This window comes from Sulfobacillus sp. TH-112 (assembly GCF_057473405.1).
In genome coordinates this window covers 1-41,148 of sequence record NZ_JBYCKN010000080.1, presented here as the reverse complement: position 1 = coordinate 41,148, position 41,148 = coordinate 1, and the positions used below count along the sequence as shown (strand labels likewise).

General features: G+C 53.5%; 39 protein-coding genes and 1 pseudogene. All 40 read right to left on the bottom strand.

From position 1 onward, the window contains the following. Positions 1-62 precede the first annotated feature (62 nt). Positions 63-965, bottom strand: a complete 903-nt coding sequence (gene dapA / locus ACOJWD_RS05405) for a 4-hydroxy-tetrahydrodipicolinate synthase (RefSeq protein WP_486992198.1) — start codon at positions 963-965, stop codon at positions 63-65. After that, on the bottom strand, positions 962-2,197 hold the full coding sequence (gene dapG / locus ACOJWD_RS05400) for an aspartate kinase (RefSeq protein ID WP_486992197.1): 1,236 nt from the start codon (positions 2,195-2,197) through the stop codon (positions 962-964). The genes dapA and dapG overlap by 4 nt, the downstream gene beginning before the upstream one ends. Before the next feature lie 12 nt (positions 2,198-2,209). Further along, positions 2,210-3,214, bottom strand: coding sequence for an aspartate-semialdehyde dehydrogenase (locus ACOJWD_RS05395; protein WP_486992196.1), 1,005 nt, complete (start codon positions 3,212-3,214; stop codon positions 2,210-2,212). A gap of 19 nt (positions 3,215-3,233) precedes the next feature. After that, positions 3,234-3,824: a dipicolinate synthase subunit B gene (locus ACOJWD_RS05390; protein ID WP_486992195.1), complete on the bottom strand. Its 591-nt coding sequence runs from the start codon at positions 3,822-3,824 to the stop codon at positions 3,234-3,236. Next, on the bottom strand, positions 3,769-4,662 hold the full coding sequence (locus ACOJWD_RS05385) for a dipicolinate synthase subunit DpsA (protein WP_486992194.1): 894 nt from the start codon (positions 4,660-4,662) through the stop codon (positions 3,769-3,771). Before ACOJWD_RS05385 ends, ACOJWD_RS05390 begins: the two co-directional genes overlap by 56 nt. Before the next feature lie 162 nt (positions 4,663-4,824). After that, positions 4,825-5,304, bottom strand: a complete 480-nt coding sequence (locus tag ACOJWD_RS05380) for a DUF1269 domain-containing protein (protein WP_486992193.1) — start codon at positions 5,302-5,304, stop codon at positions 4,825-4,827. Between the two features lie 64 nt (positions 5,305-5,368). Then, positions 5,369-5,626 carry a YlmC/YmxH family sporulation protein gene (locus ACOJWD_RS05375; protein ID WP_486992192.1) on the bottom strand — a complete coding sequence of 86 codons (258 nt, stop codon included), beginning with the start codon at positions 5,624-5,626 and terminating at the stop codon, positions 5,369-5,371. 57 nt (positions 5,627-5,683) lie between these two features. After that, positions 5,684-6,049: a dUTPase gene (locus tag ACOJWD_RS05370; RefSeq protein ID WP_486992191.1), complete on the bottom strand. Its 366-nt coding sequence runs from the start codon at positions 6,047-6,049 to the stop codon at positions 5,684-5,686. A 28-nt stretch (positions 6,050-6,077) separates the two neighbouring features. Next, the gene (locus ACOJWD_RS05365) at positions 6,078-7,283 is read right to left on the bottom strand and encodes a M16 family metallopeptidase (RefSeq protein ID WP_486992190.1); all 1,206 of its coding nucleotides are present in this window, start codon (positions 7,281-7,283) and stop codon (positions 6,078-6,080) included. Positions 7,284-7,486: 203 nt separating this feature from the next. Continuing rightward, positions 7,487-8,227, bottom strand: coding sequence for a polysaccharide deacetylase family protein (locus ACOJWD_RS05360; protein WP_486992189.1), 741 nt, complete (start codon positions 8,225-8,227; stop codon positions 7,487-7,489). Positions 8,228-8,268: 41 nt separating this feature from the next. Next, a complete protein-coding gene (locus ACOJWD_RS05355; protein ID WP_486992188.1) occupies positions 8,269-10,047 on the bottom strand; it encodes a glycoside hydrolase family 15 protein in 1,779 nt (592 codons plus the stop codon). A 31-nt stretch (positions 10,048-10,078) separates the two neighbouring features. Beyond that, a complete protein-coding gene (locus ACOJWD_RS05350; RefSeq protein WP_486992187.1) occupies positions 10,079-10,909 on the bottom strand; it encodes a deoxyribonuclease IV in 831 nt (276 codons plus the stop codon). Continuing rightward, positions 10,909-13,116 (bottom strand): polyribonucleotide nucleotidyltransferase, encoded by a 2,208-nt coding sequence (gene pnp / locus ACOJWD_RS05345; protein ID WP_486992186.1) that lies wholly within the window; start codon positions 13,114-13,116, stop codon positions 10,909-10,911. The genes ACOJWD_RS05350 and pnp overlap by 1 nt, the downstream gene beginning before the upstream one ends. A gap of 70 nt (positions 13,117-13,186) precedes the next feature. Beyond that, a complete protein-coding gene (gene rpsO, locus ACOJWD_RS05340; protein WP_486992185.1) occupies positions 13,187-13,456 on the bottom strand; it encodes a 30S ribosomal protein S15 in 270 nt (89 codons plus the stop codon). 27 nt (positions 13,457-13,483) lie between these two features. Beyond that, positions 13,484-13,684, bottom strand: coding sequence for a hypothetical protein (locus tag ACOJWD_RS05335; RefSeq protein WP_486992184.1), 201 nt, complete (start codon positions 13,682-13,684; stop codon positions 13,484-13,486). A 49-nt stretch (positions 13,685-13,733) separates the two neighbouring features. Beyond that, positions 13,734-14,675, bottom strand: a complete 942-nt coding sequence (gene ribF / locus ACOJWD_RS05330) for a riboflavin biosynthesis protein RibF (RefSeq protein WP_486992183.1) — start codon at positions 14,673-14,675, stop codon at positions 13,734-13,736. Continuing rightward, the gene (truB, locus tag ACOJWD_RS05325) at positions 14,668-15,567 is read right to left on the bottom strand and encodes a tRNA pseudouridine(55) synthase TruB (RefSeq protein ID WP_486992182.1); all 900 of its coding nucleotides are present in this window, start codon (positions 15,565-15,567) and stop codon (positions 14,668-14,670) included. Before truB ends, ribF begins: the two co-directional genes overlap by 8 nt. Next, positions 15,555-16,526, bottom strand: coding sequence for a DHH family phosphoesterase (locus ACOJWD_RS05320; RefSeq protein WP_486992181.1), 972 nt, complete (start codon positions 16,524-16,526; stop codon positions 15,555-15,557). Before ACOJWD_RS05320 ends, truB begins: the two co-directional genes overlap by 13 nt. Further along, positions 16,516-16,875 (bottom strand): 30S ribosome-binding factor RbfA, encoded by a 360-nt coding sequence (gene rbfA, locus ACOJWD_RS05315; RefSeq protein WP_486992180.1) that lies wholly within the window; start codon positions 16,873-16,875, stop codon positions 16,516-16,518. The genes ACOJWD_RS05320 and rbfA overlap by 11 nt, the downstream gene beginning before the upstream one ends. Positions 16,876-16,883: 8 nt before the next feature. Continuing rightward, positions 16,884-19,526: a translation initiation factor IF-2 gene (infB, locus tag ACOJWD_RS05310; protein ID WP_486992179.1), complete on the bottom strand. Its 2,643-nt coding sequence runs from the start codon at positions 19,524-19,526 to the stop codon at positions 16,884-16,886. 31 nt (positions 19,527-19,557) lie between these two features. Then, positions 19,558-19,812, bottom strand: a pseudogene (locus ACOJWD_RS05305) (L7Ae/L30e/S12e/Gadd45 family ribosomal protein); the annotation flags it as partial. Next, a complete protein-coding gene (rnpM, locus tag ACOJWD_RS05300) occupies positions 19,809-20,078 on the bottom strand; it encodes an RNase P modulator RnpM (RefSeq protein ID WP_486992178.1) in 270 nt (89 codons plus the stop codon). The pseudogene ACOJWD_RS05305 and the gene rnpM, both read right to left, overlap by 4 nt. Beyond that, the gene (gene nusA / locus ACOJWD_RS05295; protein WP_486992177.1) at positions 20,075-21,127 is read right to left on the bottom strand and encodes a transcription termination factor NusA; all 1,053 of its coding nucleotides are present in this window, start codon (positions 21,125-21,127) and stop codon (positions 20,075-20,077) included. The genes rnpM and nusA overlap by 4 nt, the downstream gene beginning before the upstream one ends. A gap of 349 nt (positions 21,128-21,476) precedes the next feature. After that, complete coding sequence (locus ACOJWD_RS05290; RefSeq protein ID WP_486992176.1) at positions 21,477-22,610, bottom strand: MFS transporter; 1,134 nt, start codon at positions 22,608-22,610, stop codon at positions 21,477-21,479. A 68-nt stretch (positions 22,611-22,678) separates the two neighbouring features. Then, positions 22,679-26,821 (bottom strand): PolC-type DNA polymerase III, encoded by a 4,143-nt coding sequence (locus ACOJWD_RS05285; protein ID WP_486992175.1) that lies wholly within the window; start codon positions 26,819-26,821, stop codon positions 22,679-22,681. Between the two features lie 22 nt (positions 26,822-26,843). Beyond that, positions 26,844-27,479: a glycosyltransferase family 2 protein gene (locus ACOJWD_RS05280; RefSeq protein ID WP_486992174.1), complete on the bottom strand. Its 636-nt coding sequence runs from the start codon at positions 27,477-27,479 to the stop codon at positions 26,844-26,846. A 38-nt stretch (positions 27,480-27,517) separates the two neighbouring features. Continuing rightward, positions 27,518-28,948, bottom strand: a complete 1,431-nt coding sequence (gene proS / locus ACOJWD_RS05275) for a proline--tRNA ligase (RefSeq protein ID WP_486992199.1) — start codon at positions 28,946-28,948, stop codon at positions 27,518-27,520. Next, a complete protein-coding gene (ispG, locus tag ACOJWD_RS05270) occupies positions 28,908-29,999 on the bottom strand; it encodes a flavodoxin-dependent (E)-4-hydroxy-3-methylbut-2-enyl-diphosphate synthase (RefSeq protein ID WP_486992173.1) in 1,092 nt (363 codons plus the stop codon). Before ispG ends, proS begins: the two co-directional genes overlap by 41 nt. An 81-nt stretch (positions 30,000-30,080) precedes the next feature. Further along, entirely contained in the window at positions 30,081-31,106 is a 1,026-nt protein-coding gene (gene rseP / locus ACOJWD_RS05265) for an RIP metalloprotease RseP (RefSeq protein ID WP_486992172.1), read from the bottom strand. 15 nt (positions 31,107-31,121) lie between these two features. Next, the gene (gene dxr, locus ACOJWD_RS05260; RefSeq protein ID WP_486992171.1) at positions 31,122-32,291 is read right to left on the bottom strand and encodes a 1-deoxy-D-xylulose-5-phosphate reductoisomerase; all 1,170 of its coding nucleotides are present in this window, start codon (positions 32,289-32,291) and stop codon (positions 31,122-31,124) included. A gap of 29 nt (positions 32,292-32,320) precedes the next feature. Continuing rightward, positions 32,321-33,349, bottom strand: a complete 1,029-nt coding sequence (gene ytvI / locus ACOJWD_RS05255; RefSeq protein WP_486992170.1) for a sporulation integral membrane protein YtvI — start codon at positions 33,347-33,349, stop codon at positions 32,321-32,323. A 14-nt stretch (positions 33,350-33,363) separates the two neighbouring features. Further along, a complete protein-coding gene (locus ACOJWD_RS05250; protein ID WP_486992169.1) occupies positions 33,364-34,149 on the bottom strand; it encodes a phosphatidate cytidylyltransferase in 786 nt (261 codons plus the stop codon). Positions 34,150-34,160: 11 nt separating this feature from the next. Continuing rightward, positions 34,161-34,901 (bottom strand): undecaprenyl pyrophosphate synthase, encoded by a 741-nt coding sequence (gene uppS / locus ACOJWD_RS05245; protein ID WP_486992168.1) that lies wholly within the window; start codon positions 34,899-34,901, stop codon positions 34,161-34,163. A 21-nt stretch (positions 34,902-34,922) separates the two neighbouring features. Beyond that, positions 34,923-35,483: a ribosome recycling factor gene (frr, locus tag ACOJWD_RS05240; RefSeq protein ID WP_486992167.1), complete on the bottom strand. Its 561-nt coding sequence runs from the start codon at positions 35,481-35,483 to the stop codon at positions 34,923-34,925. Then, positions 35,480-36,208 (bottom strand): UMP kinase, encoded by a 729-nt coding sequence (pyrH, locus tag ACOJWD_RS05235; RefSeq protein WP_486992166.1) that lies wholly within the window; start codon positions 36,206-36,208, stop codon positions 35,480-35,482. The genes frr and pyrH overlap by 4 nt, the downstream gene beginning before the upstream one ends. Positions 36,209-36,280: 72 nt before the next feature. Continuing rightward, the gene (gene tsf, locus ACOJWD_RS05230) at positions 36,281-36,904 is read right to left on the bottom strand and encodes a translation elongation factor Ts (protein WP_486992165.1); all 624 of its coding nucleotides are present in this window, start codon (positions 36,902-36,904) and stop codon (positions 36,281-36,283) included. A 63-nt stretch (positions 36,905-36,967) separates the two neighbouring features. Beyond that, the gene (rpsB, locus tag ACOJWD_RS05225) at positions 36,968-37,693 is read right to left on the bottom strand and encodes a 30S ribosomal protein S2 (protein ID WP_486992164.1); all 726 of its coding nucleotides are present in this window, start codon (positions 37,691-37,693) and stop codon (positions 36,968-36,970) included. A 144-nt stretch (positions 37,694-37,837) separates the two neighbouring features. Continuing rightward, entirely contained in the window at positions 37,838-38,263 is a 426-nt protein-coding gene (locus ACOJWD_RS05220; protein WP_486992163.1) for a hypothetical protein, read from the bottom strand. A gap of 187 nt (positions 38,264-38,450) precedes the next feature. After that, complete coding sequence (gene miaB / locus ACOJWD_RS05215; protein ID WP_486992162.1) at positions 38,451-39,842, bottom strand: tRNA (N6-isopentenyl adenosine(37)-C2)-methylthiotransferase MiaB; 1,392 nt, start codon at positions 39,840-39,842, stop codon at positions 38,451-38,453. Positions 39,843-39,948: 106 nt separating this feature from the next. After that, on the bottom strand, positions 39,949-41,148 hold a 1,200-nt coding region (hflX, locus tag ACOJWD_RS05210; RefSeq protein WP_486992161.1), incomplete at its 5' end, for a GTPase HflX.

The window sequence follows — 41,148 nt, the reverse complement described above, 5'->3', positions numbered from 1 at the left end:
CCCTCCGAGCACTAAGTCATCACGAGCATTATACCTTAGCCACTCGACCAATGCAACGTCAACTAGGCCTTTTCGGCAGGCTCATGCCACGGCTCTATGGTATCATAAGCCCTTCGTACTGCCTCATAGTGTTCGTCGGGCGCCATGACGAGCGGCGGGCGAACACCGCCCACATCCCATCCTAAGGCATTGAGAAGCCATTTTAGGGGTACCGGATTGGAGTCGACAAAAAGCGCTTGCGCCAAAGGCCATAGGGCCTCGTGATACCGTAAGGCTTCTAATGTGTTTCCACTTTGATATAACTGCACCATCTCTGCCATTTGACGCGCCACCAGATGAGATGCCACTGACACCACACCCACGGCTCCCACTGCCAGACTGGGCAATAGTAGTCCGTCGTCGCCGCTATAGATCACCATCTCATCAGCTAAGAGTCGATGCATCTGAATCACGGAAAGAATAGACCCGGCCGCCTCTTTTACCGCGACCAGGTTGGGCGCCAAGCGGTGGGCACGCAGAACGGTGTCGGGCTGCACGCTGACACCGGTGCGACCAGGCACGTTATAGATCATGACCGGTTTCTCGGTATGCCGGGCGACTTCAACAAAGTGGTGAATCAGACCCTCTTGAGACGGTTTATTATAGTAGGGTGCCACAATCAGCAGGCCATCCGCTCCCCAACTGTCTGCCGCCTCAGTCCACTGAATGGTTTGGCGGGTGTCATTATGGCCTGTGCCGACCCATACTGGGACATCGTGGGGCAATGCGTGTTTGATCGCTCGAAAAACCTCTTCTCGTTCGGGTAACGATAGTGCGAAGGCTTCGCCGGTAGAGCCCCCAACAACGAAGCCGCCGGACCCTTGTCCCCACAAATGCAGGGCGAGTTCGGCGGCCTTTTGGGGAGCAATCTCTCCTTGGGCATCATACGGAGTCACTAAGGCGGTCATCACGGTGGGCCATCTCATGGCGACAATACCTCCCTTTCCAATCCAAACTGCTGGTGCAATGCGCGGACCGCTCGAGCCATATCCTTTTGATCCAACAACAGCGTAATGGTCGCGTGAGAATCTGCGGATTGTAGCACTTGTACGCCCTCACGCGACAATGCGGCCATGACACGCCCTACGACGCCCGGCAGTCCTTCGATCGCTGAACCAATCACTGACACCTTGGCGCGGTTATCATAAATGCAATGTGGGAATCCCAAGTCCTCTAGCGCCGTGACAACGCGCCCTCGAATCGGATCAGTGACACAAAAAAATACCCGTTCCGGGAAGAGATTAATAAGGTCAACAGATACCCCTCGCTCCCCCAGAGCTTCGAAGAGATGATAGGCCCAGTCCGCCTCGCCATTGTTGGGACATTCGACTTGGAATTGAATCATATTTTGTAGTTGGGTAATTCCGGTGACCGCATGATCCGGGTCACGATGTGCCCACGAGTCCAACATGCGACGTCCTGGGCCCACTAAGGTGCCTGGCGCCTCAGAAAATGTCGACCGAATCCGCACCGCCACAGAAAACTGCCGTGCCAATTCTACCGCCCGAGGATGAATGACGCGGGCTCCTAAATTGGCCAATTGGAACACCTCATGGTAATCCATTTGCCGAATGGTTCGGGCTTCTGGCACGATTCGGGGGTCGGCGGTTTTAATGCCATCCACATCGGTAAAGATTTCAACTACATCGGCCATCAATGCAGCACCTAGCGCGACCGCCGTGGTATCACTTCCTCCCCGTCCTAAGGTGGTCACCAATCCCCGCTCATCAACACCCTGAAATCCCGCTACCACAGGAATGTACCCCATCTCGACCGCCTGCTGTAGCTTCTCCGGATCAAGTTTTATAATTTGAGCGTCACCGTGGCGGTCATCGGTATAGATCCCTGCCTGGCCGCCGGTAAAGACTTGCGGAGAGAATCCCGCGCGACGCAAGTGTGACGATAATACGACGGCACTGATGATTTCGCCAGAGCTCACTAATAAGTCCAGTTCCTCCGCCGGAGGCTCCGGCATGCCTTCAAGTAATGCGAGTAAACTATCGGTTGCATAAGCATCCCCCTCGCGGCCCATCGCCGACACCACTACGACAGGCCGATACCCGTTCTCAAGCGCTCCTGCCACCCACTGCGTCACGAGCTCCCTCTGAGAGAAATCTCGCACGGAGGTGCCCCCAAATTTCTGCACAATCACCTTCATGGATGTTCCTCCTTAGAGCCGCCAGCGCCCTTTTATGGTTAACATAATATCAATGGCGTTTGTCGCTGCGCCGCGCCGCAGATTGTCGGCCACGACAAATAAGTTGACCGCTTGAGAGTGATACAAGTCCTGACGAATCCTACCTACCAGGACGTCATCTTGCCCTTCAGCCATCAGAGCGGTCGGTACCTGACCAGACTGAGGATCATCCACCAGCCTGACGGCAGGGGCCTCAGCGAGCGCCGTCCTTAATTGCTCCAAGCTGAAGGGTCGACGCGTCTCTAGGTACACCGATTCCGCATGACCTACATATATCGGTACCCTTACCGCGGTCGCGGTGACACGCACATCGTGGCCGAAAATTTTGGCCGTTTCACGAACTAACTTCCACTCTTCTCCGGTATAGTCACTCTCCAGAAAGACATCGCAATAGGGCAAGGTATTGTGTGCAATGGGCTCCGAATACACCTGAGGTGTGAGAGGTTGACCGTGCATCCGCTGTTCTGTTTGTGTGCGTAGTTCCTCGACCGCGTCACGACCCGTGCCGGACACCGCCTGATAGGTTGACACAATCACCCGCTCCACTCCAAATTCGCGCTCAATCGGGGCTAAGGCTATCACCAGCTGAATCGTAGAGCAGTTGGGACTCGCAATCAATAAGGCTTCGCCGATGTCATCCCCATTCACCTGTGGCACCACTAGTGGTACCCGCTTCTCCATCCGAAAGCGACTCGACTTATCAATCACCGTCACGCCAGAACTCATCGCGGTATCAACATAGGATTCACTGACCGCGTTACCCGCCGCAAAGAACGCCACGTCTACACGTCCCCAGTCCATCTCCGCGACCGGTTCTACCTTTAGGGTGTGCCCCTGAAAATTCACCGTTCGTCCGCTAGCTTCACTGGCCAGCGGCACTAAAACATCAACGATAATGCCCCTCTCCTGAAGCACCTCCATAATTTTTTGCCCTACCAGTCCCGTGGCTCCCACAATAGCTATACGAAATCCTCTCACACCGTCCACTCCTCAACCGTTATGGCCATGGTACAATCATCGGCTGCACCTGTTCCCCCGAAAGTGCCGCTTTGAGACTATCCACTGTTAGTTCCAAGTGAGCATCCAATGAACGCGGCTTGTGACGCGGGTCATCTTGCCCGAATGGCACAAAATAGATATTCCGACTGGATAACATGCGCCCCAAATTCATCGCATTCATCCCCAGCAGGTCATTGGACGTCACCGCCAATACCACGGGCCGGCCGTTGCGCAGCTGTGCCTTTACCGCCATGGTCACTGCGGAATCGTTAATGGCGTTCGCTAACTTGGCCAGTGTGTTACCTGTACATGGCATTACCAGTACCACATCAAACCAGTGTTGGGGACCGCTGGGTTCCACATCTGGAATTGATAATAACATGTCTTGATTACTGGCATCAGTGATTTGTTGGCGCCAATAACTGGGGCTGCCAAATCGCGTTTCAACGCTTAAAATCGAACGGGAAACAATCGGTGTGACTTGTGCGCCTTCGTCAACTAATTGTCGCAAAGTCACCACGGCTCGGCTTAAGTTACAGTGGGAGGCCGCCATGGCGACCCCAATACGGACGTTTGCCAGTCGATTCATCGTTCCACTCCTCCTCCAATAAAAGGCTTAAGGTGTCCCAAACAATTTCTGCGGCACGCCGCGGGGCCACCTTACCCGGTATACTTAGAATGTGCTGATATTTCGTTGCCACCTCAGCATCACTTTTTAGATCTGGCACCAATCCCCCAGGATTGGAGGCTAAATCAATCACCCAATAGGGCGTGCGTTCACGAAACCAGGTCTCGTCCAGTACCGGTGCGGGAATGGTATTAAACACGCCGTCCACCAAGGGTCTGGGCATAATCTCTAATGGGAGAGCCTGAAATCCTAGCGCCTGAGCCATAGCACGTTTTTCCGGCAACCGCTCAACGATGCTCACCACGCTGCCATAACGCGACAACCGATCCGCTAACACCAATCCCACTCGTCCAAACCCTAAGACCGCGACCGGCCGATTGAAAAGCGTGCTACCACTGAGTCCAATGGCCGACTTCATGGCGCCCTCAGCGGTAGGCACCGCATTAAGCCACATAAAGCTGGTTTCATGCCGATATTGAATGGTACGAATTTTACGTTCTGAGCACCAGGCAGTCACTGGATGGGCCACCAGCCCGGCGGCCACCAGTCCACCCGGGCCCATGCGATCCAAGAAGTCAGGCGTCAACTGCGCGACGCCGTTGAGTGTGGTCATCCGTCCCTCGGGATCGATTCCGGTCATCGGGCCAATAAGCACATCCGGTGCAGGATCTAGAGGTGCGAACACAGGAATGCCCGGCCACTTGATCCCCCATCCTCTCACCGCATAGCCACGATTTTGTAGCATTAGGCACAACTGAATATCGCGAGTGTCACCACCCGCTACCACAATATTGCGCATCCTTCCCACTCCCATCCTCACTCCGAGATATCATACGGAAGAGAACTCAGGAGGGTTCATACTGATAATTGAGAGGTGGTAAGGCCCCTCTAATGAAAGGCCAATACGCTATCAAACCGCGAAGAGAGCCCTTTACCAGAAAGGACTCTCTTCGTCGTTCAATTAGTGCACGTAAACATCGTGGGCCCCATGCTGCTCGAAGAGTTGTTTGGCCTTTTCTAGCTCTTCTGGATCGGTCTCCACCATGACCAGCACGTTGCCTTCCTTGACCCGACGTTCTAAGTGCTCACTTTCCTGCTTGGGTATACCATAGTCCATGAGACCACCCACTAATCCTCCCGCCGCTGCACCCGTAAGCGTCGCCGCTAATGGGCCCATGGCTAGAATGGGACCGATACCGGGAATCGCCAGGGCTCCAGCACTCGCTAAAAGGCCGACAGCACCGCCACCCGCGGCCCCCCATCCAATACCACTAGACAAGTCGTGGGTCCCATGACCTGTCGGGTGTCCCTTTTCGGTGTGACCGTCATGGCGGGCAATGACCGAAATCTTTTTGTCCGATACTCCGTGCTGCTCCAATGTGCGCACAACCTCATCCGCTGTGGAATGATCATTAAATGCTCCAACCACCGTTTTTGCCATCAGGCGCCTCCTTCTGGTTTGCGATGCGCTCATAGTGTGAAGGGAAGGAGCCTGGCTCAGTCATCTAATTTGTTCCGGACTTTGTAATTTTCGGTACCTCTGCCAAATCTACAATCATCACTTCAGGTCCCACTCGTCGGATCGCAGCCCAAGGAATCTCGAGGCGCTGCCCGCGATTGGTCCGCCCCTTTTGAGGCACAATAATGGCCTCGATGGCGCCGGTTTCCGGATTGATCAGCAAGTCACTATCTCCTAAACTTCCCAATCGCCCACCGTTGGTTAAATTTATGATATCCTTTGAGGCCAATTCACTCATTCGCATGAGAGGCGCCCTCCTTTGACAAGAGGATATGTCGTCCTCGGCCCCTTCAGACCCTTTTCATGGCCTTTTCTGCACCTCATAGCCCGAGCGTGGGGAAAGCCCTTGCTGACGTCGGAAATTTTCTTGGTTTTTCATCATGTAGCCTTGATAGAGTGTTTCCGCGTCCATGCCCGCATCCAGACACATACTCACAAAAAAGTGCAGCACATCGACCAGTTCTTCGTGCAATTTCGCTTCATCGACCGGTTCACTATTCTTCCACCATTTGAACCTCGCCTCTTCCACCGCTTCTCCCAGTTCTACCATCAAGGCAAGCGCTTCCTTCTGAATCCACTCCGACGCGGTTGCGTCGAGCCCACGCTCGGCCCGTAATTTCTCATTAAACGCGTGTTGTAAGTGAAATATTTCCTCCAGCCGATCCATCACTAGCTCCTCCCGATTCACGCCCAAACTACGGCAATTCAAATCCTGCAGGAACAGGCCCCGCGATCGCAAGCGCAACATTCTGCGGACGAATCCAGTCCGCTACCTGCTTTTGCACCCCGGCGATAGTGGTGTTCGCAAGCGACTCGTTGAATCCGCGTACCTGCGGTGCACAACGATCGTCCAGCGCATAACGCCCGAGACGCATCACACGGGCATCGGGCGTCTCTTGATTCATGACAAATAGCGTCTGTAGGTACATTACCGTTCGCGCGAGTTCATCAGACGACGGCCCGTGGGCCGCCAGATGCTCCATTTCCTCATAAAGAGCCCTCAACGCACGGTGCAATCGGGTGCTTTCCGTACCCAGGTAGGTCACCACATCGCCGGTATCCGTCTCCGCCGAATATTGGGTAGACACACTATACACGAGGCCCTCGTCTTCGCGCAGCCTCTGCCAGAGACGACTGGTATTTTGTCCCCCCAGGAGGCTCGCCGCCACGAGCGCGTCACCATACTCTGACTCATAACGACGGGGCGCAAGCCCTGCAAGTCCAAGCCGCACCTGTTCCCACTGATGATTCGCCAACTGCGTCTTAAGCCGTGTCTGCGGTGGCCGTCTTAGTCGGGGACCCTGTCCGTCTCCTGCATCAGCACCCCGAAATCCTGCTACCTCCTCCAAGAGGTCCTGGCAGGCCCCTCCGGAGACGGCAAAGACCACATTGGCGGGCTGATAATACTGTCGGTGAAATTCTTGTACCAACAACTCTGACATCGCGGTCAAGGAGTCGTGGCTGCCCAGGATGTCATGCACGTATTCGTCGCCTTCATATAGGGACTCAGTCAGTAACGTGTCCAGCACATCATCGGGATCATCGAGACTCTCGCGCATCTCTTCTTCCACAACACTTTTCTCTCGCGCCAAGTCAGAACCGCGCAGCCATGGCTGACTGACCAAGTCAGCCAACAATTGATAGGCATCGTGCGCCTTTTCATCCAATACCTTTGCATAAAAACAGGTGTAGTCGCGTGTCGTGAAAGCATTCACGTCACCGCCTAACGCATCCATTTGAGCTGCAATGGTGCGATTATCTCGCAATCCCGCCCCTTTGAACACGAGGTGCTCCAGCATATGAGCTATCCCCCACTGGGAAGGACGCTCATCTCGGCTCCCCACGTTCACAAAAAACGCCAATGCGGTGGTCCCTACTGACGGAATATCGTCGGAAGCCACTCTTAGGCCCGAAGGTAATGTACTTAGGAAATTAATAAGATGTCCTACCTTTCTTCCCTACACACCGCCCGGGTCGAAAAACCTCATCTGGGGCTCATGCTCACGGGAGTGTAGAGTATCCGTCTCAAAGAAACGCTGATAGCCGTCACTTGCTATGCCACGCGTGTCTCATTGTACTTTATCATAGCAACCCTAGGAGCGGCTTACGAGTCCGTACGAGGAATTCCCATAGAGAGCAATCGACTCACAGTCACCAACCGGTACCCCCGTGCCTTTAAGCCCGCGATAATACGTGGTAACGCCAGCACCGTCCGGCTGGTGGGATGCATTAATACAATTCCCCCAGGAATCGCCTTATTCAGCACTTTATTCACCATATAGGCAACCGAAGACGATGGTCTCCAGTCAATGGTGTCGATGGTCCACATCACAAGTGTCATATGCACATCACCGGCCGCCTGCAAGACCGTCTGATTAAACTCACCATAGGGTGGCGCATACACGGTCGGATCCACTCCCACAATCTCGTGCAGTTCGTGATTGGTTTTCGCAATATCGTCAACATTTTCAGCATAGGATAACTGATTAGGATGCCGATGGTTCCATCCATGATTACCCAATTCATCGCCGTCTTGATGCATTTCTCTGACCAACATCGGATGAGACCGCGCCCAAGCTCCTCCGATCATGAGGGTAGCCGACACGTGCTCCCGACGGAGTGTGGCGAGCAATTGGGGCACATATTCTGTCCCCCACACCACGTTAATCGTCAGTGCCATCACCTTTTGCTGCATTTCCACGCGATAGACCGGGATGGGCACAAGGGACCTCTGCGTGGCGCGGGCGGTGTGCGGATTAATTAGCCAAACCGCCAGCAACAGGATCACCACCAACCCCAACAGTCGGGCCAGTGGCGTGCGCAAAGAAATGACTCGAAAATGCATGCTTATCCCTCCTTCCTTGTCCTATGAGGTTTCTCTAGACCTTAGAACGCGCAAGGAAGTCCCTCTCCTTTGATGCAACGCTCCCGCTCCAGCAGGGTGGTGACACAGGCGGCATGAGTAAACAACTGCGGAAAGTTTCCTCGGGGCTGGCCGGTGAGCGGATTAACATGTTCGGAGAAGAGTTTGAGGTCCGTACTAAACGACAACTGCTGAAGAATAATTTGATCGGCACGGTCCAATTTCCCCATCCGAAGGTAAATTCGAGCGAGCCAAAACCCCACCATGGGAAAGGGGTACTGCGCTGGGCCCATACTATCTGACGGATATCTCCACACCGCTTCATGACGCACTAAGTCGCGTTCAATCGCGTCCAAGGTATTCTGAAAGGTCTCGTCGTACACCGAAACAAAGCCATATAAAGGAAGCGTCAGTAGTGCCGCATCGGTCTGGAGGTTCTCACGTGATTGGCCAAACCGCTTTTCTGGTGTGCTCATGAAGGTGTTTCGGAGCACCGATCGTTGAACCGTTTGCACCTCATCCCAAATTCGGGCCAACCGCTCATCGCCCATCACCTCACGCGCCAGTTCCGCTCCACACTTCACCGCCACCCACACTAACACTTGTGAGTGAGTGTAGGACTGCTCCGCATCTCGGAATTCCCATAAGGACGCATCTTTCTGTTGGGTCGCATAGCGAGACACCCACTGCACCATGGGTTCGATGGCCCACCAATAGTCTTGCACAAAGCGGCGATCGCCCGTCATACGCCAATAGCGAAAGATCACCCACAAGACATCTCCCTCAAGATCCAGTTGCATCTGCTGACTCGCCGCATTCCCCACACGTACGGGACGACTTCCTTGGAACCCCGCCATCCACCCTAAAGATCGCTCGCTCATTCCCATGGTGCCATCCACCCTCACAAAGGGATGAGGAAACGGCTTCTCTACCAAATCAGCAACATTCAGCGCAAACTCCAAATATTGCCGGCATGCCTCGGCATCCCCGGCTAATAGCAAGGCCTCCGCTGCATAGGCACCATCTCGTATCCACACGTAGCGATAATCCCATTGCCGTTCGGCACCGATTACCTCTGGTAAGGATGTCGTAGCGGCCGCAATCATGGCTCCACTAGTACGGTAGGTCAAACCACGCAACACTAAGAGGCTTTGTTTCACCCAGTCCGATCCCCACCCATCATACGAGAGGGAAGCATTACGCCAGTACCGTTCCGTGACCTGTTCTACGCGTTCCCCATTCTCTAATGGTCTTTGTAGTAAGGCGATATCCTCACGAAGAGACTCCGCATAGCGGAGCACAATATCTACACGGCCCGGACCAATTTCCCAGGTATCACGGTGCGATGACTTCTTAAGAGGTCCCCGGATGTGAAGAGAAAGCCCCTCTGCTCCCCCCGGATGATAATAAATCGCCCCATCATTCAACATCTCATAGGCAGCGCGAGCATACCCAAACCCAAAGGTTGGACGACACACTAGATCAAGCGGGATGGTGGTGTCAATACGCCGCCAATACCCGCTGTGTCCGATAGGAAGAAAGTCACAGATCCTTGCGGTGCCCTCCCCCGTCTCTAAAATTGTTTCAAGAATTAAGGTTCCGGGCCGATAGTACTGACGGGAAGACTGCAAGGATTTTTGGGGAAGCGTGCTGAGATATCCTCCCTGTTCCTCGTCCAAAAGGCGACAAAAGATAGCATCACTATCAAAGCGAGGCAGCGGTAGCCACTCCACGACCGCAAGCGGGGATATTAAGGCCGAGGTATAACGATTAGATAGAAACCCATAAAATGGCTGACTCATCGGGCTATCGCCTCACGTCACAGAGATTAGCCTACGTCCGTGAGAACGCTTTAAGGATCTCGAGGTCACCGGCCCTGTCACCGACAGTCCGCCCTGGAGTTTCCAACACCAAGGGGCATTCTCGAGCCTCGGCCCATTGCACCAGACGTCTTAGCGCACATTCCGTCATTGAACCACTTAAAAGATGCGCATGTTGGTCACGATGGGATCCCACCGGATGTAGGCTATCATTCAAATGTATGCCAACAACGCGCTCTAAGCCTATTTTTTCATCAATTTGCCCGAGCAAGGATTCCACATCCGCTGGCCGGCTCAACGCATGCCCGGCAGCCATGACATGCGCCGTATCGAGCATCAATCCGACCCGCCGAGTTTGACCAATTCGACGAAATAGTTCCGCCAGTTCATCCCACGTGTCACCGATTTCGCGGCCTTGCCCCGCGGTATTTTCCACTAAAACTCTCCCGGGTGCCTGCAACATGGTAGTCAGTGTACCTACAAACACCTCAAGCGCGGTGTGACGATCACTGCCCCGCGACCAGTGGCCGGGATGCAAGACCACGTACCCGGCGCCCAGAATTTTAGCGCGCCGCATTTCTTCTTTGAGCGCCTGACGAGCTCGTTGCTGTTTTTCGATTTCTGCGGCTGCCGGATTCACAAAGTAGGGCGCATGCACGATCAAAAGACCAATGCGAGATTTCTCCAACATGGGCCGTAAACTTCCTGCTGTAGGTAACGGGGTGGACTGGCCACCAACCGGATTGCGGCTAAACACCTGTAAACACTGAAGGCCGGCATGGCCGGCCTCCCGAATGACAGTCTCATACCCTAGAGCGACAGATACCTGACAGCCTATCCGCATTAATGTGAATCGCGCCGTGGACCAGGGCCGCTCCTTCTCGGCGGTCGCGAGTTCTGTCCATGGTCATTACGCACAGGACGCCCCTCCTCTACCGCTGCATCCAGTCCTTCGGGCCGTGGCAACAGCTCCTTATGCGACAGATTCACGCGCCCCATATTGTCAATCTCCACGACCTTGACCTTCAATTCGTCACCAACTTGCACCACATCTTCGACTTTCCCTACCCGTTGATGGGAGAGTTGCGAAATATGCACCAGCCCTTCGCGACCCGGTAAAATTTCTACAAATGCCCCGAAATTCATAATCCGCGTCACATGTCCTTCATAGATCTGACCCACTTCAATCGTTCGAGTCAGATCTTCAATCATTGCTACCGCCCGCTCGCCTGCCTCTTCATTAATAGACGCGATATAGATGGTGCCATCTTCTTGGATATCGATGTCTACCTTTTTATCGCCGACTTTGGTAGCATCAATGATCTTGTTAATCGTCTTCCCCCCGGGTCCGATCACCTCGCGAATTTTATCGGGGTGAATATGAATCGTAAAAATTCTAGGGGCGTGGGGCGACATGGTCGCGCGCGCATTCGGCATTACCTCAAGCATACGGCCTAAAATATACAATCGCGCCTCTCGCGCCTGGCTTAATGCCTGCTCCAAAATCGCTCGGTCTAAGCCCTTGATCTTAATGTCCATCTGGATTGCGGTGATGCCACTGTCCGTCCCTGCTACCTTGAAATCCATATCGCCAAGAAAGTCCTCAAGTCCTTGAATATCGGTCAAAATCGCATAACCCGCGTCATCTTTGACTAAACCCATAGCAATACCCGCCACCGGCGCTTTGATGGGCACTCCGCCGTCCATCAATGCGAGTGTACTACCACACACCGAGGCCATCGAACTGGATCCATTCGACTCTAAAATATCCGATACCAATCGCAACGCGTATGGAAATTCAGATTCGGAGGGAATAACCGGTTCTAGCGCTCGTTCAGCCAACGCGCCATGACCGATAGCGCGTCGATTGGGACCACGCATCGGGCCTGATTCTCCGGTGGCAAAGGGAGGAAAATTATAGTGATGAATGTACCGTTTGGATTCTTCAGCACCAATCCCATCCAGCATTTGCTGGTCCGAGAGGGGTCCTAGGGTCATTGCCGTGAGGGCTTGAGTTTGTCCACGGGTAAAAAGTCCAGTACCATGAACCCGCGGCAGTACCCCTACTTCAATATGGAGTGGCCGTACTTCACTAAATGCCCGTCCGTCGGGACGAATCTTGTCGTGAATGATAGCATGGCGCACCACCTTCTTCAACAGTTTCTTGAGAACAGCCGAAATAAGGTCACCCTCTTCGGGAAACTCCTCCTGGAGGATGAGCGTGACATCTGCATTCACGGCATCAATTTGATCTTCCCGAGCCGCCTTATCGGCCGACCGCATCGCCTCGGTCAATCGTTCTTCCGCTAATTGCGCGGCTCGTTGAACTAACTTTTCAGAGGCAATGTGCAGAGAAAATGCCCGCTTGCTCTTGCCGGCTTCCTCCTGAAACTCGCGGATTCCTTCGATAATCCGGCGAATCTCTTCATGCCCAAATAGGATGGCGTTCAACATTTCTTCCTCTGAAATAATGGATGCGCCCGCCTCGATCATTAAAATGGCATCGTAAGTCCCTGCAATCATTAACTTCAATCGACTGGCATGGGCCTCTCCGGTGTTAGGATTAATCACAAAGCGACCATCCACCATTCCCACTTCTACCGCACCGATCGGCCCTTCAAACGGAATATCGCTGATGCTCAAAGCCGCCGAAGCCCCTATCATCCCACAGATTTCGGGAGAAAAGTCGTGGTCCACCGACAGCACACTCGCCACAACATGCACATCATTACGAAATCCCTCCGGAAAAAGTGGGCGAATCGGCCGATCCGTCAGCCGTGCCGCAAGAATGGCTTTTTCGCTGGGACGGCCTTCGCGTTTAATATATCCGCCCGGAATTTTTCCTACCGAATACATGCGTTCTTCGAAATCAACGGTCAGCGGGAAAAAATCAATACCGAGGCGTGGTGCCTTTGAGGCCACAGCCGTCACTAGCACCGCCGTGTCCCCATATTTTACTAGCACTGCGCCATTGGCTTGCCGCGCCATCCGCCCTGTCTCTAGCGTCATAACGCGCCCACCAACTAAAATTTGCTTACTGTGAATCTCCATATGTTCCTCCTGCCTTACCTCATAACGCTCGTTTATGTCAGCATGAACAAAAGAGCGGGAAATTCCCGCTCTATCGACGTAAACCTAGCCGCTTTATCACGGTGTGATACCGCTCATTATCTTTTCCTTTTAGATAATTAAGCAATGCGCGGCGATGCCCTACCATCTTTAACAACCCTCTACGGGAGTGATGGTCCTTTTTGTGTTGTTTCAGGTGCTCAGTCAGTTCTGCAATACGCTCCGTTAAAAGCGCAATTTGAACCTCTGGCGACCCCGTGTCCGATTCATGCAGCCGATAAGCCGCAATGACGGCCTGCTTCTTGTCCTCTTCCAAGGCCATCGCAATACCTCCCTTCTCCCAAAAGCCTTAATGTACCTGGATAGAGACCACTTCGTCCTCTTCAGCCAGGAGTGATAATAGGGCGTCTTGGTAGGCCTGAGCTGCAGGTTGTGCCACCCCAGCCCGTCGATACAGCTCTTCTAACTCACGCTGTAAGCGTTTAAATTGCCCCGTGACGCAAATGGTTGAAACCTTTGTCACCATTGCACGCCATGTGTCGGAATGCACAAATACGCCCCCAATCCAAAGACACTTTATTTTATCACAGAGGATTTTCCTAAGGCAAGTCACGACCTATGTTGTCCGCCTCGAGCAGCTCTTGAGCCTCGTCAATATCTCGGCGGATTTGCGCCACCAGTGCCGTAGCACTCTCAAACTGCCGCTCGTCCCGGAGATGATAGAGGATGTCAAAGCGAACGTCCTTGCCGTAATGGGTTCCCAACAGTGGTTCCAACGCATGGATCTCCAGCACTGGATCGACACCGCCAAATGTTGGGCGCACTCCCCAATTAGCTACACCTCGTAGTTGGTGCCCATCAATGCTTAGCCACCCGGCATAGACCCCATAAGGTGGCATCATTTGCTCTCGTGGGGGTATCACATTTAAGGTCGGCACGTCTTGCGCACGGCCTCGTTGCTCGCCCAACACCACAAATGATTGCACCGAAAAGGGATGCCCCAGCAAGGTGCGCGCCAGTGCCACGTCACCTCGGTTAATATACTCGCGGATAAGGGAGCTTGATACTGTCACTCCTGCGTTCGGATCAACATAGGGGGGGACCACCATCACCTCCACCGCGTTTTCCTTTCCCCACGCAGTCAACAGGTCCACGTTGCCCAATCCGCTTTTACCAAAAGAAAAATTGTAGCCAACCACAATACAGGATGCACGCATGCGCTCCAAGAGTATTCGCTGAAGAAAGTCTCTGGCGTCAAGGGCAGCAAACTCCTTAGTAAACGGCTCGGTCACAATCCGGTCGATTCCGGACTGTAACAAATACAGTTCCTTGACGTTTGAGGGAGTAATGAGAAACCGTTCTCGTGGCCCACGTAGCACAAATCCTGGATGGGGTTCAAAGGTAAGAACTACGCTTTCCTCACCCGCTGCGTCGGCTCGCTGACACGCCTTATGGAGCAGTGCTTGATGTCCTCGATGTACTCCATCAAAGTTGCCTATCGTCACCACCGCATGCGTGTGGCTATCGCTCCCTTTATGCATCCCTCGGAGCCTCCTCTTTACCCAGTACTAATCGATACCGCCACGGCCTTCCCTCGACAATGGCTAATAAGGCTCCGCCATAAGAAAGCGCCATCACCCCTTCTTCCCAGGACACCCCTTCAAAGAGACGCCTATCCCCATGGGTAATTAGGCGCGCCTGGTCATGGTCCACCCGCACTTCCGGAACCCCCAGGCACTCTTTCCACGAAAAGAGCGCAGTACGCCAGTCGCTCAAGTCCTCCAATCTGTCTAAAGAAATGGCCTGTTGAACAGAAAACGCGCCGACTTGGCGTCGCTCTAATCCTCCGAGGTGCATAGCCAATCCGATGATAAAACCCAAGTCACGGACTAGAGCACGAATATACGTGCCCCGGCCCACACTCACATCAAAGAAGAACCCCTCACGTCGCACCACAAACTGGTCCAGTGAATAAATCTGCCGACGACGAGGTTCCGGCCATACCACTTGGCCCTGGCGCGCCGCGGCATAGTGCCTCACCCCCTGATGCTTTATCGCAGAGACCTGGGGGGGCGTTTGCCATATATCGCCCACTAAAAATCGGCTGGCGTGATGAAGTTCGCTCAAGGAGGGCACGTACCCCGATGACCGGGCCACGATCCGCCCATCGCGGTCGCCCGAGTGTGTCATGCTTCCGACCACTACTTCTGCGCGATAAATTTTAGGCGTCAAGCGACAATAGTCTAGTAGTCGTGTATAGCGTCCAATCGCAATCGGCAGAACGCCACGAGCCTCCGGGTCCAGTGTGCCAGCGTGGCCCACTTGCTTTATTCCAATCAATTTCCGAACTCGCGCGACCGCTGCAAACGACGTCATACCTTCTGGCTTATACAAGTTAATAAATCCATCACCAATGGGCTTCACGACTTCCACGCCACCGCCTCCACTACTGCCTCGCGCACCTGGTGAAGCGTACCCGAAACTTGCGCAGCCGCAGCGTACGCATGGCCGCCACCCCCAAATGCTTGCGCCATGACCGCCACATCACAACCTCGCTTACCCCTCCAACTAACCTTCATCTGATTATGCTGGTCGGTCTCTTTCACCAATATGGCAATCCTCACGGAGTCAATAGTTAAAAAGTGGTGCACAATCATGTCGACCGCCGCATCGTCAACGCCGAATCGACTCATGTGACTCCGGGACACTTCCAAGGCCATCACTCGCCCCGATGCTAATAATTCCGCCGTGCTGAGGGCCCATCCAAGAAACCGCAACTCTTCAACGGGCCGCATGTCCCAAATTTGCCGGTTGACTTCCCCTACGTCAATTCCCGTCGTTAACAGCCACTCCGCCACAGCTAAGGTGTGACGACTAGTATTCACTTGTCGAAACGACAACGTATCAGTACTAATAGCCGTGTAAAGGGCAACCGCTTGGTCAGGTGACAGTTCCCATTGCGCGTAACGAATCAAGTCCGCGATCATTTCTCCGGTTGAACTCTTGGTGCTGTCCACCCAATTGATGGTGCCAAAGTGAGGATTATTTTGGTGATGATCAATATTAATGATCGGTATCGGCTGCGACCAAAACCCTTCGGGAGCCCCCAGTCGATGACGGTTTCCGCAATCGACTGCGATAAATAAATCGCCGTCCTCACGGCGCACTGTATCAAAGGTCTCCCACAAGGAGCTTCCCGGCAAAAACGCCAAACGCTCCGGAAGAGGATCACGCGACACCATGCGCACGTTCCTCCCCAGAGCCTGAATCCCTAATGTTAATGCTAGCGCGGAACCTGCGGTATCGCCGTCCGGCGCGACATGCATGCCTACTATAATGGCATCAGCAGACAAAATCGCCGACAATATATCATCTTTCGGATTAGGGCTCATCGTTCCCATCCTTCGGTAGCGACCGAATTAAATCTTGGATGTGCATACTTTGTGCAATCCCCACGTCTTCGCGAAAGATGAGTTCCGGAGCCTGCCGAAGCGCCAACCGCCGGCCCACCTCTCCCCTGAGATAGGCGGCGGCGCTCTTCAGCCCAGCTAAACTGGCAGAGCGTTGCTCACTTGTTCCCATAACACTGACATAAGCACGCGCTTGACTCAAGTCGCGCGTGACTTCAACCCGAGTAATGCTCACAAATCCTATTCGTGGATCCTTCACATCTGTCAGCAACATCTGCCCCAACTCGCGCTGCATCAAGAGTCCGATCCGCTCTGCACGTGACTGGTTCATAGCCCCCCCTAGCTGGCCTTGACCTCTTCCTGCGTAAAGACCTCAAAAATATCGCCAACTTTGATGTCGTTGAATTTCTCGAGGCCAATGCCACATTCATAGCCACTAGCCACTTCTCGTACATCATCTTTAAAGCGTTTAAGCGATGCAATACCGCCTTCGTGAATCACTATCCCTTCTCGCACCACCCGTACCTGGCCTGACCGCAAAACCTTCCCTTCGGTCACGTAACAACCACCGACCGCCCCCACTTTCGGCACGCGAAACACCTCGCGTACTTCAGCCCGTCCCAAAAACATCTCTTGAAACTTCGGCGTCAGCATTCCCGACAGGGCTTGCTTTACATCGTCCAGTACCTCGTAGATGATGCGATACTGCCGCACATCCACATGCTCTCGTTCCGCCAATTGACGAGCCTTAGACTCGATGCTCACTCCAAAACCCACAATAATGGCTCCTGACGCTTGGGCTAACATGACGTCTGATTCGGTCACTGAACCCACACCGGTGTGCAGAACTCTCACGCGAACCTCTTCGTTCGATAGCTTGGCCACAGACTGTGCCAAGGCTTCAGCCGAACCATGCACATCCGCCTTAATGACAAGATTTAGATCACGCATGGCCTCGTCCTTCAGACGTTGATAAAACTCATCCAGTGACACGCCTCGATTACCCGCTTCCGAGGACAACCGACTACGACTTGCGCGCGCATCAGCAATGCTCTTAGCCTGTCGCTCATCCTCCATAATCACGAAGTCATCACCGGCTTCAGGCAACTGATTAAATCCCAGTACTTCGACTGGCATTGATGGTCCAACGGCCTTTACCCGCTCTCCTCGATCATTCACAAGAGCGCGCACTCGACCATATACTGCCCCAGAGAGGAATACATCGCCCACTTGCAACGTTCCCCGTTTCACCAATACCGTGGCAACTGGCCCACGACCCCGATCCAACTGCGCTTCAATGATCGTCCCTGACGCCGACCGCTTGGGATTGGCCGTAAGCTCCATAATATCTGCTTGCAGCAGTACCGATTCCAACAATTGGTCGAGACCTTCGCCGGTTCGTGCCGACACCGGAACCATGATGGTGTCTCCACCCCACTCCTCCGATATCACCCCGTGCTCGGTTAAGTCGGTGCGTACGCGGTCCGGATTCGCTTCAGGTAAGTCAATTTTATTAATCGCGACCACAATCGGCACATTCGCCGCTTTGGCATGATTAATCGCTTCGATGGTTTGAGGCATCACGCCGTCATTTGCCGCTACCACTAATATCGCAATATCCGTCACTTCAGCCCCTCGGGCTCTCATCGCGGTAAAGGCTTCATGGCCCGGAGTGTCCAAAAACACAATGGGGCGGCCCTGCCAATCAATCACTGATGCCCCAATATGCTGCGTAATCCCTCCCGCCTCACTGGCTGTGACGCGCGACGAACGAATTTTGTCGAGTAGCGACGTTTTCCCATGGTCGACATGCCCCATGACTGTCACCACCGGGGGACGACTCACCAGTTCCGACTGCTGGTCCTCTTCGCCCTGAATCAAGATTTCTTCTCGCTCCTGAATCGAGGCGCGTTCTTCAACCTCTGCGCCCATTTCGGTGGCGATAATAACTGCGGTTTCTTTATCAATCTCGTGATTGACCCCTACCATGACCCCGAGATTAATCAAGTGCTTAATTAAATCCGTCGCTTTCGCACCCAATTGCTCTGCGAGGTCCTTAACAATAATGGGACCACTAATCACCACTCGGCGTTGCACCGGCGGGATATTGGACTCCTGACGGGATGATTGGCTGCGATGATTCTTCTTACGGCGGTTGCCAAAGTGATCATCATCCAGCCAGTTCTTATTACCCTTTCGGTCGTCAAAACTGTTTGTGCGTCGGTCGCGATTGGGGCCGGCACTCCGACGATTTTGGTCCTTCCCAGGTCGATTGGCATTGGATGCCGCCGGCGGAACTGTTGGCCTGCCCGGCGTCTGCGGCCGTGGAGCTCCGCCCGGTCGCGGTGGTCCTCCAGGTCGCGGGGCTCCGCCCGGTCGCGGGGCTCCACCTGGCCGTGGGGCTCCACCTGGTCGTGGGGCACCTCCAGGACGCGGTGGCGCTCCCGTGGAACGCGCGTCAGGGTTTGGCCGTCCGCCAGTTCCAGAACTGCCTTGATACCGACTCGGCCCATTAGAACCACGATTGTATGACGGATTCGCATTTCCTGCCGGACGATTACCATTGTAGGGACGCGAATCAGAGCGTTCACTTGGGCGAGGGGGACCGCTTGGGCGAGTCATGGGAGGTCGCTCTTGGTGAACCGCCGGACGGCTTTCGGTGGTGGTCGCTACGCTTTTCGGTTTGGGTGCTGCGGGCGGAGCGCTCGGTGCCACCGGACCCGGCGTGGGAGTCGACACCGGCGTCGCGTCCATTTTGGGTTCGGGCGGCAGTTTTCCCTCCATGATGTCGCGAACCGTCTTGACCGCCTCCGGCTCCACGGTACTCATGTGGTTTTTGATGTTTTCCACCTTGAGACGATGTAGAAGATCGATTAGCCGTCGGCTGTCTAACTTCAGCTCCTTGGCTAGCTCGTACACCCTCACTTTGTCCTTGTCTTTTTCTGTCAAGAATAATCCCCCCTGAGCTTTTTCGCATCTCATCCAAGATGCGCCCACTAAAATCCTTATCTAATATCGCAATTACCGCGTGCGGCCCCATTCCTATCGCGTGGCCTAACGCCACCTTGGTGCCGATACGAACGAGCGGTATGTCGAGATCTTGGGCCCACAAGTGATACTTGCGGTACAACGACGGACCGGCATCCTCAGCAATAATTAACAGTCTGACCTGTTCACGCGTCATCGCCTGTGTGACCTGATTTTCCCCCGGCGCCATCTTCCCTGCGCGACGAGCTAATCCTAAAAGGTTCAACCATGACGCGGTCATGCTAAACCGCCTTCCAGATGTTGAAGAGCCTCAATCATATCGGGACTAAGTTCTACTTTAAGTGCACGCTCGAGTCGATGCGACTTCAACGCACTCTGTACGCACTCGTCACGGGGGCACAGATAGGCACCCCGTCCAGATACCTTGCCGCGTTGGTCGATAAGCAACGTCCCGTCTACCGTTCGTACAATCCGCACCAAATCACGCTTAGGCTTTGTGGTCATACAGGCAACGCACGTACGTAGCGGGACTTTCTTGACCGTCACGACCAAAATCCTCCTCGTTCCGCTTGCGACTCCGCCTTCAAGTCGACCCGCCATCCAGTAAGCTTAGCGGCCAATCGGGCATTTTGACCCTCCTTACCAATCCCTAAGGACAACTGGTTATCAGGAACCGTCACTCGTGCGGAACGTGTATTCTCTTCAATTACCACATCAGTGACATGTGCTGGCGATAAGGCGTTACTCACAAAGATCGCCGCGTCCGGGTCCCAAGCGATGATGTCAAGCTTTTCGCCCTTCAACTCATTGACTATGGCTTGCACCCTCTGCCCTTTAGCGCCGACACAGGCCCCAACTGGATCGACATTAGGATCTTCCGCCCACACGGCAATCTTGGTACGGGCTCCGGCTTCCCGAGCAATGCCTCGTATCTCTACAATGCCCTCATGTATCTCAGGAACCTCTAATTCAAAGAGACGCCGTATTAACCCGGGATGGCTTCTCGAAAGATAGACCTGCGGCCCCTTGGTGGTTTTCTTCACTTCAACAACGTACAGTTTCACTCGTTCATTAGAACGCAACAATTCACCGGGCACCTGCTCACTCGGCATTAAAATGGCTTCAGTCCGCCCAAGATCGATAAACACCAGTCCTCGTTCTACTCGCTGTACCATTCCGGTCACAATATCTCCTTCGCGCCCGGAATATTCATCGTAAATCATTCCCCGTTCCGCTTCACGAATCCGCTGAACAATGACCTGCTTGGCCGTCTGTGCAGCAATTCGCCCAAAGTTCTTGGGGGTAATCTCAAACTCGACAATGTCACCTTCGACTGCCCCAGGTTGAACGTCCCGGGCTTCGTCCCAACTCACTTCGGTGCGATGGTCTTCAACCTGAGCGACGACGGTTTTCTGCGCGTAGACTTCGGTCATCCCACTATCGCGATTGATTTGCACACGCACATTTTGCACGGAACCAAAATTGCGTCGATAAGCAGAGATCAATGCCGATTCAATGGCTTGGAAAAGGACTTCTTTGTCAACGCCCTTTTCTCTCTCCAAATCTTCTAGGGCCGTCATTAACTCCTGATTCATAGCGAATCCTCCTTAAACCGTCGTCAGCCCCTGTCAAGCGAAAAGAGTGGGCTCAAGCTCCCCACTCCGAGTCACCGACTAGGCTCCCGAATCCTCCGGTCAACGCGCAACCTCGTTCTCTTTCTACATCATACCACAATCCCTTAATTGCCCACAACTTCGTCTCTATGCCCAAATAGAGTGGCTTTCCATCAATAATCGCAGCGAGCCTCCTGCTGTGCCACGAGTGAACCACTAACCACCCCAAGGACACCATCCGTGACCGTTTCAGCCCCGGTGTTCGATATGACAGTCACCAGTCAGCAGGCTAAGGCCGTGGTTAAGGGGGTGGCCACCTCGTGGCTGGTCCCTAGAGACCGTTCGAAGACAAAGATTTGTTCGTCCAGGGCCGCCACACACCGCCAATGACTAAAGTAGTCACTGCCAAGAGCAACGCGCCAACAATAAAAGGGTGGTTTGGTGAAGAGACCAAAAGCGGTCCCGAGATGAGCGCCATTAGTGTCGCACCAAGTGTCCCGCTAGCCTGAAACCACCCCTGCATTTGCCCGTGGGATTCTTTCGGAGAGGCATCCATGACCGACGCGGATAGCGCCGGCCCGGTGAGACTCATAGCACCCGCTTCGGCCACGGAGACAAAAATTGATAACCATGCCGATCGGGACAACACGTAAATGGCGACTGTGCAGGCTTGCAGTCCCGTTCCCATCAAAATAATCCAGCGTCGAATCCCGACGCGATCAGCTAAACGACCACCATATATATTGAACAGCAACATCGGAATGCCAAACAGAGTAAACGACAGCCCAATCACCCATTTTGTCGCCCCCAGCCACTCCATATAGAGACTCCAACTGGTATCGTACATGCCCGTTAAACCCATCCAGGCAAACATTACCACAAAATAGGGCCACAGTTTTTTCAACAACAGCGTGCGTTGCCCTGCCGGCGCGGCCCGTACCCGCCTATGTGGCAGGTGTCGCGGCAAGGTGAGTAACGTCACTAAGGTCGCGCCGAGATTGAGAATCGCTCCAATCACGAAGGGGGCCCTGAGTCCAAGGCTGGCACCCGCCACGCCTCCCAGCATTGGGCCCACCGCAAATCCAGCACTTCCCGACGCTGACATCAGTCCATAAGCCCGTCCCCGGCTCTCTTCAGACACAACGTCGGCCACCAAGGCATTGGCCGCCGGAACGAGAGCGGCACTACCGATGCCTTGCAGTACCCGACAAAAGATATACCAAATCACGCTCCCATGAACAAGAAATCCGGCCGTACCCAGCGCTTCTACCACACTGCCGAAGACCATGAGGCGCTTGCGCCCTAATCGATCAGCCGTCGATCCCAAGATGAGCTGACCCACAAAGGACACTGCAGCATAAGAAGCCGCCATGAGTCCCATATCCCCGACCGGAAAGCCCCGCGAACGCACAAACTGTGGCAGGAGCGGCAAAATGGCGCCAAAGCCCGTCTGGACAATAAACACCGCAATCAGAGCCCCCCAAAAGGCCCTCGGATAACCTGCGGAGGATGATCGCGATGGCGTTGACGCCATCAGAAGAAGCCCAACTGACTGGTTTCTCCTAAGTCGCCCAGCGCACCATGCGCTTTCAATAAATCGATCACGCTCCGGGAAAGACGTGCACGCTGTCGCAAATCATCAATCGACAAAAACGGCGACTCTTGACGCGCCTCGATAATTTTTTCGGCCGCACTGACGCCGAGCCCGGGTAAGGCCGCAAACGGTATCAACAAACCGTTTCCTTCAATGGTAAATCGCGCCGCCGAGGAACGGTCTAGGTCAATGGGATAAAATTGCAGTCCACGAGCCAGCATTTCCCGCGCAATTTCAAGCACCGTGACCATACCCTTTTCCTTCGGAGACGCTTCATTGCCTTTGTCTTCAATAGCGCGCAGAGCTTGATTAACCCCACTCAACCCCTTAAGCACCGGCTCACTATCGAAATCTCCCGCCCGTACCGAAAAGTAAGTAGCATAATAGGCTAAGGGGTGGTGCACTTTGAACCAGGCAATCCGCCAACCCATCATGACATAGGCTGCAGCATGCGCCTTGGGAAAGAGATAACTAATGTGGCGACAGGATTCAATGTACCAAAGTGGCACTTGATGCGCCTTCATCAGAGCTTCTTGGTCCGGGTGAAGTCCCTTGCCCTTGCGCACCGCTTCCGAAATTGCAAACGCCTGTTTCGGCGGAATTTCCTTTTGTAAGAGATAGGTCATGATGTCGTCACGGGTCGCAATGACCTCACTCAGCGTTGCCACTTTGTCTCTGATAAGGTCTTGCGCATTGTTGGTCCATACCTCGGTACCATGGGAGAGCCCGGAAATGCGCACCAGTTCGGCAAAACTTTGCGGGCGTGTTTCCACTAGCATTTGTCGGACAAATCGCGTCCCGAACTCTGGAATGCCCAAGCTGCCCACGGACGTCCCGATATCTTCTTGACGCACCCCCAATGCCTTGACGTCACTAAAGAGACTCATTGTCGCCGGATCCTGAAACGGGACCTCATTGGCCTTGATTCCGGTCACATCCTCTAACATCCGAATAGCCGTCGGATCATCATGCCCAAGGAGGTCTAATTTGAGTAACCGACCTTCAATGGCGTGATAGTCAAAATGCGTCGTCACCACGTCTGACGTCTTATCATCGGCCGGCCTTTGCACTGGTGTAAATCGATACACGTCCTCATCAATCGGCACCACCATCAGACCTCCTGGATGTTGACCGGTGGTCCGCTTGACACCTGTGATGCCTGCGGCTAACCAATCGACCGCTGCAGGGCTCAATTCCCGACCCGTTTCTCTCTCCCAAGCTTTCACCAATCCAAAGGCGGTCTTTTCCGCGATAGTCGCAATGGTTCCTGCGCGAAATACGTGCCCTTTACCGAATAAGACCTCCGTATAGCGATGAATCTCCGGTTGATATTCACCAGAGAAATTCAAGTCAATATCGGGCACCTTGTCTCCCTCAAATCCCAAAAAAGTTTCAAAAGGGATATCCTGCCCATCTCCAATCAAATCCGTCTGGCACTGGGGGCAGGCCTTGGCCGGCAGGTCAAATCCGGATCCCACGGTACCATCGCTGACAAACTCGGACCATTGGCATGACGGACAGCGATAATGTGGGGGAAGCGGGTTTACTTCAGTAATATTCAGAAACGTCGCTACCAACGACGATCCTACCGAGCCTCGCGAACCTACGAGGTATCCATCGTCAAGAGATTTCTGCACCAACCGATGGGCAATATAATAAATACTCGAAAACCCATTAGACACGATCGATTGCACCTCTTTTTGCAATCGAGCCCGTACCACCTCGGGTAACGGCGTACCATATAGAGCCTCGGCCCGACGATATGGCTCTTCGGACACCACTTTCTCGGCCTCTGGCAACTTAGGAGAAAATAATCCGGTGGGCACCGGCTGCACCTCTTCTAAGGCATCAAGCACGCATTCGGGCGCGGTATAAATCACTGATTCTCGACGATCATCGGACAAAAACCCAAAGTCCTCGTGCATTTCTCGAGCCGACCGCAAGTGCAAGTTATCGTGGCGGTCATGTAACTCACCCTTCGCAGTCGCGGCCAAAATTTCTCGATAAATATGATGGTGTGGGAGAAGATAATGTGCATCAGATACCGCCGGCACAGGTCGTCCGGCCTCCTGACCCCAGGTAATCAAGTCCTCAATATAAGCCTTTACAGCGTCGTCACCATCTAACAGCCCCTCGGCGCTGAGCCCTTGGGCTGCTGTGGGCGGCACTATTTCCCAATAGTCATAAAATCTGGCAATCGCATCCCTCTCCGAACTGCTCGCGTTACGAAATAGGGCGTCCGCCACCTCACCACCATGAAACGGAGAGCCCACTAACCAAAACTCCCGGCCACTCTCAATCATCTGCCGTGGAATGCGCGGTACCCGATGGAAATAATTCAAATGAGACTCCGACACCAATCGGTACAGTTCCTTCACGCCCGCCTGGTTCTTAATCAACAACACTACGGGAATAGGACGACCGACCGTATGGCTTACCTCCATCGCCTCTCCTACCGCCAATCCGGGTTGACGACTTTGCAATTCGCGCACTAACCGTAAAGCCAAATAAGCGGTCGCTTCAGCATCTGCTAACGCTCGGTGATGCTGAGTCAAGGAAATTTTAAAGTGGTCGGTCAGCGGTCCCAATCCATAGCTCTTGAGGCCTGGGAAGACCGCTCGAGCCAAGGTTAGCGTGTCAAGGACCACCGGATCAAATGGTCTTTCCGGCAAATATTTGTCGATTCCCGCCCGCAAGTATCCTAGGTCGAACCGGGCATTATGTGCCACCAGCACACTATCAGCGACAAATTCGCTAAACTCCCTATAGAGGATCTCTTGCGAAATTCCGTCCACCAACTCTTCCGCTTTGATGCCCGTGATTCGAGTGGTCTCAGAAGAAATCGACCGCTCGGGTCGTATAAGACGGTGAAATGTCTCCTTGACGACTCCGTCCACTACGCGCACCGCGCCCAACTCCAACACCTGGTGGGAGCGCGGACTGAGACCGGTAGTCTCCACATCAAAGACCACCCACGATTTATTCATCCACTCGGTTGCGTGGGGGCCTGTCAGCGGAGTAACCACGGTATCCACCATGTTGACCTCCACCCCATAAATGGGGCGCACACCCGTCTTTTTGCCTAATGTTTCTGCTTCGGGATAGGTTTGTAGCACGCCATGATCTAAAATCGCCAACCCTTTCATCGCGGCTGCGCTGGCGCCCTCATAGAGATCACGGGCACTCACCAAGGCATCCATAGCGCTCATCTTTGAATGGGCATGCAATTCAATGCGAGGGCGATCATCCGGCGCAAATCGCACGGGTGGCGTCGACGGAGCACCGTCCTTCACGCGCATCACTTGTTCCTCCGTAAACTTGTCCACTTCCAGTGTCCCTCGCAAGGCCACGAAGGACCCAGCTGACCATAAGTCGTCGGCATAGCGGCGACTGCCGCGCCGCTCAGTAAACTTAGCGCGAATCGCGCCAATATCATCGGTAATGGTCCAGGTAAAGTGTCTAGAGCCATCGCGTGACTCCCGATACGATTGAGTCACCACTTCACCTGCCACGACAATATCTCCACCACTCGGAATCCGGTCTAAGGAGATCGCCTTGGTGACGTCCACTGGTCGGCCGATGCTCTCCTCAATTTTCTTTTGCATGAGGGGAGGGCCCACCGCCACCGGCTCGTCCGGAGTGGGCGGAGCCATATCCAGCACCTCGGTATCTATGACGTAGCGCTCCAAGGCGTCCACTTCGCGCTTCAGCCTCCCTGCCCCTCCCCATTTCTCAAACACCGTCAGAGCCAACGAATTGGAAAACCGAATGACAATATGGGAATCCAAAATCTCTATTGGTTGGTCACTCAACATCGCCGAAAGCGTAGGTCCAATGGCATGGCGAATAGCGTCTATGGGGCTGGTTAAGAACGTCTCGCTTCCCACGAATTCCACCGACTCGCCAAAATCTTTACTCAGCTGTTGTGCAAGAGGCGACAGTTCCTGCTGCCATTCCCCTTGGCCAGTGCTGCGATATACCACTCTGATGTGACTCGCATCCCGGTGTACTTCCACCACTTGCAGCGGCTCCCCCTCGAATCCCTGGGCCCGCTGCCACTCCACAAAGCGATTGACTGCCATGATTCACCTCAAATAATGCCGATTAAATCCGTGGGATTTCGCGTATTATTTCCCAGTACATCCGAATGCGTGCCGAAAATCCTTTTACAAGGCCTAACTTCTCTTCTTTCACGACTTGAGTGACGTCTCGCAAAACCACCTCACGGGGCGAGATGCCCAAGCGCTTTAACTGACGATGCAGTTGCAACTCCACCCCGTATCCGGCCATGTCGATATGTTCAAACCCTACAAGAAGCTGCCGTCGCAGCGCGCGCTGTCCTGAAAGAAACGGGGCCAATGCCTGCGCCCAGTCGGTCGAAGCGCGGCCTCCTTCAAAGATGCCTACCGTCGCCTCCGTCTCTCCACCCATGACCGGCACAATCAGTTCCCGCACGTGATCGACGGTGAGACCCACCAAATCCGCGTCTAAAAATAACACCACGTCACCTTGGGCGATCGCGGCCCCCGCCTTCATGGCTCCGCCTTTACCGACGTTTTCTGGCATCGCCACGACAATGGCGCCCCCTGTTCGAGAAACCTGCGCCGTGTCATCCGTCGACCCATCGTCGACCACAATAATCTCGCCAATTTCGGGGACCTCTTTCAAGACGTTCAACACCGACAGGACGTTTTGCGCCTCATTATAAGCCGGCACAATCGCCGACACTGGACCTCGCATCACACCACCCCTACCACCACTAGATGCGGAACTTGTCTTCAATATGCACGGGCGAACAATATGCGTTCTTGTCCCCGATCCGCGCACACAATACATCCGCTCCCTTGAGGCACAAGATCGAGCGGCAAGCAGCGAATGGTCATCCCGGTGGCCTCTTTAAGCGTCGCTGCACAGCTTTCTTGACCACACCAGTCCCCCTCAAAAAACCCGCGGTAGCCATATTGAGCGGTCTCTTGATAACGGACTACTGCAACCGTTCGCTCTTTCAATTGGGCGTAGGCTTGATCAAAATAGGACTGCTGAATCTCCTTTAGACGCTCCTGCACACGCACTTTCAAGTCCGTTCGCTCCACCACTTCTTTTGTTCCTAGATCGCGCCGTGCCAAAACCACCGAATCGGCCGCTAAATCTCGCGGTCCGACTTCGATCCGTAAGGGCACCCCACGCATCTCCCAGTCGTTATACTTATATCCTGGAGTATACTCATTACGGTCATCCACCCGCACACGGGCAATATCACCCAGGTCATGAGCGATTTGGTGCGCGAAGTCGACCACTGCCGCTCCCTCATCACCTCGCGCAATCGGCACAATCACCACCTGCACCGGTGCTACCCTCGGAGGAACGCGCAGCCCTTTATCATCCCCGTGTACCATGATGAGTCCACCAAGCATTCGCGTACTCGAACCCCAAGACGTGGTCCAACCAAATTTTTGAATGCCATCTTCGTCAAGAAACTGTATATCAAAAGCTTGAGAAAAATTTTGCCCTAAAAAGTGCGACGTGGCGATTTGTAAGGCTTTGCCATCTCCCATCAACGCTTCCAAGGTATAGGTTTCGATTGCTCCCGCAAACCGCTCTCCTGCGCTCTTGCGGCCTGCCACCACCGGGATGGCTAGCTCCTCTTGGATTACGCGCCGATAGATTTCTAGCTGCTGCAGAGTTTCGGCTTCGGCTTCATCGGCCGTTCGGTGCACGGTATGGCCCTCTTGCCATAAAAATTCCGTCGTCCTCAGAAACGGTCGCGTCGACTTCTCCCATCGCACCACATTGGCCCACTGATTCATCAATACGGGTAAGTCCCGATAACTCTGTATCCATTTAGAATACATCGCTCCAATGATGGTCTCTGAGGTGGGTCGAACCGCCAAACGCTCTGCTAAAGGCTCATCCCCGCCGTGAGTGACCCAGGCTACCTCGGCAGAAAAACCCTCCACATGCTCAGCTTCTTTAGTTAAAAGGCTTTCCGGGATCAGGAGCGGGAAATACGCGTTCTCATGACCAGTGGCACGAAATTCGGCATCCATCGCCGCTTGAATGAATTCCCAAATGCGATAGCCATAGGGCTTAATCACCATAAACCCCTTGACAGGCCCATAGTCTACCAAGTCTGCCTTGGTAATCACATCAACGTACCACTGCGAATAATCAACCGATTTCGGGGTGATCTCCTTGAGAACTTTTTCCACCAACGCGAACCTCCTCAGCAGCATCCTGAATTTCCTTCCATAATTCCTCAACCATGTCCTCTTGCTCCACGCGCCGGACAATCTCTCCGTGCCTATAAATGAGGCCCATGTTCTTCCCCCCCGCGAGACCCACGTGCGCCTCCCGTGCTTCTCCGGGGCCATTCACCGCACACCCCATAACAGCCACCGTAATGGGCTCCTTAATCGTTGCCATGCGCCGCTCCAACTCATTGGTGACCGGCCACATTTCGAATTGCAAGCGGCCACAAGTCGGACAGGCCACTAAGTTAGCCCCCCGTTGACGCAATTCGAGGCTCTTTAGGATCTCCCATGCGACTCGGATTTCTTCTTCTCCCGGAGCGGTAAGGGAAATCCGAATGGTGTCGCCAATGCCCTCAGCTAACAAGGTGCCAATACCAACGGCTGACTTAATGGTTCCTTGAAATAGCGTACCGGCCTCCGTTACTCCTAAATGCAAGGGATAATCATAACGCTTGGCCATCAAGCGATAAGCCGCCAACATAGTCGGCACATCCGAGGCCTTCAAGGAGACCACAATATTGTCGTAGTCCAGGTCATTTAAAATTTCGATATGCTTGGCCGCTGAGGCGACCATCGTTTCCGCCGTCCGTCCTAAGTCCTTTAACAACCCCTTTTCGATCGATCCTGAGTTGACCCCAATCCGAATCGGAATGTCGCGTTCCTTAGCAGCCTTGACCACGCTCTCGACACGGTCTCGATTGCCAATATTTCCAGGATTAAGCCGCAATTTATCGACACCTTGACGTATCACTTCTAATGCTAAGCGGTAATCAAAGTGAATGTCGGCCACCACCGGAATCGGCGATGCTTGAACAATCGGGCCTACTGCGAGTGCGGCTTCCATATCCGGCACCGCGACGCGCACAATTTCGCATCCTACGTCCACGTAACGCTTAATCTCGTCAACGGTACTTTGAACGTCACGCGTATCCGACTTGGTCATACCTTGTACACGTACCGGAGCGCCACCGCCAATGACCACATCACGTACTCGTACACTTTTTGTCATAATCTGCTCCCTTTCGTTTGCTTGACCGTCATCTCTCTATATCTTAGCATCCTCTGGAAGGATTCACTACTAACCCCCGGTTCAATGAATGTATTGGACTACTTCATGGTAGGTCACGAATACCACAAACACGATCAAGAGCGCCATCCCGACAAGGTGAATCATACTTTCGTGGTCGGGATCCATAGGCCGACCTCGTATTGCTTCAATGCCGATGAGAAACAGTCGGCTGCCATCGAGTACCGGCACCGGCAAAACATTAAAGAGGCCCAAATTTAGCGAGAGCGCCGCGGCTAAGAGTAAAAGATACGCCAGTCCGGCGCGCGCGGCCTGCCCCACCATCACGGCAATCCCGACGGGGCCCGCCACATCCGACATAAAGTGGGTGTGACCTGTCACCATATTGTACAGTGCAACAAACCATTCTCCGGTCAATTGTACTGTTTGCACAATGCCGGTCTTCACGGAATTAATGATTCCTTGATGGACTACCACGCGTTGCATTTCGATCCCAATCAATCGCTCTTTTAAGCTTTTATCATATCGAGTGTGAACCAAACGCGTAAACTGGCGATGCCCACGGGATACAGTCACCCGTATCAGGTCTTTGGCGTGAGCAGCGATGGCGCTTTCAAGTTGTGTGTAATTCGACACTCGTGTCCCATCGATGGCCACAATACGGTCTCCTGACCGTATACCCGCGGCAGCTGCAGGATAGTGAGGCATTACATGAACCACCATGGTCGTAACCGTGGGGACACCAACCGGTCCATAGAGCACCACGTAGAGCAAAAAGGCTAACAACAAGTTCATGATGGGTCCTGCAAAAATAACCAGAAATCGTTCCCATAGGGGGCGATTGGTATAAACTCTCGGATTATCAGATGCTTGCCCATCCATTCCCGCGACGCGCACATAACCCCCCAACGGAATAATGCGCAAGGAGTATTGCGTTTCCCCAAAACGACGAGTAAAGATGTGCGGGCCAAACCCTAACGAATATTCGTCGACCGGCATGCCAAACGCCTTGGCTACAAGAAAGTGGCCAAGCTCGTGTACCGCCACTAAGACTCCAAATACCAAAACAATGGCCACAACCGTTAGCACTCTCTCGCCCCCATTTTAACGCCTCGACCGAACCTTCTCTATTGATTGACTCGCAATCTGTCGCCCCCACTGGTCGATCCTGAGCACATCCTCCACCGTATTGACCGTTAGATTCTCCGACACACGGCTAAGACTCTCTTCGACAATATGGGCGATATCGAGAAACCCTACCTGGCCCGCTAGGAATGCGGCCACCGCCACCTCATTGGCTGCGTTCAATACGGTAGGGTACACCCCCCCCTCCTCACCAGCTCTCCGCGCCAGCGCCAAACATTGAAATGTCTCGAGGTCCGGCTCCTCGAAGTGTAGCGTGGTTCCTGGCCACGTGACGCCCGGCACATGGAGCGGCAAGCGCTCCGGCCACGCTAGGGCTACCGCAATTGGCACCTGCATATCGGGCACTCCCATTTGCGCCATGGTCGCCCCATCGACGAATTCTACCATTGAATGCACCACACTTTCGGGATGTACCACCACGTCTATGCGGTCATAGGGGGCATCAAACAAATGATGAGCTTCAATCAATTCCAATCCTTTGTTCATCAGGGTGGCTGAGTCAATGGTAATTTTCCGTCCCATCACCCAATTAGGATGAGTAAGAGCCTCGAATATGGTAATATCAGCCAATTCCCGTTGACTACGGCCGCGAAATGGCCCGCCGGAGCAGGTTAACACGATGCGTCGCAGCGGTTGGTCTGATGCAAGACACTGAAAAATCGCGGAATGCTCACTATCCACAGGAACTAGGCTACCACCTGATTGCCGAGCCACCTGCCGAACCAGATCGCCTGCGGCCACTAAGGTTTCTTTATTGGCTAAGAGCACTCGCATTCCTCGTGCTAGCCCACATAAAGTTGGAGTTAATCCGGCAAATCCACTCATGGCGGCTAAAAGGTCAGTGGCTGGTGAATCGCCAATCGCCTCCATCATGGCTGCTTCACCGCTCAGCACCCGCGGCCCATGGCACTCATTCACTTCACGCTGCAGCAGTGCTCCTTGGGCCTCATCAGTGAGCGCGACCCAGCGAGCCCCCATCGCTTTGCCCATCTCATAAAGACCCTTCCGATTCTGGTGCGCCACCAGCCCATCAATGACAATCCGATCTCGGTGTTGCTCAAACACCTTGAAGAGACTCTTGCCAATAGACCCCGTGGCCCCCAGCACCACCAGTGATGTTGGTTTCACCTGCAACTCCCCTTCTGTGTCGGCATGAGCTACTCGCGGCCATCCAATACTCGACGTGCGGCGTTGAGCATGACCGCCGTTAAGGGTCCGATTATGACACCTTTTGCCCCGAACAAGCGGATCCCCATATACAGGGAAAATAATACCACGACTGGATGCAGTCCGGTGCCATGGCCCACTAACCGAGGCTCTAATACCTGGCGCACAAGCGCCACCACTCCCAGTACCATCAGCAAGTGGACTCCCAGTGTCCACTTCCCGACCAACATGGCAAACCCCGCCCACGGCACCAATAATACCGTGGGTCCCATAAAGGGTACCATGTCCAACAAGCCAGCGGTCAATCCAATGAGGACGGCATACGGTGCCCGAATTACCAAAAGGCCTGCCATGGTGGCGAGTCCGGTCACCGAGACCAACACCATCTCCGCCCGGAGAAACCCGACGATACCGTCCATCACATCTGTCGTAAGCGGCCCGATTTGGGATTGCAAGCGAGGGGGGGCACTTTTTTTGGCAGCCAATATCATGAGGCCATAGTCCCGAAGCATGAGAAATCCAGCGACCAGAGCGACGATGGTCATCAATCCCAGTTCCGGCAGTTGGACCAAAAGATGGGCCAGGCTACGTAAAACAACCGAAAGAACATGGTAGAGTGAGCGCAGCTCCGAATTCATGCTTTCTCGACCCAATCCGAGATGACTACGAATGTTGTTCCAGCGCTCTAGATATAAATCTAAGTGCCACGGCCGGGCATGAACGTATTTCGGTAGTCGCCGGCTCAATTCGATCAGTTCTGTCGTTAGGAGAAACACCATCGCCGCGACCAGTGCCAAAACAAAGGCGACAGCCGACGCCAATACCACGACCACTGACGCCATGCGCCCTAGACCCCATTGTTGGAGTTTAGCCACGAGCGGAGCGAGCAACACCGCCAGCAGAGCCGAGATCATAAATGGCATCACATATCCAGCGCCCCAGCGCCAGAACGCATAGCAGACGACGATTAATCCTGCCCATATTAATATACGTTGCCAATAGCGGCGGTCCCGAAGCATAAGTCACCTCGGTACTAGCGTATGCCCAAGCCTTTCAATAAATAATAGGCAAACGGAAGGGCTAATAAAGCAGAATCAAACCGGTCCAAAATCCCTCCGTGGCCTGGGAGTAAGGCGCCTGAATCCTTCACCCCGACATAGCGTTTAAATTGCGATTCTAAGAGATCTCCAACCACTCCCACAACGCTGACCACGACAGCAAATATGGCCGCATCATACCAACGCAGGTGAATCAGTGGAGCCACCACAATTCCAATAATGACGGCACTCACGACTCCACCTATGGTACCTTCCCAGGTTTTTCCTGGGCTCACGTGAACCATCAACTTATGCCGCCCCCACTGTCGTCCTACAAAAAAGGCCATAGCATCGGTCGCCCAAATGACGACGAAAAAGGCAAAAATCACCAAACGCCCGTATTCCAAATTTCTCAGAGCCACTAAAAAGGAAAACAATACTCCTATGTATAAACTTGCCCAAGCCGTCGTTAACGCCCCTTCAAAACTTGATGCCTCACGGCCCAACACCACCGCCCCGACGACCACCAATAAAAGGCCAGCCAAAAGTCCCCATGCCAACGGCCAATGTAGGGTCTGACACAAAAGGATCGCCCAGACCCAGGCCAATCCCATACGGGCGAAAAAGGTCATCCCATGCGTATGAAACATTTTTTGTACTTCATAAACCGCCACGGCCTCAAATATGGCGGTCGCGATAACGAGTGGCCATCCGCCCAAGTACATAAGCACAAGAAGAATGGGAATACCAATGACGGCGGTAATTGTTCGGCGTAGTAACACGCTTTTCTCTCCTATCCTAACCCACCAAACCGCCGATGGCGGGAGTGATATTCTTCAACCGCTCGTTTTAAGTCGCGAGGACCAAAGTCGGGCCAAAGAACATCCGAAATATAGATCTCTGCATATGCCAACTGCCAGAGCAAAAAGTTAGACAATCGATATTCGCCGCTAGTACGAATCAAAAGGTCAGGGTCGGGCAAGCCAGCCGTATCCAAAAATGTGGCAAAGTCATCCGCGCTTAATTGCGTTTGCTCAGGGCACTCGGCCCGCCACCGAGTGACGGCCCGCAGCATTTCGTCTCGAGCACCATAGTTCAACGCCAGGTTCAGAATCATGCCCGTTTCTTCGACAGTCTCTTCTTTAGCCCACCGCAAGGAATTCTGCGCCTTTTCTGGCAACTTGGAGACGTCACCAATGGTACATATCTTTACGCCCTCAGCCTTCAATTCCGGAGTCTCTAGCGCCAAAAACTCAACCAATAGGGACATCAGAACATCCACCTCAGCGCTCGGTCGAACCCAGTTTTCGGTGGAAAATGCGTACACCGTTAAAACCTCAATACCCATCTGGCGTGCCTCTTTAACAATCGGTTTTAGGGCCTTCACCCCTTCTCGGTGGCCAAAGGGGCGGTCCTGACCGCGGCGTTCAGCCCATCGTCCATTACCGTCCATAATGATGGCTACATGTTTGGGTACCGGTGCTTCGGCCATCGGAGAGACATCACCCTGAGATTGGGGACTTTTCATCCACATCCTCCTTTATTCGCGAAAAGGCTATGGTGTCATAATATCCTTTTCGCGACCTTCCGCGACTTGTTCTAGATCTTTGATGTACCGATCCGTCAGATGCTGAATATCATTTTGCCCACGGCGCTCGTCGTCCTCGGTTAAGTCGCCCTCTTTTTGCGCCTTCTTTAACATGTCTACCGCCTCTCGGCGCACGTTACGAATAGCAACCTTGCCCTCTTCTAAGTGGCGTTTCAATTGTTTCACTAAATCTCGGCGCCGCTCTTCCGTCAAAGACGGAACATTGACCCGCAACAAGGCCCCATCGACACGGACGGACACCCCTAAGTCAGCCCTCATAATGGCCTTTTCAATACTGCCCGTTGCCGTCTTATCAAAGGGCTGCACCACAAGCACCCGTGGCTCCGGCGCACTCACCGACGCCAGGTGCTGCAACGGTGTGGTAGCTCCATAGTACTCCACCGGAACTTTCTCTAGCAGTGCGGGGTGGGCGCGTCCGGCCCGCATCCCTGCTAAGTCACGAACAAACGCATCCACCGACTTTTGCATATGCTCTTCACTGTTTTTCACAATCTCTTTTAGCGTCAACGCTGGCCACCTCCTACATAGGTCCCTATTGGCTCACCTAACACGACCTTCAAAATATTTCCGTAGGTATTCATGTTGAAGACCACAATCGGAATATTGTTATCCATACACAATGAGGTTGCTGTCGCGTCCATCACTTTAAGATTCTCTTTGAGGACGTCTAAATACTCAATTTCGTCCAATTTGCGTGCATTGGGATTAGTGCGCGGGTCTTTATCATAGACGCCCGCCTCCTTGGTCGCCTTAAGCATCACATCGGCTTCAATTTCAGCGGCACGCAAGGCCGCAGTGGTGTCCGTGGAAAAATAGGGATTCCCATTTCCTGCCGCAAAAATTACCACTCGACCCTTTTCAAGATGGGTCATTGCGCGGCGACGAATATATGGCTCGGCAACCTCTTTCATCTCAATGGCGGTTTGTACCCGCACCACTACACCATGCTTCTCCAACGCATCCATCAAGGCTAACGCATTAATCACGGTCGCTAACATTCCCATATAGTCGGCCGTGGCTCGATCCATTCCCTTACTTGATCCCGATTGGCCACGCCAGATATTGCCACCGCCAACCACAACCGCGATTTCAACGCCAAACCCTAACACTTCCTTCACTTGTCGGGCAATGCTGTCCACCACCGTGGGATCGATGCCAAAGCCCGCAGTGCCAGCCAATGCTTCACCAGAAAGTTTCAACACGACACGCCGATATTTCGGTTGTTGCGACACCACATTTCCTCCTTGATTCCGACTGGGTCAGGCCTTCACTTAAGACAAAAGGGCACCGCGTGCCCCTTTCTCTTAGTCTTCAGCGCTTACGGACTCTGATTGAGCATCTTCGCCACGTTCATATCGTACAAATCGCCGCACCTCGATTTGTTCCCCTAAACGGGCGATGTGCTCTTTAATCCATTGATCCACCGTTAAGTCCGGATTCTTCACATACGGCTGTTCTAATAAACAAATTTCTTTATAAAACTTGTCAATCCGACCCGCGACCATCTTTTCGACAATCGCCTCGGGCTTCCCTTCATTTAGCGCCTGCTGACGCAAAACCTCCCGCTCATGCTCCAACTCATGACTGGCAACCTCTTCACGACGCACATAGAGCGGGCGGGCCGCTGCGATATGCATGGCGACATCGTGCGCCAACCCCTTAAAATCAGCCGTATTGGCGACAAAGTCTGTTTCGCAATTAATTTCCAACAATACACCAATCCGTCCTTGCGAATGGATATAGCTTTCAATCAATCCTTCCGTGGCGTGACGCCCAGCCTTCTTGGCCGCTGCGGCTAACCCTCGTTCTCGAAGTATGTCGATAGCGCGTTCCATCTGCCCGTTAGCTTCTTCCAATGCCTTTTTACACTCCATCATTCCTGCGCCCGTTCTCTCGCGCAGAGCCTTCACATCTTGTGCCGATATCACCAAATATCCTCCTCGTAAGGAAGGCGACCTTCCGGTCGCCTTCGCCTTCTATCGTTCCGCGTACTATTGGGCCGCTTCCTCAACCTCATCTTCAGGGGAAAGAGTTTCTCCTTGGCGGCCTTCAATCAAGGCGTCAGCCATCTTAGCTGTTAGCAAACGCACAGCTCGAATAGCATCATCGTTTCCCGGAATCACATAATTAATTTCATCGGGATCACAGTTGGTATCCACAATACCGACGATAGGAATGCCTAACTTCCGGGCCTCCGTAACCGCAATGTGTTCTTTGCGAGGATCCACCACAAACAACGCCTGCGGTAGATCACGCATCCCCTCAATACCACCCAAATATTTCTCAAGCTTCTCTTTTTGCCGGGTGAGCGAACTCACTTCCTTTTTGGGAAGACGTTCCCACTGACCCGAGGCCTCTTGCTCCTTTAGTTCAGCCAGACGCTTGACACGTTTTTTAATCGTATCAAAGTTCGTCAACATTCCACCTAACCAACGTTGATTCACAAAGAAGTCGCCTGAGCGTCGAGCTTCTTCCGCGACCGCCTCTTGGGCTTGTTTTTTCGTTCCGACAAAAAGAATTTTTCCGCCATCCATCCCTAATTGGCGAACAAAATTATAGGCGTCATCCACCTTACGCACGGTCTTCTGCAAATCGATAATATAGATGCCGTTACGTTCGGTAAAAATGTAAGGCTTCATCTTGGGGTTCCATCGTCGGGTCTGGTGCCCAAAGTGCACTCCCGCTTCTAACAACTGTTTCATCGATACGACTGACATAGAGTCCTCCTGGTTAGCCTCCGCAGTCCGACAACATCACCAGGGCTGGACTGCGTGCTAGATTTAGCCATCTCTGACAAGAGATCGCCCATGGTATTATAGCACAATTGCTTTTAGCGCAGCAAGGCCTGACTTGACCCCCGCTTACACGTCGACATGAACCGTCACCGGGATCGGAAGTTTATAGACATCAACCCACAATCGGAAGGATATCTCTGGACCTATAATGCGTCGAAAATTCTGCTCCGTGATAAGAGTCCGGGGGTGCACCTGTTCGGACAAGTAGTATGCGATTTGTCCATCAATTTGTTGTGTCAGATGGCGAACAATCTGGTCACTGAGAGTTTTAGGCAGTACGATCTCCATCCCCCCCACAGAAACACTGACTCCATTGACAAGGTGGTAGAGATCGCGCTCAATAATCGGATGTAGTTTCCGCAAAGCCTCCGTGCGCACCTGAGGCCACTGACGCACAGTAGCTCGTTGAACCTCAGACAATGTAGCCCTTACTTCGTTCTGTGGAATCGTGATAGCCATTCCGATGCCATAAATGTAGACCACTTCGACCATGAGCGTCAAAATCATACCAAGGACGACGCTTTTAAGAGCCGCTCGAGTCGCTGCCGTACCCCCTCACCACCTTCGGTCCAGGTTAATCCTGTCTATGGTCATTAATATGCCCAACTGCCTTAACCCAGACGAGTGCCAAGAAGTACCCTACTTGGTATCAAAGAAGCCGCCCGTAGGCGGCTTCTTCTTAGACCATGGGCAATTCCACTCGGCGTCGCGGTGCCGGAGGCGAGACCGGGCCGCCCACTTGTTGCCCAGTCAAATAAAAAGTTTTAGCCGCGGTAATACGCACCGGCACAAACCGATCAATCAGATCTTGCGCTGGATCGCGATCAATCAGTACCACCTTATTGCTGTGCGTACGACAAGCCCACACCTGATCGTTCTTCCTGCTTAACCCTTCAACCAGCACCATTTCTTCTCGACCAATCAAGGCCTGATTCGCCTCATAGCTAATTTGATATTGCAATTCCATCAGCCGATTAAGTCGGTCTTTCTTGATGGGGTTGGGCACCGGGTCGCGGCCCTCCCATCGTGCCGCTGGCGTTTTCTCCCGAGGTGAATAGATAAACGTAAATGCAGAATCATAGCGAACGTGACGCACCAAATCCAACGTCTCTTGAAAATCCTCTTCAGTTTCTCCGGGAAAGCCGACAATAATATCCGTTGTTAGCGAGGCGTCTGGAATACTCCGTTTGACCCGCTCTATCAGATCCAAATAGGACTCCTTGGTATATTTGCGATTCATGCGCTTTAAAATCGGATTGGATCCCGCTTGTACTGGAAGATGCACATGGTGCGTAATTTTGTCTGATGCACCAATCACATCAATGAGCCGTTGGCTAAAATCACGTGGGTGCGATGTGGTATAGCGCAGCCACCGAACACCGTCAATCCGCTGTAGTTCCTCTAACAAATCCCCGAGATCCCGCGTTGGCGTCAGATCGTGACCATAGGAATTCACATTTTGACCTAGTACCGTGATATCCTGATAACCTTCTTGAGCCAGGGCACGAACTTCCTCAACAATCGGCTCCACATCGCGCGACCGCTCGCGCCCACGGGTAAACGGGACGATACAGTAAGTACAAAATTTGTCGCACCCATAAATGATATTAACAAATGCCCTCACCCCATCACTCCGGTGCGACGGCAAATGCTCAACCACTTCATCTCCAGCGGTTTTCCATACATCAATCAGCATTTCCTGTGACTCCTCCACCTCATCCAGCAATTCCGGTAGGCGGTGCAGGTTATGCGTACCAAAAACCAAATCCACCTGTGGTGCATGTTTTTTCAGCCAAGCAATGGTACCCGGCTCTTGAGACATACACCCCGCGACGGCTAATTTCAAGTCGGGACGCTGATCCTTTAATTGTTTAAGCTGCCCGATATACCCATACGCATGTTCTTCAGCCGACTCTCGAACGGCACACGTATTAATAACAATCAAATCGGCGTCTTTGTCCGTCATTGAGGGCCGATAGCCCAGATTGTCTAGCTGTCCCGCCATAATCTCGGTATCGCGCTCGTTCATTTGACATCCGTAGGTCTTAATAAAATAGCGGGGCTCCGCCATGTCATTCCCTCCTCCTAGCACCTCGTTAATGTCCCGAAAATATTGTCTCCCTATTGTACCATTGCAGCGCATCGCGAGAAACGCACACTTTATGGGCGACTCTCCACTATCCTCCCGCTTGGCGCAGCAAGTAAAATCCCGCCTCGGGACCAGTGAGCACCAATTCCGCGTAATCGGCATAGTCTCGCCGTTCAACAATCACCAATTCCCGATAAATCACCTTCCACACCTCATCGGCCGACCACGGCACCCGCACCGTCGTTTGACGCCTTTGCTGTCTAAGAGCCTCTGCAATGGCGACGGTGAGTCGCGGTAATCCGTCTCCCCGCAGAGAGGATATGGCAATGCCATCGCGAGGATAAGAGTGGTTATCAGACACGGCATCCCATTGGTTGTAGACTCTTATGCGGGGGAGCTTTTGCACCTGCAATTCCGTCAGAGTACTCGAAATGACTGCGCGTTGTTCGGCCACTGTTACGCTCGACTGAGGGTGTGCATTAATGACTTCAATCAAAAGGTCGGCATCTCGCAGTTCATCTAAAGTCGAACGGAAGGCGGCAATCAAGTGATGTGGCAATTGGTCAACAAAACCCACAGTATCACTCAATAAGATAGCACCAAAGTGGGGCACCATCATCCGCCTGACGGTGGAATCTAAGGTGACAAACAATGCATTGCCGCTAAGCTGCGGTCTTTGCGTCAATTGTGCATACAAGGTCGACTTGCCGACGTTAGTGTAACCAACGAGGGCCACTCGCGGTAGTTCAGTGCGGTGCCTGCGATGCCGCCTTTCCTCGCGGACGCGTTCAATCCGATCCAATTCTCGACTCAGTTGCACAATGCGGCGGTCCACCCGTCGTCGATCCAACTCCAACTGACTTTCTCCCGGGCCGCGCGTCCCAATGCCGGCTCCAGGACGCGAAAACCGCCGCGCGCTGCGCAACCGTGGTTCTAAATACCGGTATTGAGCGAGTTCGACCTGCACTTGGCCTTCTCGCGAGGACGCTCTGTGCGCAAAAATATCCAAAATCACTTGAGTCCGATCGAGCACCTGCACTTGGTCTCCTAAGGCACGCTGAATATTGAGCGCCTCCTTCGGACTTAACTCTCCATCGAAGACCACCATGTTAGCATGATCCATCTCGATCATGCTCTGCAATCGTTCCACAGCGCCCTGTCCTAACCCGGCCTCTGGAGTATCACGTGCCTGTGAAAGCCTTCCCACAATCTCAACCCCGGTGGCTTCAATTAGTGCTTGCAACTCCGCAAAGCGCCGACTCAGCCGCTGGCTGTCCATACCCTTTTT

Excerpts from the sequence above, each read along its gene's own strand:
- ACOJWD_RS05350 (WP_486992187.1), bottom strand. The coding sequence starts at position 10,909 with ATGCGGATAGGCTGTCAGGTATCTGTCGCTCTAGGGTATGAGACTGTC.
- rpsO (WP_486992185.1), bottom strand. The coding sequence starts at position 13,456 with ATGGCCTTGGAAGAGGACAAGAAGCAGGCCGTCATTGCGGCTTATCGG.
- ACOJWD_RS05360 (WP_486992189.1), bottom strand. The coding sequence starts at position 8,227 with ATGCATTTTCGAGTCATTTCTTTGCGCACGCCACTGGCCCGACTGTTG.
- dapG (WP_486992197.1), bottom strand. The coding sequence starts at position 2,197 with ATGAAGGTGATTGTGCAGAAATTTGGGGGCACCTCCGTGCGAGATTTC.
- miaB (WP_486992162.1), bottom strand. The coding sequence starts at position 39,842 with ATGGCGGAGCCCCGCTATTTTATTAAGACCTACGGATGTCAAATGAAC.
- rbfA (WP_486992180.1), bottom strand. The coding sequence starts at position 16,875 with ATGAACCAGTCACGTGCAGAGCGGATCGGACTCTTGATGCAGCGCGAG.
- ispG (WP_486992173.1), bottom strand. The coding sequence starts at position 29,999 with ATGACAAAAAGTGTACGAGTACGTGATGTGGTCATTGGCGGTGGCGCT.
- nusA (WP_486992177.1), bottom strand. The coding sequence starts at position 21,127 with ATGAATCAGGAGTTAATGACGGCCCTAGAAGATTTGGAGAGAGAAAAG.
- ACOJWD_RS05320 (WP_486992181.1), bottom strand. The coding sequence starts at position 16,526 with ATGAGCCCTAATCCGAAAGATGATATATTGTCGGCGATTTTGTCTGCT.
- ACOJWD_RS05355 (WP_486992188.1), bottom strand. The coding sequence starts at position 10,047 with ATGAGTCAGCCATTTTATGGGTTTCTATCTAATCGTTATACCTCGGCC.
- ACOJWD_RS05280 (WP_486992174.1), bottom strand. The coding sequence starts at position 27,479 with ATGCGAGGTCCAGTGTCGGCGATTGTGCCGGCTTATAATGAGGCGCAA.
- ytvI (WP_486992170.1), bottom strand. The coding sequence starts at position 33,349 with ATGCTTCGGGACCGCCGCTATTGGCAACGTATATTAATATGGGCAGGA.
- infB (WP_486992179.1), bottom strand. The coding sequence starts at position 19,526 with ATGAGATGCGAAAAAGCTCAGGGGGGATTATTCTTGACAGAAAAAGAC.
- pnp (WP_486992186.1), bottom strand. The coding sequence starts at position 13,116 with ATGGAGATTCACAGTAAGCAAATTTTAGTTGGTGGGCGCGTTATGACG.
- ACOJWD_RS05285 (WP_486992175.1), bottom strand. The coding sequence starts at position 26,821 with ATGGCAGTCAATCGCTTTGTGGAGTGGCAGCGGGCCCAGGGATTCGAG.
- rpsB (WP_486992164.1), bottom strand. The coding sequence starts at position 37,693 with ATGTCAGTCGTATCGATGAAACAGTTGTTAGAAGCGGGAGTGCACTTT.
- ACOJWD_RS05380 (WP_486992193.1), bottom strand. The coding sequence starts at position 5,304 with ATGGCAAAAACGGTGGTTGGAGCATTTAATGATCATTCCACAGCGGAT.
- uppS (WP_486992168.1), bottom strand. The coding sequence starts at position 34,901 with ATGTGGATGAAAAGTCCCCAATCTCAGGGTGATGTCTCTCCGATGGCC.
- ACOJWD_RS05370 (WP_486992191.1), bottom strand. The coding sequence starts at position 6,049 with ATGGATCGGCTGGAGGAAATATTTCACTTACAACACGCGTTTAATGAG.
- dapA (WP_486992198.1), bottom strand. The coding sequence starts at position 965 with ATGAGATGGCCCACCGTGATGACCGCCTTAGTGACTCCGTATGATGCC.
- ACOJWD_RS05385 (WP_486992194.1), bottom strand. The coding sequence starts at position 4,662 with ATGCGCAATATTGTGGTAGCGGGTGGTGACACTCGCGATATTCAGTTG.
- ACOJWD_RS05375 (WP_486992192.1), bottom strand. The coding sequence starts at position 5,626 with ATGCGAATGAGTGAATTGGCCTCAAAGGATATCATAAATTTAACCAAC.
- ribF (WP_486992183.1), bottom strand. The coding sequence starts at position 14,675 with ATGCATAAAGGGAGCGATAGCCACACGCATGCGGTGGTGACGATAGGC.
- ACOJWD_RS05390 (WP_486992195.1), bottom strand. The coding sequence starts at position 3,824 with ATGAATCGACTGGCAAACGTCCGTATTGGGGTCGCCATGGCGGCCTCC.
- ACOJWD_RS05220 (WP_486992163.1), bottom strand. The coding sequence starts at position 38,263 with ATGGTCGAAGTGGTCTACATTTATGGCATCGGAATGGCTATCACGATT.